Origin of the sequence: Acidithiobacillus ferrooxidans ATCC 23270, from assembly GCF_000021485.1 — a bacterium.
Taxonomy (GTDB): domain Bacteria; phylum Pseudomonadota; class Gammaproteobacteria; order Acidithiobacillales; family Acidithiobacillaceae; genus Acidithiobacillus; species Acidithiobacillus ferrooxidans.
In genome coordinates, this window is sequence record NC_011761.1 from 277,354 (window position 1) to 332,126 (window position 54,773).

The window sequence follows — 54,773 nt, forward strand, 5'->3', positions numbered from 1 at the left end:
TCCGCTGAGTGATGCGGAGACCAACGCCATCATGGACCGCATCAAGGAAGGCGTTGAGAAGCCGCGTCCGAAATTCAGTTTTGACGCGGGTGAGCAGGTGCGTGTCGTAGATGGCCCGTTCAAGGATTTCAACGGCGTCGTCGAGGAAGTCAATTTCGAAAAGAGCAAGTTACGGGTTTCGGTGACCATCTTTGGTCGCTCCACGCCCGTAGAATTGGATTTTGGCCAGGTCGAGAAGGCCTGATCGTTTTCAACAGAGGGAGCCTGATGGCGTTCGCACCTCGCAGGAGTTAAATTATGGCAAAGAAAATAACGGGATATATCAAGCTGCAGGTAAAGGCTGCGCAAGCCAATCCAAGCCCGCCTATCGGCCCGGCTTTGGGTCAGCGTGGACTGAACATCATGGAATTCTGCAAGGCGTTCAATGCCCAGACCCAGGGTGTCGAACCGGGTTTGCCGTTACCCGTGGTTATTACTGTTTTTGCAGATAAAAGCTTCACTTTCGAGGTGAAGACGCCACCAGCAGCGGTGCTGCTGATGAAGGCTGCGGGCCTGCCAAAGGGCAGCGGGCGTCCCAATACGGTAAAGGTTGGTAAGGTTTCGGAAGCGCAGATCGAAGATATCGCCAAAACGAAAATGCCGGATCTCAATACGCAGGATATCGAGTCGGCAAAGCGCAGCGTGCGTGGTACTGCCCGCAGTATGGGCCTGACGGTGGAGGGCTGAAATATGGCGACGAAATCCAAACGCACACTTGCCATCAGGGCGATGGTGGATCGGAATAACCGTTATGCGATCGAGGAAGCCCTCGAACTCGTCAAGAAGATGGCCACGACCAAGTTCGACGAGTCGGTGGATGTGGCGGTGGGTCTGGGTATTGATCCGCGCAAATCGGACCAGGTGGTGCGTGGTGCGGTAGTGCTGCCCCATGGCACCGGTAAGCAAATGCGGGTGGCCGTTTTCGCCACCGCCGATAAAGCGACCGAAGCGCGTGAAGCCGGTGCCGATATTGTCGGTATGGAGGATCTTGCGGAGTTGGTGAAGGCTGGGCAGATGGACTTTGACGTGGTCATTGCTACGCCGGATGCCATGCGTGTGGTGGGCACCCTGGGTCCCGTGCTGGGTCCCCGTGGTTTGATGCCGAATCCCAAAGTCGGGACGGTGACTGCAGATGTTCGTACTGCCGTAATCAATGCCAAGGGTGGACAGGTGCGTTACCGCGCCGACAAAGGCGGCATCGTGCACAGTACCATCGGCAAGTCTTCCTTTGAGGTGAAGGCGTTGCAGGAAAACCTGCTGGTGCTGATCGACAGCTTGCGTAAAGCCAAACCGGCCACCAGTAAAGGTATATATATCCGTAAGGTGAACCTCTCTCCGACCATGGGTCCTGGCGTTGCCGTGGATCTGAGTGGTCTCGGCTAAAGATTTCCGTTTCCGGGCGGGAAGGTCGGCGTAAGCCGGCGTACAAAGACCGCAGGGGGCGTAAGCCTTAATGATTTTCCCTGCGTAGGCGACGGCGCGCCAGATCTTCTGGCCGCCTCGGTTAGATAGGAGGTGATATTCACGTGAGTCTCAAACTCGCAGAAAAGGAACAGGTCGTTGCCACCTTGCAGACCAGACTCACTAGGGCGCAAGCCACAGTGGTAGCGGAGTATCGCGGTTTGACGGTGGCGCAGATGACTGTTTTCCGGGCAGAAGCACAAAAGCAGTCGGTGCATGTGCAGGTTGTGAAGAACACGCTGTTGAAGCGCGCCCTCGCGGGAACGCCATTCGCAGTGATGGACCACTTGCTGAAAGGTCCTCTGGTATTCGCGGCAGCAGAAGACCCTGTTGCCCTGGCGAAGCTCTTCACTGACCATGCAAAGCGTTTGGAAAAACTGGTCATTATCGGTGGTGTGCTCAGTGGTAAGCAGATCGATGCGGCGGCAATCGCACAATTGAGCAAAATGCCCTCACGCGAAGAATTGCTGGCCAAATTGCTCGGTACCATGCAGGCCCCGGTTGCCGGCTTTGTTCGCACCCTTAACGAGGTCCCGAGCCGTTTCGTCAGGACCTTGGCGGCAGTTCGCGATCAGCGTGCTGCTTAAAATCAACTTGAACTGAAGGAGTTAGTAACATGGCATTGTCCAAAGCGGAAATTTTAGACGCTATTGCGGGTATGACGGTCCTCGAGCTGTCTGAACTCATCAAAGAAATGGAAGAGAAGTTCGGCGTATCTGCAGCGGCTGTCGCGGTCGCTGCACCTGCCGGTGGCGCGGCGGCTGGCGAAGGTGCGGCCGCTGTGGAAGAACAGACCGAATTTGACGTTATCCTCACCGCCGCCGGTGCCAACAAGGTTAATACCATCAAGGTGGTTCGAGCCATCACTGGTCTTGGTCTGAAGGAAGCGAAGGATCTGGTTGACGGCGCGCCGAAGCCCGTGAAGGAAGGCGTAGCCAAGGCCGAAGCCGAAAGTGTCAAGGCGCAGCTCGTCGAGGCCGGTGCCGAGGCGGAGATCAAGTAATCTATAGTTGATGTAGTAACCCTTATCGGCTGGCCGCGTAAAGCGCTGCCAGCCCCTCATTGTTTGCGGAAAGCAGCTTTAACCGCTGATCCCTGAACCATGCAGTCGTCGCGCGGAGCATCCATGGCCTACTCTTTTACTGAAAAGAAACGGATTCGTAAAGACTTTGGCAAAAGCCAGAGCATTCTTGCTGTGCCATATCTGCTGGCTACGCAGATGGATTCCTACCGGGAGTTTCTCCAGGAGTCGGTACCCCCGGCGGCGCGAAAGGAAACGGGTTTAGAAGCTGTTTTCCGTTCGGTTTTTCCGATGGAAAGTTATTCCGGCAATGCAATGCTGGATTATGTCTCCTACCGCCTGGAAAAACCGGTGTTTGATGTGGTGGAGTGCCGCCAGCGCGGGCTGACCTACTGTGCCGGTTTGCGGGTACGTTTGCGTCTGGCGGTTATGGAAAAAGACGACACCACTGGCGCCAAAAGAGTCAAAGACGTGAAGGAGCAGGACGTCTATATGGGCGAACTGCCTCTGATGACGGAGCACGGTTCCTTCGTGATTAACGGCACGGAGCGCGTCATCGTCTCGCAGTTGCATCGTTCGCCGGGCGTTTTCTTCGATCATGATCGCGGCAAGACCCATTCTTCGGGAAAGCTCCTCTTTAATGCGCGCATCATTCCTTACCGGGGTTCTTGGCTGGATTTCGAGTTTGACCCCAAGGATCACGTTTATGCGCGCATCGATCGCCGTCGTAAGTTGCCGGCGACGACGTTGCTGCGTGCGCTGGGCTACAGCACCCAGGACATTCTTGAGATGTTTTTTGATATGGAGACCTTTCGCCTGATCGACGGCGATCTGCGCTATGTACTGATCCCGCAGCGTCTACAGGGCGAAGTGGCGGCGTTTGATATCGTCAGTCCGGAAACTGGCGACGTGCTGGTACAGGCCGGTAAGCGAATTACGGTGCGCCAAACCAAGGCGCTCTCCGAGGTTCAGGGTCTGCATGAGATTCCTGTGCCGGATAGCTTCCTTCTGGGCAAGGTCGTCGCCCGGGATATCGTTCATCCCGAAACCGGCGAAGTGGTGGTACAGGCCAATGAGCCCGTCAGCGGTGAGCTTCTGGACGCTCTGCGAAAAATGCCGTCACTCACACTGCATACGCTCTATCTCAACGAACTGGATCGTGGGCCTTATATTTCAGAAACGTTGCGTATCGACACGTCACGTGATGCTCACGACGCCCAGATGGAAATCTATCGGCTGATGCGTCCGGGTGAACCGCCGACGAAGGATGCGGCGCAAAACCTGTTCCAGGGACTGTTCTTCAGTCCCGATCGCTACGACCTGTCGGCCGTAGGCCGCATGAAGTTCAATCGTCGGGTGGGGCGCGATGAGATCACCGGTCCTGGCGTGCTGAATGATGCGGATATCATCGCGGTGCTCAAGGTACTGGTCGCCCTGCGTAACGGTGTGGGGGAGATCGACGATATCGATCATCTCGGTAATCGGCGCGTGCGCTCGGTTGGTGAGTTGATGGAAAACCAATTTCGGCTCGGTCTGGTGCGTGTGGAAAGGGCCGTCAAGGACCGTCTTGCCCTCGCCGAGAGCGAGGGCCTCACGCCCCAGGATCTGATCAATGCAAAACCCATTGCGGCAGTGGTCAATGAGTTCTTTGGCTCCAGCCAGCTTTCCCAGTTCATGGATCAGACCAACCCGCTTTCCGAGGTCACCCACAAGCGGCGTGTCTCGGCTTTGGGGCCGGGCGGCCTGACCCGGGAGCGTGCGGGTTTCGAGGTGCGTGACGTACATCCGACGCACTACGGCCGGATCTGCCCCATTGAAACGCCGGAAGGCCCGAATATCGGACTGATCAACAGCTTGTCGTGCTACGCGCGGACGAATTCCTACGGGTTTCTCGAAACGCCGTATCGACGCGTTGTCGATCGCCGCACCACCGATGAGGTGGAATACCTGTCGGCTATTGAAGAAGGCAATTATATGATTGCCCAGGCGAACTCGACGGTGGACGAGCACGGCGTGCTCACCGACGAACTGGTGTCCTGCCGTTTCAAGAACGAGTTCACTCTGGCAAACCCGGATCAGGTTCAGTTCATGGATATCTCGCCGCGGCAGATCGTCTCGGTGGCGGCGAGTATGATCCCGTTCCTGGAGCATGATGACGCCAACCGCGCCCTCATGGGTTCCAACATGCAACGCCAGGCGGTGCCGACGGTGCGTTCCGATGCACCGATGGTGGGTACGGGCATGGAACGGGTGGTCGCCATCGATTCTGGTGCGGCCGTCGTCGCCCGGCGTGGTGGCGTGGTGGATATCGTTGATGGTGCCCGTATCGTCATTCGTGTCAGTGATGAGGAAACCCTGCCGGAAGAGCCCGGCGTGGATATCTACAACCTCGTCAAGTACGCGCGTTCCAACCAGAACACCACCCTGAATCAGCGCCCCGTGGTCAAGGTCGGCGATGTGGTGAGTCGTGGTGACGTACTGGCCGACGGGCCGAGCACGGAGATGGGTGAACTGGCGCTCGGCCAGAACATTCTGGTCGCCTTTATGCCCTGGAATGGCTATAACTTCGAGGATTCCATCCTGATCTCGGAACGGGTCGTGGCGGAAGACCGCTATACCACTATTCATATCGAGGAGTTTTCGGTTTTCGCCCGCGACACCAAACTGGGGCCGGAAGAAATCACCCGGGATATCCCCAACGTCGCCGAAGGTGCCTTACGTCATCTGGATGAGTCGGGTATTGTCGTAATCGGTGCGGAACTGGCGCCGGGTGACATTCTTGTCGGCAAGGTCACGCCCAAGGGCGAGACGCAGTTGACGCCGGAAGAGAAGCTTCTGCGGGCAATCTTCGGTGAAAAGGCCTCCGACGTGAAAGATAACTCCATGCGAATGCCTGCCGGTATGTATGGCACGGTGATCGATGTGCAGGTCTTTACCCGCGATGGTATCGAGAAGGATGCCCGTGCCAAGTCCATTGAAGAACATGAACTCGCACGGATCCGTAAGGATCTTAATGATCAGTATCGCATCGTCGAGGAAGACAGCTATCAGCGGATTGAGCGTCAGCTGATCGGCAAGGTTGCCGAGGGCGGTCCCAACGGCCTGGCGGCCGGAAACAAGGTGACAAAGGCTTATCTGAAAGACTTACCGCGTGCTAAATGGTTTGAGATCCGTTTGCGTACGGAAGAGAGTAACGAGTCCCTGGAACAGATCCGTGCTCAGCTCGAGGAACAACGCCAGCGTCTCGATGCGGTACTCGAAGAAAAGCGGCGCAAGCTGACCCAGGGGGATGATCTGAGTCCGGGCGTTCTGAAGATGGTTAAAGTGCATGTGGCCATAAAAAGGCACTTGCAGCCCGGTGATAAAATGGCAGGCCGCCATGGGAATAAGGGCGTGGTCTCCAAGATCGTGCCAGTGGAAGACATGCCCTATCTTGCCGATGGTACGGCGGTGGATATCGTGCTCAATCCTCTGGGTGTGCCTTCCCGTATGAACGTGGGACAGATCCTCGAAACCCATCTGGGGTGGGCTGCCAAGGGGCTGGGCAAGAAGATCGGCGCGATGCTGGACAGTGAGGTGGCAATGGCAGAAATGCGCGCTTTCCTGGCGGAAATCTACAACCGGTCTGGCAAGAAAGAGGATCTCGACAGCCTGACAGACCAGGAAATTCGCGAGCTTTCCGCGAATCTTCGTGGTGGTGTGCCCATGGCGACCCCGGTCTTTGATGGCGCCTCCGAAGAAGAGATCGGCGACATGCTGGAGCTGGCTGGTTTGCCGCGCAGCGGCCAGGTCACGCTGTATGACGGACGGAGCGGTGATGCTTTTGACCGCCCGGTGACGGTGGGTTATCTCTACATGCTCAAGCTCCATCACCTGGTGGATGACAAGATGCATGCCCGTTCCACAGGTCCGTACAGTCTGGTTACCCAACAGCCTTTAGGTGGTAAGGCGCAGTTTGGCGGCCAGCGCTTCGGTGAAATGGAGGTGTGGGCGTTGGAAGCCTATGGCGCGGCATACACCCTGCAGGAAATGCTCACCGTGAAGTCGGATGACGTAAGCGGGCGCAGCAAGATGTATGAGTCCATCGTCAAGGGTGATTTCCGCATGGATGCCGGAATGCCGGAGTCTTTCAACGTGTTGTTGAAAGAACTGCGTTCTTTGGGTATCGATATTGAACTGGAACAGTCCAAGTAAAATTTCCGCCCGTGGCGGGCAAGGATGGATGCGTTGAAAGACTTACTGAAGCTCTTCAAACAAAACGATCAGCAGGAAGAATTCGATGCGATTCGGATCGGTATCGCGTCTCCGGATAAGGTGCGGTCATGGTCTTTCGGTGAGGTAAAAAAGCCCGAGACGATTAATTACCGGACCTTCAAACCGGAACGCGAAGGTTTGTTCTGTGCCAAGATCTTTGGACCGATCAAAGACTACGAGTGCCTCTGCGGCAAGTACAAGCGCCTGAAACACCGCGGTGTGGTCTGCGAAAAATGCGGTGTTGAGGTAACCCAGGCGAGGGTCCGCCGCGAGCGGATGGGACACATTGAACTCGCCAGTCCTGTCGCCCACATCTGGTTCCTCAAATCTCTGCCGAGTCGTATGGGCATGATTCTCGATATGCCCCTGCGTGATATCGAGCGGGTCCTCTATTTCGAAGCGTATGTGGTCGTTGATCCGGGGGTGACCGCGCTGGAACGCGGGAACATCCTTACCGAAGACCAGTACCTGGACGCCCTGGAAGAGCATGGGGATGAGTTTGCAGCAAAAATGGGCGCAGAGGGTATTCGTGACCTGCTGCGTGGCATACCCCTGACTCAGGAAATTGAGCAGATCCGTAATGAACTGCGGGAGAGCAATTCCGACACGAAGACCAAGAAGCTCAGCAAGCGGTTGAAGATCCTGGAGGCCTTTGAACAGTCGGGCAATCGTCCTGAATGGATGATCATGGAAGTTCTTCCGGTGCTGCCCCCGGACCTGCGCCCCCTGGTGCCACTGGATGGCGGCCGTTTTGCAACCTCTGATCTCAACGATCTCTACCGGCGGGTCATCAATCGCAACAACCGGCTCAAGCGCCTGCTGGAACTAAAGGCGCCGGACATCATCGTGCGCAACGAAAAACGCATGTTGCAGGAAGCCGTGGACGCGCTGCTCGATAACGGTCGGCGCGGACGTGCCATATCGGGACCCAACAAACGCCCACTCAAGTCACTTGCGGATATGATCAAGGGCAAGCAGGGCCGCTTCCGTCAGAATCTGCTGGGTAAGCGGGTGGACTACTCCGGCCGCTCGGTGATCGTCGTCGGACCTGAGCTGCGCCTGCACCAGTGCGGTTTGCCGAAGAAGATGGCCCTGGAGTTGTTCAAGCCATTCATTTTCAACAAGTTGGAAGAGCGTGGGCTGGCGACCACCATCAAGGCCGCCAAGCGTTTGGTCGAGCAGGAAAAACCGGAAGTCTGGGATATCCTTGAAGAGGTGATTCGCGAACATCCGGTCATGCTGAACCGCGCGCCAACCTTGCATCGTCTGGGTATCCAGGCCTTTGAACCGGTCCTGATCGAAGGCAAGGCCATCCAACTGCATCCACTGGTATGTGCTGCATACAATGCGGATTTTGATGGCGATCAGATGGCTGTGCACGTCCCGCTGTCGCTGGAGGCGCAGTTGGAAGCCCGGACCCTGATGATGTCCACCAACAATATTCTCAGCCCGGCCAATGGTGAGCCCGTTATCGTCCCGTCCCAGGACATCGTCCTCGGACTCTACTACGTCAGCCAGGAGCGGGCCGACGCCAAGGGCACCGGCGGAGTCTTCGCGGATGCGGCAGAGGTGCGGCGCGCTTATGAAACGGGCAACCTGGGTCTTCACGCCCGTATCACCGTGCGCTTTCGCGGTGAGCGTATCGATACCACGGCAGGACGCGCCCTGCTCGGGGATATTCTCCCTGAGGGCCTTCCGTTCAGTGTCATCAACCGGGTGCTGAAGAAAAAGGTGATCGGCGAACTCATCAATACCTGTTACCGGCGTTTGGGTATCAAGGATACGGTTATCTTTGCGGATCAGTTGATGTATACCGGCTTCCGTATGGCGACACGCGCAGGCATTTCCTTCGGTGCTGGGGATATGGTCACGCCGCTGGAAAAAGAGGGCATTCTGGCTCGGTCCGAAGATGAGGTCAAAGCCATTCAGGCCCAATACACCTCGGGTCTGGTGACTGAGGGTGAACGCTATAACAAGGTCGTCGACATCTGGTCGCGGGCTACCGATGAAGTTGCCAAAGCCATGATGGATCGGGTCAGTAAGGATACCGTGTACCTCCCGGACGGCAGCTCGGTGCAGCAGGATTCGTTCAACTCGATCTTTATGATGGCGGATTCCGGCGCCCGAGGTTCGGCGGCGCAGATTCGCCAGCTTGCAGGTATGCGCGGCCTGATGGCGAAGCCCGACGGTTCTATTATCGAGACTCCCATCACCGCAAATTTCCGCGAGGGACTCAACGTCCTGCAATACTTCATTTCCACTCACGGTGCCCGCAAGGGGCTTGCAGATACCGCGCTGAAAACCGCCAACTCCGGCTATTTGACCCGGCGTCTGGTAGACGTTACCCAGGATCTGGTGGTGGTCGAGACCGATTGCGGATCGGAGGAAGGCCTTCCCATGACCTCCCTCGTCGAGGGCGGTGAGATCATCGAACCTCTGCGCGACCGCGTGCTGGGTCGTGTAGTTGCGGAGGATGTGGTCCACCCCAACACCGGTGAGATTGTCATCCCCCGCAATACCCTGCTGACAGAGCGGCATCTCAGTCAGTTGGACGAGCTGGGTGTGGATGCACTGAAGGTACGTTCGCCCCTGACCTGCCGGTCACGCCATGGGGTCTGTGCACTGTGTTATGGGCGTGACCTGGCACGTGGGCATCTAGTCAATGCGGGTGAGGCAGTCGGCGTTATCGCTGCGCAATCCATTGGTGAACCGGGCACCCAGCTCACCATGCGTACTTTCCACATCGGTGGTGCGGCCAGTCGTTCTGCTGCGCAAAGCAGTATCGATATCAAGCAGGGCGGGGTTTTTCGTTATCAGCCCAACCTTCGCCTGGTCACGCACTCCAGCGGACGCCACGTAGTGGTGGGCCGGAATGGGGAAGTTACCGTCACTGACGAACAAGGCCGGGAAAAAGAGCGTTACAAGGTGCCCTATGGTGCCACCATTCTGGTGGATGACAACGCCGCGGTCACAGCGGGTCGTCGGGTCGCGGAATGGGATCCGCATACGCGGCCCATTGTCAGTGAGGTCGGTGGCAAAATTTCTCTGAAAGATGCGGTGGAAGGCGCGAGCGTAGCCATCCAGACCGACGAGATCACCGGGCTGTCGACACTTGTCGTCATCGACGCGAAGCAACGGCCACCCCAGGGGCGCGATTTGCGGCCGGTGATCAGTCTGCTGGACGAGCATGGCCAGGACCTGAAGCTGCCCGGTACTGACCTGCCCGCACGTTATTTCCTGCCGGCAAAGGCGATTATCGCGGTGCACGAAGGTATGGAGATTCATCCCGGAGACATTCTGGCACGTCTGCCGGTGGGTACCACAAAGACGCGCGACATTACCGGTGGTCTGCCCCGTGTGGCGGAACTGTTCGAGGCCCGGCGTCCCAAGGACTTCGCTGTTATCGCGGAGCATGAGGGCATCATCGGCTTCGGGAAAGACACCAAGGGCAAGCAGCGACTGATCATCACCGACGAGAGCGGGGAACAGCATGAATATCTGATTCCCAAGGGTCGCCATGTGACCGTGTACGAAGGGGAGCGGGTCAGCCCGGGTGAGCAGCTTGTCGAGGGCCAGCCGGTTCCGCACGATATCCTGCGTGTGTTGGGTGTGCAGGCTCTCGCCAACTACATTGTCGATGAGGTGCAGGACGTATACCGTCTGCAGGGCGTGCGTATCAATGATAAGCACATCGAAGTCATTCTGCGCCAGATGCTGCGTAGGGTCGAAGTGACGTCCAGTGGGGACAGTACCTTCATTCCCGGAGACCAGGTGGATCGGGCACGGGTGGAAGATGAAAACATCGCGCTGGAAGCTGCCGGCAAAGAACTGCCGCGTTTCACGCCGATGTTGCTGGGCATCACCAAGGCAAGCCTGTCTACCGAATCTTTCATCTCGGCCGCAAGTTTCCAGGAAACCACCCGCGTACTCACTGAGGCTGCGGTATCCGGCAAGGTAGACGACTTGCGCGGCCTCAAGGAAAACGTCATCGTCGGACGTTTGATTCCGGCGGGAACGGGCCTGGCCTACCATGAGCATCGCCGACGGCTGAACCGGGGTGAACCTGTCCTTTCCTTGGAGACTGCGGTGCCGCGGGATATGCCGGTATCGGTAAGCGATACGCCGTAATTTGTTGTATGACTGGGGCTTGCCTTGACAGCCAGGGCAAGCCTAACTAGAATGCGCCCTCTCATCGGTGAGAGGGCTGGGTGCCACCACCGTACTCTGGAGATTGTAAATGCCCACATTAAATCAGCTCGTGCGCAAACCACGCAAGCGGCCTGTAGCCAAAAGCAAGGTTCCGGCGTTGGACGCCAACCCGCAGAAGCGCGGCGTGTGTACCCGTGTTTACACGACGACGCCTAAAAAGCCCAACTCGGCATTGCGTAAGGTCGCCCGTGTGCGTCTCACCAATGGTTTTGAGGTCAGTAGTTATATTCCCGGCGAAGGGCATAACCTGCAGGAGCACTCAGTGGTGCTGATTCGCGGCGGTCGTGTCAAGGATCTTCCCGGTGTGCGCTATCACATCGTGCGTGGCACCCTGGACACTGCCGGTGTCAAAAACCGTAAACAGTCGCGTTCCAAGTATGGCGCCAAGCGTCCAAAGTAAATATTTATTGAAGGAGTTGTTGCGCCATGCCAAGACGTCGTGAAGTTCCCAAGCGGGTTGTTCTGCCGGATCCCAAGTACAAGGAAGAAGTCATTGCCAAGTTTGCCAACGTGATGATGCGTGATGGCAAAAAAAGCACTGCCGAAAAAATCGTTTACGGTGCATTGGAAATGGTTGCGGAGCGGAGCAAAAGCGACGCCCTCGAAATTTTTCGTAAGGCTATCGACAACGTGCGCCCGGTCGTGGAAGTGAAAAGCCGTCGCGTCGGGGGTGCCACCTACCAAGTTCCCGTCGAGATCCGTTCGGACCGACGCATGGCGTTGGCTATGCGTTGGCTGCGTGACTCAGCGCGTAAACGCAACGAAAAGTCCATGGGCAACCGCCTGGCGGCGGAAATTCTCGAAGCGGCGGAAAATCGCGGTAACGCGGTTCGTAAGCGTGAGGAAACCCATCGTATGGCAGAAGCGAATAAGGCCTTTGCCCATTTCCGCTGGTAATTGACTGCAACTCTCCGCACAAGGACTGACACGTGGCACGCACAACCCCTATCGAACGCTATCGCAATATCGGCATCATGGCGCACATCGATGCCGGCAAAACGACTACCACTGAGCGCATTCTGTTCTACACTGGCGTCTCTCATAAGATTGGCGAAGTGCATGAAGGTACTGCGGTCATGGACTGGATGGCGCAGGAGCAAGAGCGCGGTATCACCATTACCTCAGCGGCAACCACCTGCTTCTGGAAAGGTATGGATGGGCAGCGTGCCGAGCACCGGATCAACATCATCGACACCCCCGGACACGTCGACTTCACCATCGAGGTGGAGCGGTCCCTGCGGGTGTTGGATGGCGCCATGGCGGTATTTTGTGCGGTGGGTGGTGTGCAGCCGCAATCCGAGACCGTATGGCGGCAGGCAAACAAGTACAAGGTGCCCCGTATTGCGTTCGTCAACAAAATGGATCGTCAGGGTGCCAACTTCAAGCGCGTTGTCGATCAGATCGCGACCAAGCTACGCGGTAACCCCGTGCCGGTTCAGTTGCCCATCGGCGAGGAAGATCACTTTAGCGGTGTCATCGACCTGATGAAGATGAAGTCCATCAACTGGGATGATGCACTGCAGGGCACGCGATTTACCGAAGAAGATATTCCCCCTGCCTTGCAGGCGGACGCAGAAGCTGCGCGGCACTTCATGGTCGAAGCGATCGCGGACGCCGATGAAGACGTGATGATGAAATACCTCGAAGGTGAGGAAATCAGCATTGCAGAGTTGCAGGCGGCCTTGCGCAAGGCGACGATTTCCGGCGCCGTGGTTCCGGTGTTGTGTGGAAGTGCATTCAAGAACAAAGGGGTACAGGCTGCATTGGACGCAGTATTGGACTACCTGCCTTCGCCTGTCGATATCAAGCCGGTGGAAGGCACGAATCCAGACAATGGCGAAGAAATCGTCCGTTTCGCCGATGACAGCGAACCTTTCTCCGCGCTCGCGTTTAAAATCGCGACGGATCCGTTTGTCGGACAGCTCACTTTTTTTCGGGTGTACTCCGGGGTGCTCACCGCGGGCTCTACGGTCCTCAACCCGGGGCGTAACCAGAAGGAGCGTATCGGGCGCGTGTTGCAGATGCACGCCAATGAACGGCATGAAATCAAAGAGGTGCTTGCTGGCGATATCGCCGCCGCCGTCGGACTCAAAACAGCTTATACGGGAGATACGCTCTGTGACTTGAATAAGCCTATTGCTCTGGAGCAGATGGAGTTTCCCGAGCCGGTGATTCATGTCGCGGTCGAACCAAAGACCAAGGCGGACCAGGAAAAGATGGGCATTGCTCTGGGGAAGCTTGCGCAGGAGGATCCGTCGTTTCGGGTCCGTACCGATCAGGAATCCGGGCAGACCATCATCTCCGGTATGGGCGAGTTGCATCTGGAAATCATTGTCGACCGCATGAAGCGTGAGTTCGGCGTCGAAGCTACTGTGGGTGCGCCGCAGGTGGCGTATCGCGAAACGATCCGCAAGACTGTCGAGTCGGAAGGCAAGTTTGTTCGCCAGTCAGGCGGTCGTGGCCAATATGGACACGTCTGGTTGCGCCTTGAACCCCTCGAGCCGGGAAGCGGTTTTGTTTTCGAGAACGGGGTGGTCGGCGGTACGGTACCCAAGGAGTTTATCAACCCTACTGAAAAGGGTGTTGAAGAAGCGCTGGAAAATGGTATCATTGCCGGCTTCCCAGTGGTGGACGTCAAGGTCACCATTTTTGACGGTTCATATCATGATGTCGACTCCTCGGAGGCGGCATTCAAGATCGCGGGGTCGATGGGTTTCAAGGCGGGTGCGGCCAAGGCGAACCCTGTACTGCTGGAACCCATCTTTGCCGTAGAGGTAGTAACTCCGGAAGAATATATGGGTGACATCATCGGCGACATCAACAGCCGTCGCGGCATGATGCAGGGTATGGAAGACGAAGCGGGCGCCAAGCTGATCCGCTGCGAAGTACCCCTGGCGGAGATGTTCGGATATGCGACGACGGTACGTTCGCTTTCCCAGGGTCGGGCCACCTATACCATGCAGTTCGAGAAGTATATGGAAGTCCCCGGCCATGTGGCCGAGGCCATTGTCAAGAAAAGTCAGCGCTAGTCGTAACGGGAGAGTTCAAGATGTCCAAAGGGAAATTTGAGCGGACGAAGCCGCATGTCAACGTGGGAACGATTGGTCACGTGGACCATGGCAAGACCACATTAACGGCGGCGCTGACGAAGGTGTTGTCGGCGAAGTTTGGCGGTGAGATTCGCGCCTATGATCAGATTGACAATGCGCCGGAAGAGCGGGCGCGAGGGATCACGATAGCGACCTCGCACGTAGAATACGAGACCGCGAATCGTCACTATGCCCATGTAGACTGTCCGGGGCATGCCGACTATGTGAAGAACATGATTACCGGAGCGGCGCAGATGGACGGCGCCATACTGGTGTGTTCGGCAGCGGACGGTCCGATGCCGCAGACCCGCGAACATATTTTGCTTGCCCGTCAGGTGGGCGTTCCCTATATCGTCGTGTTTTTGAACAAGGCGGACATGGTGGATGACGCCGAGCTGCTGGAGTTGGTGGAAATGGAAGTGCGCGAACTTCTGTCCAAGTACGAGTTTCCCGGTGATGACATTCCGGTGATTATCGGTTCGGCGCTGAAGGCCCTGGAAGGGGATCAGAGCGACATAGGGGAGCCTGCGATTTTCCGTTTGGCGGATGCGATGGACAGCTACATCCCGATGCCCGAGCGTCCCGTGGACAAGCCCTTCCTGATGCCGATAGAAGACGTATTTTCGATTTCGGGTCGTGGCACGGTGGTGACCGGACGTATTGAGCGTGGCATTGTGAAGATTGGCGATGAGATCGAGATCATCGGCATTCACAACACCGCCAAGAGCATTGTCACTGGTGTGGAGATGTTCCGCAAGATTCTGGATCAGGGGCAGGCCGGAGACAACGTCGGGGTACTGCTGCGCGGCACGAAGAAAGATGATGTGGAGCGTGGTCAGGTACTGGCCAAGCCGGGCAGCATCAAGCCGCATACGCGTTTTGAAGCGGAAGTATATGTGTTGTCGAAAGAGGAAGGGGGTCGACACACGCCGTTTTTCAATGGTTACCGCCCGCAGTTTTACTTTCGTACCACTGACGTGACGGGTGCGGTGGAGTTGCCGGAAGGTGTGGAGATGGTGATGCCGGGCGACAATATATTGTTCAAGGTCGCGTTGATTGCGCCGATTGCGATGGAGGAAGGTCTGCGTTTCGCGGTGCGCGAAGGCGGCCGTACCGTTGGCGCCGGCGTCGTCTCCAAGGTGGTCGAATAATGGACAGTTCCAAGATTCGCATCCGTCTTAAATCATATGATTATCGCATGCTCGATATTTCCGCTGCGGAAATCGTAGAAACCGCACGCCGGACCGGTGCGCGTGTTTGTGGCCCGATTCCCCTTCCCACAAAAATCGAACGTTTTACGGTTTTGCGCTCGCCGCATGTGGATAAAAATGCGCGTGATCAGTTTGAACAGCGTACGCACAAGCGCTTACTGGATATTCTCGATCCCAACGACAAGACGGTGGATGCCCTGATCAAACTGGATCTGGCGGCTGGCGTCGATGTCGAGATCAAGCTGTAATTATAAAGGACGATACAATGGTAATGGGCCTGATCGGACGGAAAGTAGGTATGACGCGCATCGTTGCAGGCGATGGGCGTGTGCTGCCGGTAACCGTCATTCATGTGGCGCCGAATACGGTGGCACAGGTTAAAGATATCGCCACGGACGGTTACTGTGCAGTGCAGGTGGCAACCGGTACGCGCCGTCCACAGCGGGTAACTTCTGCTTTGGCAGGACACTTTCGTAAAAATGGCATTGCTCCCGGGCGGCTATTACGGGAATTCCGCGTGGCAGATACCGCCAATTATGCGTGCGGTATGGACATTGATCTGGACATCTTCGCTGAAGGGCAGCGCGTGGATGTGTCGGGCGTGAGCAAGGGAAAAGGCTTCGCCGGCGCTATCAAGCGCCATAATTTCCGGAGTAACCGCGCGAGTCATGGTAACTCCCTGTCCCACCGTGCACCGGGATCCATCGGTTGTCGCCAGACGCCGGGCCGCGTGTTCAAGGGCAAGAAAATGGCCGGACACCTGGGCGCAGAACAGGTCACAACACTCAATCTCGAGTTGGTACGCATCGATGCCAATCGTCGCCTGCTCATGATCAAGGGTGCCGTCCCTGGTGCGCGAGACGGTGACGTGATGATTCGTCCCGCCGTGCGTGGTTAGGAGAAAAACAATGCAAGTGCAAAGCTTGGAAGTGACCACCGGGAAAAGCAGCGAAATCGAGATCGCCGATGGTGTTTTTGGTGTGCCTTATAACGAGGCGTTGCTGCATCAGGTGGTGGTGGCCCAAATGGCCGGTATGCGTTCGGCCAACGCCGTACAGAAGAATCGTGCGGCAGTGCGCGGTGGCGGACGTAAACCCTGGAAACAGAAAGGCACGGGCCGGGCGCGCGCGGGCAGCATTCGTAGCCCGATCTGGCGCGGTGGTGGGCGAGCCTTTCCCGGCGGAAATGAAAACTACACGCAGAAGGTCAACAAGAAAATGTGGGCCGGGGCAATGCGGACCGTACTGGCAGAATTGCTACGCCAGGGTCGTTTGCAAATCATTCAGCAGGAAGATTTCGGAGAACCACGAAGCCGCCTGGGCAGGGATTGGTTGAGTCGCGCGGGAGGAGATAACGTTCTGCTCGTCATGGGGGAAGTACCGTTGAATCTTTTTCTGGGCTTGCGGAATTTTCCGAGAGTGGGTATCGCTGGATGGCAGGACGTCGGTCCTGCCGATCTGCTCCAATATGGCCGAGTATTACTGGATGTTGAAGCCGCAGCCAGGTTAGGTGAGGTGTATGGATGAACGCTGAGCGTAAGTATCTGGTCTTGCTGGCGCCTGTGATCAGTGAAAAAAGCACGATGGTGCAGCAGCAGGCGAATCAGTTCGTATTTAAGGTTGCCCGTGATGCCACGAAGCGCGAGATCAGGTCAGCAGTGGAAAAACTTTTTGAGGTTCAGGTTCTTTCTGTTCAGACCTGTAACTATCTGGGAAAGGAAAAGCGTGTAGGTCGCCATGTCGGGCGTCGCTCGTCCTGGAAAAAAGCCTATGTACGGCTGGCCGAGGGCAGCAGCATAGATTATGGCGTTGCCTGAGAAAAAGGGATAACACATGGCACTGATTAAAACCAAACCGACCTCTGCAGGGCGGCGTTTCGTGGTAAAAACCATCGATACACGTCTGCATAAAGGGAACCCGCATTCCGCCCTGGTGGAGGTGCAATCTCACAGTGGCGGTCGCAACAATCTTGGTCGGGTTACTCGGCGGCACCAGGGAGGCGGACACAAGTCCCATTATCGGCTGGTGGATTTTAAGCGTAATAAGCTAGACATACCTGGCAAGGTAGAACGCTTGGAATACGATCCCAATCGCTCCGCCCATATTGCGTTGATTTGTTATGTCGACGGTGAGCGTCGCTATATCCTCGCGGCAAAAGGCATGTCTGTCGGTGATCCGGTGCTTTCTGCTGAGCAGACGCCCATAAAGCCCGGTAATTGTATGCCACTTCGCGGTATCCCGGTGGGTTCAGTGGTTCATAATGTTGAGATGCGCCCGGGCAAGGGCGGACAGATTGCCAGATCCGCTGGCGCATCGGTTCAGCTCATGGCCCGTGAGGGCGATTACGCCCAACTGCGCTTGCGCTCTGGTGAAGTCCGCAGAATTCATGTATCCTGCCGCGCTACTATAGGTGAGGTAGGCAATGAAGAACACGGATCTCGTCAGTTGGGAAAGGCGGGAGCAACGCGCTGGCGGGGTGTGCGGCCAACAGTTCGTGGTGTGGCGATGAACCCGGTTGACCACCCACATGGTGGTGGCGAAGGCCGTACTTCCGGTGGTCGCCACCCGGTATCGCCGTGGGGCCAACCGACCAAGGGTTACCGTACTCGTAGAAACAAGCGTACGAGCAATATGATTGTGCGTCGTCGTTCGCGTTAGTGGTTAAGGGGATTTCACGTGCCACGTTCGATTAAAAAAGGTCCGTTCATTGATGAACATCTGGACCGCAAAGTGCAGAGTGCTCAGGCGAGTAACAGCCGTCGGCCGATCAAAACATGGTCGCGCCGTTCGACGATTACACCTGATTTCATTGGATTGACCATTAGTGTTCATAACGGCCGTCAGCATATTCCGGTAGTTGTTAACGAGAATATGGTGGGTCATAAGCTCGGTGAATTCGCTTTGACGCGGACCTTCAAGGGCCACGTCGCGGACAAGAAAGCCAAGCGCTAAAGGGGGGAATGATGAAATCATCAGCCGTGCTCAAAGGATTACAGATGTCACCCCAGAAGGCGCGTCTTGTCGCAGATCTGGTGCGCGGACAGCCGGTGGGGAAAGCGTTGGAGATTCTACGCTTCACTACTAAAAAGGCCGCCTTGCCCATTCGTAAGTGTTTGGAATCGGCGATCGCGAACGCTGAAAATAACGAAGGCGCCGATGTCGATGCCCTGGTGGTCGAGCAGATCATGATTGATGGTGGTGCCGTACTGAAGCGGTTCGCGGCCAGAGCGAAAGGTCGCGGCTCGCGGATTCTGAAGCGCACCAGCCATATCACCGTTGTAGTTGCAGAGGTTTACTGAGGAACCTATGGGACAAAAAACCAATCCAATCGGACTGCGTCTGGGAATCATTAAGAATTGGAATTCCCGGTGGTATGGCAAAAGCGACTTCCAGGAGAAGCTGCTTGAAGATATCAAGGTCCGGCAGTTTATTCGGGAGCGGCTTGCAGGTGGGGCGGTTTCTGACATTATCATTGAGCGCCCAGCGCGTAGTGCGCGCATTACCGTACATACCGCCCGACCGGGTATTGTGATCGGTAAAAAGGGCGAAGATATTGAAAAGCTTCGGCATGACGTACAAAAGCGCATGGGGGTTCCCGTGCATATCAATGTGGAGGAAATCCGCAAGCCTGAGCTGGACGCGCAGTTGGTGGCAGAAAGCGTAGCGCAGCAACTCGTCCGTCGTATCATGTTCCGGCGGGCCATGAAGCGCGCTGTTACCAATGCCATGCGTTTCGGTGCCTTAGGCATGCGCATTAACTGTGCCGGTCGTTTGGGTGGGGCCGAAATTGCCCGCACTGAATGGTATCGAGAGGGTCGCGTTCCGCTGCACACGTTGCGCGCTGATATTGACTACGGTTTCGCTGAGGCCAACACCACCTACGGAATAATTGGGGTGAAGGTATGGATTTTCAAAGGTGAAATTCTGGAGTGGAGCACGGCACAAACGGCCGCTGCCCGCCAGAAGTGACGGGAGTTTCCGATGCTGCAGCCAAAACGTACAAAATTTCGTAAACAACACAAAGGGCGTAACCGAGGTGTCGCTACGCGCGGAAGCAAAGTGAGCTTTGGCGAGTTCGGTCTCAAGGCCGTTGGCCGTGGCCGTATTACTGCGCGTCAGCTTGAAGCCGCACGGCGCGCCATCAGTCGTCATGTGAAACGGGGCGGACGCATCTGGATACGTATTTTTCCGGACAAACCGATCAGTAAAAAGCCTGCCGAGGTGCGTATGGGCAAGGGTAAAGGCAACCCGGAATATTGGGTGGCACTGATTCAGCCCGGCAAGGTGCTTTATGAAATGGAAGGTGTTACGGAAGAGGTTGCGCGTGAAGCATTCGCGCTGGGTGCTGCCAAGCTTCCGGTACAGACGGCATTTGTAAGTAGACGGGTGATGGGATGAAAGCTCAGGCGGTTCAGAAACTTGATTTAGCGGGTTGTCAGGCTCAATTGCTGGTCCTTTTGGAGGAGCAATTCAGATTGCGGATGCAACATGCAACCGGGCAATTGGCCAAGACCTCCCGTTTACGCACTGTGCGTCGTGATATTGCGCGCGTACGGACAGCTATTACCGTGAAGAAGGAAGCGCACTCATGACCGAGGCGAAAAATCCGCGTAGTCTGGTTGGTACGGTAGTCAGCAACCTGATGGATAAAAGTATAGTGGTGAATGTTGAGCGTCGTATTCAGCATCCACTTTATAAAAAATATATTCGACGGTCCAAGAAATTTCACGCCCATGACGCGGAAAATATCTGCCATATCGGGGATATTGTAAAAATCGAGGAGTGTCGCCCGTTATCGAAAACCAAAAGTTGGCGTTTGGTAAGTGTGCTCGCCGAAGGCGTCATAGAGGGAGATAACGCATGATACAGACACAGACAAGGCTCAACGTTGCCGATAACAGCGGAGCGCGAGAAGTGATGTGTATTAAAGTGCTTGGCGGTTCACATCGGCGTTATGCGGATATCGGTGACGTTATCAAGGTCAGCATAAAGGATGCGGTCCCGCGCGGCAAAGTAAAAAAAGGCGACGTATATAACGCGCTCGTGGTGCGCACACGCAAGGGCGTGCGCCGGGAAGACGGATCCCTGATTCGCTTTGACAGCAACGCTGCGGTGCTTCTGAATAATCAGTTGCAACCTATTGGGACACGTATTTTTGGCCCGGTTACGCGTGAACTGCGCGGGGCTAATTTTATGAAGATCATTTCTTTGGCACCGGAAGTGTTGTAGGGGATGACCATGTTGAAGGTACGTAAGGATGATGAGGTTGTGGTTCTCGCCGGCAAAGACAAGGGTAAGCGCGGCAAGGTGCTCAAGGTGCTGCGCGAGGACTCGCGAGTGCTGGTTGAAAAGGTGAATATGATCAAACGCCACGTTCGTCCGGATCGCATGGGTAAAGCGGGCGGTATCGTGGAGAAAGAGGCGCCTATTCACGTATCAAACGTGGCAATTTTCAATGCCGCAACCGGCGGCGGGGATCGCATCGGCTATAAAGTGCTCGAGGATGGGCAGAAAGTGCGTGTTTTTAAGAGCAACGGCGAAGTTATCGGCCGCCGTTAAGCAAGGGAAATAATATGGAAGCACGTTTACATGCGTTGTATAAAACCTCCATTGCGCCCAAACTGATGCAGGAGTTTGGCTTCAGTAGTGTCATGGAAGTGCCAAAATTGCTTAAGATCACTCTGAACATGGGGGTCGGCGAGGCGGTTGGTGATAAAAAGGTGCTGGAAGCCGCGGTGGGGGACATGACCAGGATTGCAGGGCAGAAGCCGGTAGTCACGCGTGCGCGAAAGTCTGTGGCGGCATTTAAAATTCGCGATGGCTATCCGATTGGATGTATGGTGACGTTGCGGGGGATCGTGATGTACGAATTTTTGGATCGCCTCGTCAGTGTCGCTATCCCCCGAATCCGGGACTTTCGCGGGCTTTCGCCGAAGTCTTTTGATGGGCGTGGAAATTATACGATGGGCGTGAAAGAGCAGATCATATTCCCGGAAATTGAATATGACAAAATCGATCGTTTGCGCGGGTTGGACGTGGTGTTTACCACCACCGCCAAGAATGATGAAGAGGGCCTTGGGCTGTTGAAAGCCTTCAAGATGCCCTTCCGGCCTTGAAGGAGTTTGACGCGTGGCAAAGAAATCGTTAATCGCAAAGTCCGAAAGGACTCCAAAATTTAAAGTGCGTGCGTATCACCGGTGCAAATTGTGCGGGCGTTCACGCGGTTACTATCGGAAGTTCGGCTTGTGCCGTCTATGCTTTCGCAAGCATGCGTCGGCTGGGTCAATTCCCGGTATCGTCAAAGCGAGCTGGTGAGGAAACACGATGAGCGTGACGGATCCTATTGCTGATATGCTGACGCGCATTCGTAATGCGCAACAGGTAAATAAGGCGAAAGTGCGGATGCCCGCTTCCAAGCTGAAACGTGCGATCGCACGAGTTCTGGTGGAAGAAGGCTATATTCAGGAAGTAAAAGAGGACGTCGCGAACGGTCACCCCGTTCTCGATCTGACTTTGAAGTATTATGCTGGTGCGGGTGTGATCGCGGAAATTCGGCGAGTCAGCCGGCCTGGTGTTCGCGTTTACCGTGGTGCGGAAGATTTGCCGCGCGTGCGTGACGGCTTCGGTATTGCCATTATCTCAACGTCTCAGGGAATTATGACCGATCGCGCGGCCCGTAGTGCCGGGATTGGTGGTGAAGTTCTCTGCGTCGTGTCCTGAGGGGGGAACGAAAATGTCTCGTGTAGCGAAACAACCAGTGCCGCTGCCTAAGGGGGTTGAGGTCCACGTTGCCGATCAACGCCTGGTGGTAAAAGGCCCTAAGGGCGAAATGTCGGTTCCTTTTCATCCTGCGGTGGAATTGCGGATAGACGACGGCGGCGCGTCACTGACATGGTCAGATAACCAGAATGCCCAAGCGGGGACCATGCGCGCCATATTGAATAATATGGTACAGGGTGTCTCCCAGGGCTATGAGCAAAAGCTGGAAATTATCGGCGTGGGTTACCGTGCCCAGGCGAAGGGCAAGACCCTCAGTTTAAGCCTCGGCTTTTCTCATCCCGTGGACTATTCGGTGCCAGACGACATCACCATCGAAACACCGACTCAGACAGAGATTGTCATTCGGGGGATCGATAAACAAAAGATCGGACAGATCGCTGCAGATATCCGTGCCTATCGTCCTCCGGAGCCCTACAAGGGTAAGGGCGTGCGTTATGCGGGAGAAAATGTCAGACGTAAAGAAGCGAAGAAGAAATGATGGTTGAGGCTTACTACTATGAATAAAAATTTGGCAAGGCTTCGTCGGGCGCGTAAAACGCGAGCACGTATTGCATCACAGGCCAAACCGCGACTCTGTGTTTTTCGCTCGGGCAGGCATATTTACGCTCAGGTGATCGATGACTCGCAGGGTAAGGTTCTGGCGCAGGCCTCCACGGTCGAGGGTGAGTTGCGTGCGTCAATGGGGCGGGGCGCAGATGTTGCGGCAGCCGCAACAATCGGACAACGGGTTGCAGCGAAGGCATTGGCTGTGGGTGTTAAGGAAGTGGCATTCGACCGGAGCGGATATCGTTATCACGGTCGGGTGAGAGCTTTGGCCGACGCTGCCCGTGAAGGCGGGTTGTCGTTCTGATGGAGAGCTAAGATGGCACGGGAAAATCGCGATACGCAGCCCAATGACGGAATGCAGGAAAAATTAATTCATATCAACCGCGTTTCCAAGGTGGTCAAAGGTGGGCGGCAGTTTGGTTTCGCGGCGCTCATGGTCGTGGGGGACGGTGATGGAAAGGTCGGCTTTGGCCGCGGAAAGGCCAAAGAAGTCCCCGCAGGCATTCAAAAAGCTACCGACCAGGCCCGCCGGTGGATGACGAGCATACCACTGATGCGGGGTGGCACGATTCCCTACCCGGTAGAGGGTCGTCACGGCGCAGCGCGGGTGATGTTGCGGCCAGCGCCCGAAGGTAGCGGTGTAATTGCGGGTGGCGCGATGCGTGCGGTTTGCGAGGCGGTAGGTTTGCGTAATGTGGTCGCCAAGTCGCTGGGCTCCAACAACCCCATCAATGTGGTTCGGGCGACCTTTGATGCCTTCGACAAACTGATCAGCCCCCAGGCGATCGCGATGAAACGTGGTAAAAGCCTTAAGGAGATTCGCGGGCAAGGAGGACACGATGAGTAAACATCTGCGTATCACGCTGGTAAAAAGTTTGATAGGCGTTGCTGAGAAACATCGTCGGGTCGTCGCCGGCCTGGGCTTGCGCCATACCCATCACTCGGTGGAACGTTTGGATACTCCGGAGATTCGAGGGATGGTAAACAAGGTTCCTTATCTGCTTCGCTGGGAAGAGCTGTCATGAAATTAAACACCATCGCGCCCGCAGAGGGCTCAAAGAAGGACCGCCGGCGTGTTGGGCGGGGAATCGGCAGCGGTTTCGGCAAGACGGCCGGGCGTGGTCATAAGGGCCAGCATGCACGGTCCGGAGGTTACCATAAGGTAGGTTTTGAAGGCGGGCAGATGCCTTTGCAACGACGTATTCCTAAGCGTGGCTTTCGTAACACGTTGGGCGTTCGCGTCGTGGAGGTGGCGTTATCGCAGTTGGAGTCTGCAGCCATTGACGGCGTGGTGGATTTGGAAGGCCTGCTACTGCGACGCATCGTTCGCGGTTCGCCCGATGCGGTCAAGGTTATATTGACCGGAGAAATCACTCAGGGGTTGACGGTGCGTGGTCTGCGAGTCAGCGCTGGTGCCAGGGCGGCTATCGAAAAGGCCGGCGGAAAGGTGGAAGATTGATGGCTGGGTTACGTAGCATTGGAGGTGCCGCACAGGGTGCCGGTAAGATCAATGAGTTACGTAACCGTATCCTGTTTTTGCTTGGCGCGCTTCTGGTTTTTCGGGTGGGGGCGCATATCCCCGTTCCCGGTATCGACCCTGCGGCTATGGCGACGTTTTTTAATCAGCAACGGGGAACCATTCTTGGCATGTTCAACATGTTCTCCGGCGGGGCACTTTCCCGGCTGACGGTTTTTGCGTTAGGGATCATGCCGTATATCAGCGCATCCATTATTTTTCAGTTGGCCGGGTCAGTTTTTCCGAAACTTGAGGAACTAAAAAAGGAAGGCGAGGCCGGGCGTCGGAAAATAACAGAGTATACGCGTTATGCGACGGTCATATTGGCGTTGATGCAAGGTCTGGGAATCGCCATCGCGATTGAGAAGATGCATGCCGGCACTGTTCCGGTTGTTATTAGCCCAGGCCCGTTATTCTTGTTTACCACAACCATTTCTTTGGCTTGTGGTACGGTTTTTTTGATGTGGATCGGGGAGCAGATCACCGAGCGTGGGATCGGCAACGGCATTTCCATGATTATCTTCGCCGGAATTGTTGCCGGACTGCCAGACGCAATAGGGACGACCTTTGAACTGATGAAAACGGGTCAGTTTCAGCCACTATTTGTTGTGGCGCTCTTTGTGCTGGCGCTTGCGGTGACGGGATTCGTGGTGTTTATGGAAAGTGCGCAGAGACGTATTCCCATTCAGTATGCCAAACGGCAGGTCGGTCGCAAAGTATACGGCGGGCAGAGCACCCACATGCCGCTCAAGGTGAATATGTCCGGGGTGATTCCACCGATATTCGCATCCAGCATAATATTATTGCCCGCGACCCTGTCAGGTTGGTTTGCGAATGTGCCAGGTATGGAGTGGTTGGCGCGCTTCGGTCAGGCGTTGAGTCCGGGCTCTGCCCTTTACGTTGTGGTGTTTACAACGGCGATCGTATTTTTTGCATTTTTTTACACGGCCATGGTCTTTAATCCTCGGGAAACGGCGGATAACCTGAAAAAGTCCGGAGCTTTCGTACCAGGTATCCGACCAGGTGAGCATACGGCTAAGTACATGGATCGTATCCTCACCCGGCTTACGCTCTGGGGCGCCATATACCTGACCCTGGTTTGTTTGCTGCCAGAATTTCTCATTGTGCAGTACAATGTCCCATTCTATTTCGGCGGTACGAGTCTGCTGATCGTGGTCGTCGTGATGATGGACCTGATGGGCCAGATTCAGAGCCATTTGCTGACGCACCAGTATGAAGGGTTGATTCGCAAGAACCCTCTTGGCGGGCGGTGAGGGTGGCAAAGCATTTTATTTTTCTCGGTGCGCCGGGCGTTGGCAAGGGGACACAGGCGCAGCGCCTGGCCCAGTTAATAGGCTTGCCTCATGTCTCTACCGGTGATATGCTCCGCGCCTCGGTTCAGTCCGGTAGCGCGATTGGTGTTCGCGCTGCGGCGGTTATGGAGTCCGGTGCGCTCGTTGGCGACGAAATTATCATTGGTATCGTTGCGGAGCGGCTGCTTCTTCCGGATGCCGCGACAGGGGTTGTTTTCGATGGATTTCCCCGGACTATTCATCAGGCGAACGCGCTGGACGATTTGCTTGCCGGACGTGGTGATCAGATTGCGGCGGTGCTTCATATTGAGTTGGCTGATGAAGAAATCGTGGAGCGTCTTTCCGGACGGCGAGTGTGTGCGACGTGCGGGGCGATTTACCATATACGCTATCACCCGCCCGCAGTCGAAGGGATCTGTGATGTCTGCGGGGGGGTGTTGTTGCAACGTGAGGATGATCAGCCTGCGGTGATTCGTAAGCGCTTGGCTGTTTATCAGACGGAAACTGCGCCGTTGATTGCGTATTATCACGATCGGTCTGCTTACCACTTGGTGAGCGGAGAGGGTGAGGCGGATGAGGTATTCTCTAGAATCGTGAAAGCGGTAGAGGTAGCACGTTAAATGTCGAAAGAAGATACCCTGGAAATGCAGGGTGAGGTAGTAGAGAATTTGCCAAGCGCGACCTTTAAGGTTCGCTTAGAAAATGGTTATGTCGTCAATGCACATATCTCCGGAAAGATGCGGATGCATTATATTCGTATTTTGCCTGGAGATAAGGTTACTGTAGAGATGACGCCCTACGATTTAACGAAGGGTCGCATCATTTATCGTGCCAAATAGGGGGTGTCATGAAGGTTCGCGCATCTGTTAAAAAGCTTTGTCGTAACTGCAAAATTGTTCGTCGTAACGGTGTGGTTCGGGTGATTTGTGTCGAGCCGCGCCATAAACAGCGCCAGGGTTAAGGTGCGGGCGAAACTGTTTAGTCTTGTGGGGTCACCCCACTCAGTCTCTTGGAGGAATTGCGGATGGCCCGCATCGCTGGTGTAAATATTCCGAACAATAAACAAATAGAAATTGCCTTGACGTATATTTATGGTATCGGCAGAACGCGTGCCCGGACCGTTCTGAGCGCAGCCGACATTGCATGTGATATGCGGGTCAAGGATATCAGCGAGCCTGAGCTGGAACGTATACGTTCGGAGGTTGCAAAGTTTCTTGTGGAGGGCGACCTGCGCCGCGAAGTGACCATGAACATAAAACGCCTGATGGACCTGGGGTGTTATCGCGGTATACGGCATCGGCGCGGCCTCCCTGTTCACGGCCAGCGGACCAAGACCAATGCGCGTACGCGTAAGGGTCCCGCCAAATCTATTACACGATAGGCAGGAAGATTCCAGAAATGGCAAAAACTCAAACGAATACTCGTGCGCGAAAGAAGGTCAAGAAAAATGTCCTGGATGGCGTCGCCCACATTTACGCATCCTTCAACAACACGATTATCACCATCAGTGATCGTCAGGGTAATGTGCTGACTTGGGCCAGCTCCGGTGGATCGGGGTTTCGGGGCTCGCGCAAAAGTACACCTTTTGCGGCTCAGGTGGCCGCTGAAAACGCGGGTAAAAAAGCTCAGGAGTTCGGTGTAAAGAACCTGGATGTCGAAGTTCGGGGACCGGGGCCGGGACGCGAGAGCACTGTGCGTGCGCTTCATTCCATTGGTTTCCGTATCGCGAGTATCCGCGATGTAACGCCGATTCCTCATAACGGATGCCGTCCGCCTAAAAAGCGGCGTGTTTAAATTTTAGGTGGAGGTTGTCTGTGGCTAAATATACGGGTCCGAGTTGTCGTTTGTGTCGGCGCGAAGGCGGAAAGTTGTTTCTCAAGGGTGAGAAGTGCTTTTCTGATAAATGTCCAGTGAGTATTCGGGCCTACGCCCCTGGGCAGCATGGCCAGCGGCGGGGACGTGTCAGCGAGTATGGCGGGCAATTGCGTGAGAAGCAGAAAATCCGGCGCATTTACGGCGTGTTGGAGGGGCAGTTTCGGCGATATTTCCAGCGGGCGAGTCAGGCACGCGGTGTCACCGGCGAGTTGCTGCTTCGGTTCCTCGAACTGCGTCTCGACAACGTTGCCTATCGCTTGGGTTTCGGCGCATCTCGTGCGGAGGCGCGCCAGGTCGTTCGTCATGGCCATATTCTGGTTAATGGACGACGTGTGGATATTCCGTCTTACCAGGTACGTGCCGGGGATGTTGTGAGCGTTGCTGAGGCTGCCCGGACGCATATCCGTATTGCTGCATCGGTTGAAGCCACAGCAGGTCGTGGTTTCCCGGAATGGGTGAGCATGGACACTACCGAACTTAAGGCGACCATCAAAGCCGTGCCGGTGCGAGAAGATATGGCCCCGGATTTGAACGAACAGGTCGTCGTGGAGTTGTACTCTAAGTAAGACCGGGGGTTGAGGAACGCTTATGACTGAGGTTGGAGAGCTGTTGCGCCCGCAGGGCGTTGACGTGGAAGTGATTTCAGCACGCCGTGCGCGTCTGGCCCTTGGGCCCTTGGAGCGTGGTTTTGGCCACACTCTGGGTAGTGGGTTGCGCCGGGTGTTGTTGTCGTCTCTCAAAGGTGCGGCGGTTACCGAGGTGGAGATTGAAGGGGTGTTGCACGAGTACTCCAGCATCGAGGGCGTGCAGGAAGACGTGGTGGATATCCTGCTCAACTTGAAGATGCTGGCGGTACGGGCGCACGGACGCGGAGATGCGGTGGTGACACTGCGCAAGCGTGGCCCCGGCCAAATGACCGGCGCCGATATCGTATCGGAACATGGTATCGAAGTGGCGAATCCGGAGCAGGTAATCGCCACGCTGACCCGCGATGTGGAACTGGTACTCCGTTTGCGTATTGACGAAGGACGCGGCTACGACGCGGCGGCTACGCGACGCCAGTCCCATGAAAAGCGTATCGGTGTGATGGCTCTGGATGCGAGTTTTAGTCCGGTGCTGCGGGTGAGCTATCTGGTGGAAAACGCCCGGGTAGAGCAACGTACCGACCTGGATCGTCTAATACTGGATGTCGAAACCAATGGTGTGGTGGATCCGGTCTGGGCGGTGCAGGAGGCAGCCCGCATTTTTCGCAGCCAGCTCGGCGTGCTGGCAGGTGCGGAAACCCGGGAAATACCCGAGGCGTCGCAGGTGCAGGTCAGTCAGAGCCTTACGCCCCTGTTGATTCGTCCGGTCGATGATCTGGAACTCACGGTGCGGTCGGCGAACTGCTTGAAGGCCGAAGACATTTTTTATATCGGCGATCTGGTGCAGAAATCGGAGCAGGAACTTTTAAAGGCGCCTAATCTGGGACGCAAGTCGCTCAATGAGATAAAGGAAGTTTTGGTGGCGCATGGCCTGACGTTGGGGATGCGACTCGACAGCTGGCCGCCGGAAAACCTGCCGCCGGTGCCCGGGCGGGCGGCCGATACGGACTCGATCATCGGCTAACGTTAGAAATTATGTAGAGGGAATGGTGTCATGCGTCATCGTAAAAGTGGTAAACAGTTAAATCGTAATAGCAGTCATCGACAGGCCATGTTTGCTAACATGATGGTGTCGTTGTTTCATCACGAGCGGATCGTTACGACCTTGCCGAAAGCCAAGGAGTTACGGCGCTTTGCCGAACCCATGATCACGCTTGCGAAGGAGGCGACCGTCGCAAAACGGCGTCTGGCATTTTCTCGTCTGCGCGATCGCCAGGCAGTGGTTAAATTGTTTGATGACCTTGGTCCGCACTACCTCGCGCGTCCAGGTGGCTATTTGCGTATCGTCAAATACGGTTTTCGGGCTGGTGATAATGCACCGTTGGCTATTGTTGAGCTGGTAGACCGGCAAACGGCAGCCGCCGAATAATGCTGTATATCGTGATCAGAAAACCGGCCCATCGTTGGTGGCCGGTTTTTTTTGCTCAGGTGGCCATGCCCCTATACGTTCGCTAACCTGTTCAGCCCCCGCCCGAGGCTTCGCTGGTACCTGCACCCGTAGGGCCATGGCAGGGGGGGAGCGTACCTGCCTGTTATTGTCGTCCGGTGCTGCCAAATCCGCAGGCACCCCGTGCGCTGGCTGCAAAATGGTCCACCACCGTAATGGCGGGACGGATAACCGGCACCAGCACCAGTTGCGCGACACGCTCACCCGGTTGGATGAGTATCTCTGCGCTGCCGCGATTCCACAGGGACATCTTCAGCGGCCCTTGGTAATCCGCATCGATGAGGCCCACCAAGTTGCCCAGTACCAACCCGCGGTGCCCCAAACCGGAGCGTGGCAGCAACAGCGCTGTCACCTGAGGGTCGCCGATATGCATGGCAAATCCGGCGGAGACGAGTTCGGCCTGCCCCGGAGCCAGCCGCAGCGGGCTGTCCAGACAGGCACGTAGGTCCATGCCTGCCGAGTCGGCGCTGGCGTAATGAGGAAGAGGCCAATCCTGGCCGATACGCGGATCAAGGATGCGAATTTGCAGGTTATTCATGAAGGTCTTCAATCTCCGTTCCAGGCAATGAGATAAAACTGCTGAGGTGACGCACCAGGTGGCGCGCCAGATCGATTTTGCTGCAGCGCGGGATGTGCAGCACCCGTTCACCCTGCAGGATGCTGCAGGCATTTTCGGCGGCCCCCATCCCCAGCTCGGCAGAGTTGATATCATTGACCACTATGACGTCCGCGCCCTTGCGCTGCGCCTTGGTACCCGCGGTGGCAAGGTGATCATGGGTCTCGGCTGCGAAGGCGACGATATAGCGTGGTCGCCGGGAATCCCGATGTACGGCACTGACGATATCCGGATTGATGCTGAGGGGAAGGGGATTGGCAATGGCGGTTTTGCTGAGCTTTTGGGCGCTGAAGTGACTCGGTCTGTGGTCGGCCACGGCGGCGTTGGCGATAAATATATCCGTCGGTCGGTCCAGAGCCTGCAGGCAGGCCGTGAGCATATCCCTTGCGGAGAGGACATCCAGACGGCTTACTCCCGGCGGGGTTTGTTCATGGGTGGGTCCGGTAATCAATAGCACCTCCGCTCCCGCTTCTGCGCAGGCCTGAGAGAGGGCGAAGCCCTGGCGGCCACTAGCCCGGTTGCTGAGGCCTCTTGCCGGATCGATGGCCTCCCAAGTCGGACCGGCGGTAATGAGGACGCGTTGGCCGCGCAGGGTTTTCTCGGCCAGCGCTAGACGTAGTTCGCCCACCAGTCGGTCGGGCGCCAACAATCGTCCAGCGCCGTCCTCGCCGCACGCGAGACTGCCGCTGTCGGGGCCCAGCAAGTGGGCGCCATCCGCCTGGATCTGCGCAAGGTTACGTTGCGTCGCGGGGTGCATCCACATGGTACTGTTCATCGCGGGTGCGAGAAAAAGCGGCACACGACTGGCGAGAACAATGGTGCCGAGGAGGTCGTCCGCCAGACCTTGAGCGAGACGGGCGATTCCATTGGCGGAGATGGGCGCGATCAGGAGGGCGTCCGCCCAGCGGGCCAGACGGATATGGTCCATGGCCGCCTCTTCGGTGGCGGCAAAGAGATCTCCACGCACGGGCTCGCCGCTCAGGGCCTGCAAGGTCAGCGGGGTCACAAACTGTGCTGCGCTGCGTGTCATGACTACACGCAACTCTACACCGGCCTGGCGCAGGGCGCGCACGATTTCCGGGCTTTTGTAGGCGGCAATACTGCCGCCCACGCCCAGAAGAATCCGTTTGCCAGCGAGGGGCTCCGTCGTGTTGAATACGTTATCAGTCATCACATTCCCAGTGTAAGGGAAGGAGGGAGCGTATGGCCATCACTGATTGGCCGGTGGACGAGCGTCCGCGGGAAAGATTATTGCAAAAAGGGGCCGCGACGCTGTCGGATGCGGAATTGCTGGCGATTTTTCTGCGGGTTGGGGTGGTGGGTAAAAGCGCGGTGGATCTGGCCAGGGAGATGCTGCTGAATTTTGGCAGTTTGCGGGCGTTGCTCACTGCCTCCCATCATGATTTTTGTGTACATAAAGGACTTGGGGATGCGAAATATGCCCTTCTGCAGGCGGTGCTGGAAATGGGCAGGCGTCATCTTGCCGAGGAATGGCAACGTGGGGACGGCCTTGATTCGCCGCTGCGGGTACGACAGTATCTGTCTGCTACCTTGCGTGACCGCTGCCGGGAGGTTTTTGCGGTGATCTTTCTGGATAATCGGCACCGGGTGCTGCGTTTTGAGGAGATGTTCCTCGGCACTATCGACGGCGCTACGGTGCACATTCGCGAAGTGCTGAAGCGCGCCCTCGAGCTGAATGCGGCGGCGCTCATCGTTGCGCACAATCATCCCTCCGGTGTGGCGGAACCCAGCGCGGCGGACCTTTCCCTGACGCGGCGTCTGGATCAAGCCATGCAGCTACTGGACCTGCGCTTGCTGGACCACTTCATTGTCGGTGATGGTGAGCCCTTGTCCTTGCGCGAACAGGGGGGTTGGTGAAAAAAAACAGCGCCTTATGGCGGCGCGCCCTTTTTGCGGGGCGTGGGTTGTGGATCGCCGCCCGCGAGGAAGCCAGCTTCCGGACCGAGTTGCTGGCGGTGGTGGGGGGCGTGATCCTTCTGTACTGGACAGGGGCGTCCCTTCTTTGGTGGGGGGTCGGCATTTTGCTCATGGGCGCGGTGCTTGCGGCAGAATTGCTCAACAGCGCCGTAGAATCGCTCGCTGATCTCGTAAGCCCGGAATATCACCCCCTGGTAGCGCGCGCGAAGGATTGCGGCGCGGCGGCGGTGCTGGTGCTGAGCTTCACCGCAGTACTGATCGCCGCGCTGCTGTTATGGCGGTACCTGCACTTGGGGGAGTGACCGTTGCGCGGACCACAACGCTGGGAATTGCTGGCTTTATTGCTACTCGCTGTGGGGGTGGCGGCATTACTCTGGCTTTACGCGGGAGATTTTCTGGCGGGTCTGCTCCTGCATCGGGTAGCACTGCTGGACGCCCGTTGGGAGACAGTAATTCTGCAATCCAGGGCTCCTGGTTGGCAGCCATTCTGGGCCAGGGTGACGCAGCTCGGCGGGCCGGATGTTCTGCCCTGGCTGCTGGCGCTGATGGCCGCTGCCTGTTTCGCAACCTGGCGTTTCTTTGATGGTTTCCTGCTGGTATCCGGCACGGCGATATTGGCCGTACTCGTTCAACTGATAAAAGTGACGACTGCCCGTGCTCGTCCCCCGGCCGCGGCGGAAATGTTATCACCCGCGTTTCCCAGTGGGCATGTGAGCCTCAGCGTCGTGGTCTATGGCCTGCTGGCCCTCTACCTCCTTGCCACGCTGCGGCATCGAGGCCTGCGTCTGGCGCTGGTGACGGTGCTTGCAGTATTGGTGGCGGCTATCTCCTGGAGTCGCCTGATCCTCGGGGTGCACTGGCCCAGTGATGTACTCGGCGCATGGTTGCTGTCCGGACTATGGCTGGTGCTGCTCTGGTGGGTTTGGCGAACGTATCATTCCCGGCATCCATACTACGGGTTGACCGGTGCGCGGCAGACCTGGAGCAGGGTGGCTCTCGGGCTGCTGGGTGTCGTCGGACTGGCCGTGATGGGATATGTATTGTCCTTCTGAGGAAGCCTGCGCGCGTCACGTTGGCGCCCGCGATTTTACCCCGCCCGCAGATGCGGCTTATAATGAAAAGGGACGGCGCGATAGGCACGGGGTTGTGGCGGATTGTTGCCCTTCGCCGCATTTAATTAGGATTAGCTTTCGGTGCCCGGAAGCTTGGGGGGAGGGGAGGATGACCGTCAGTGCGGGGGTAACCATCATTGCCATTGTCATGATCATTATTCTGTTGGTCATCACGGTGACGGCGGTCGTGCTGATACGGACCCAGTTGCGTCTGGAAAGGCTGCTGGCCAGGGTCGAACAGGACATTGGACCGCTGATATTCGATGCCAAGGTGGCACTCGCGGATATCAAACATATTACCCGGACCGGGCGAGTACAGATGGATCGGGTGGACTCGACACTCAGGTATCTGAGTGTGGAGATCATGGATACCGCGGATACCCTGGTTCGTCCGGTTCGGGAACTGGGGTTGTGGTATCATGCGCTACGCACAGGGTGGCGTTATTTTTCCCGGAAACATTAGCTGGAAACAGTGAGGAGACCACAATGAAGAACGCGGAAGGCTTTGTTATCGGAGTGCTGGTTGGCGCCGTTGGTGCCCTGCTGCTGGCCCCGGCCAGCGGCGCAGAGACGCGCCAGGAATTGCGGCGCGCGGTCGACAAAGGCCGCGATCGTCTACGCAATATGGAGTCTGTGGCGGAAGAACGCATCGGCGTACTCATTGACGAAATCCAGGAAAAAACTGCACATCTGATGGATGTGGGCGGTGACTTGGTCGAGTCCAAACGCCAGGACCTGCTGGAGGCCATTCAGGTGGCCAAGCGCGCACTGGCTGAGGAGCGGGATATCCTGACCCGGGCCAGCCGGGCGCGCCGTGTCGAGATGCAGGACATCGACCACTAAGGACTCCTGTGGGGGCCTTACGACTTTTTATGGTGTAATCAATCATTTCATGGCGCGGTGCTGGATCGGGACGGCTATGATGGGCGGGCCGAATTTCACAAGGAGATATACATGGCTGACAAGTTGCTGATGGTTATGGTGAACACCGATCCTTCCAACCCCCAGGAGTTGGGTGCGCCCTTTTTTCAGGCGACGGTGGCTGCCGCGATGGATTTTGAGGTCGAAGTTGTACTGACCGCCCGCGCCGGCGAGCTGGCCAAGAAGGGTGTAGCAGAGAAAATGTTTGTTATGCCGGGCAGCCCCAAGAGTGTCTACGACTTTATCAAGGACGCCCATGAGGCAGGCGTGAAGTTCTTTGTCTGCACCCCGACCCTTGAGTTGTGGGAATGCACCAAGGAAGACCTGATTCCCGAAATCCAGGATATCGTCGGTGGCGCTTATGTCATCGAGCAGGCAATGGATGACGACGTGGTCACCTTTACCTACTAGTGCCATTATGACACCTACCCATTTAGGGCCCGCTGAGCATCTGTTCAGCGCGGAAGAGGTGGAGACGGCCATCCAGCGGATGGCCGTTGCCATTAATGAAGAGATGGAACATCTGACGCCGCATCGTCCGGTGGTATTGCTTTGCGTGCTGACGGGTGCCGTCGTGGTGGTCGGCCAGTTGATGCCGCACCTGCGTTTTCCCCTGGTGCTTGATTGTGTACAAGTCGGTCGCTATGGTGCCGAAACCAATGGTGGTGTCTTGCAGTGGCGCATGCGCCCCAAGGAATCACTGGCAGGTGCGGTGGTTTTGCTGGTGGACGACATCCTTGACGAGGGCGTGACCCTGCAAGCTTTGCAGGAATATTGCGTGGTGGAGGGCGCTGCCGCCGTTCATACGGCGGTGATGGTGCGAAAAACCCGTTCCCGCGCGATCGAGGTACGAGTGGACTATGTGGGGTTGGAAGTGCCGGATCGTTTTGTGTTTGGGTACGGGCTGGATGCCCGCGGCCTGGGGCGGAATGCACCGGGTATTTTTGTTTTGCCGGAGGACGGCTGATGGGTGTGGCGGGCATTATCGGTGGCAGTGGCCTGACCGGGCTCAAAAATTTGCAAATTCGTCACCGCCGGGTAATCCGTACGCCCTTTGGGGAGACATCTGGCCCCTTGACCTTTGGTCAACTGGGTGGGCAGGAAGTCGTTTTCATCGCGCGCCACGGCTATGGCCATACCATTCCCCCGCACCGGGTCAATTATCGCGCCAACGTCTGGGCGCTTCATCATGTCGGGGTGACGCATGTCGTGGCGGTGGCGGCGGTGGGCGGAATCACGGCAGCCATGCGGCCAGGCGTTCTCTGTCTGCCTGATCAACTGATCGATTATACCAGCGGGCGTCCCAGCACCTTCTTTGAAGGCGGCGAGAGCATGGTGGTACATATCGACTTTTCCGAGCCCTATTGTCAACCGCTACGTGAGCGCCTGCTGCAGGCGGCAGGATCTGCGGACATCGTCGTTATCGACGGTGGCACTTATGCGGCCACCCAGGGGCCACGCCTGGAAACCATTGCTGAAATCCGCCGTATCGAAAGGGATGGTGGCGATGTGGTGGGGATGACCGGGGCTCCAGAAGCGGTATTGGCGCGGGAAATCGGCCTGTGCTACGCGCCCCTGTCGCTGGTGGTAAATCCGGCGGCGGGCAAGTCGGCGGAGCCCATTACCATGGAGGCCATCGACATGGTAATGCATGAGGGGATGGAAAAGGTGCGAAAAGTGCTGGGGAATGTCGTACCGCTGCTTGCGGATTGCCCGCAGTGCGGTTGTGGCACAGCGGTGGGACCGGAAGCTCTCCGGCAGTTGCATAGCAAGAAGTAAGCTGCGGCTTTGCTCCGGCCCTTCAGCGCATGGTGACGAATTCCTCGGCGCTGGTGGGGTGGATGGCAATGGTGTCGTCAAGGTCCTGTTTCGTCGCCCCCATGCGCAGCGCTACCGCAAAGCCTTGGAGCATTTCATCCACACCGTCGCCGATGGCGTGCAGACCGACGACCTTTTCCTCCCGGCCCACCGTGACCAGCTTCATCGCCGTTTTTTCCGGTTCTGCCGCAAAAGCGCGGAACATCGGGGTGAAGGTCGTCTGGTAGACCTTGACCGCCTCTTCTCCATATTGCTCCTTGGCGACTGCCTCACTGAGGCCGACCGTCGCGATGGGGGGATGACTGAAGATCACCGTGGGTACCACGAGGGTGTCGAGATGCCGCTCCGTCTGGTTGCCGAAGATGCGGTCGGCGAGACGGCGCCCGGCGGCGATGGCTACCGGGGTGAGGGCTGGGCCCGCAGTGACATCGCCGACCGCGTAGACACCCGGTGCATCGGTGTTCTGAAACGCATCCACGGGGATGAAACCCTGCGGGTCGGCAGTAATGTTTGCGAACTCCAGACCAAGGTCGGCGCTGTTGGGACGACGGCCGATAGCCCAGATGACGGCATCCAGCCCTCCGAGGCAGTCGCCATCGTGAAAATGCAGGCATAAGCCATCGGCGCGTTTTTCCAGTTCCCGGACCTCGCGCTGGGCGAGGAGGCTGATGCCTTGGCGGAGCATGGCGTCCATCAGGCTCTCGCGCAGCATCGGATCGAAATCATTGAGGAAATGCCTGCGGCGCATGACCAGGGAAACGTCACTGCCGAGAGCGTGGAGTACCCCGGCGAGCTCCACGGCGATATAACCGGCGCCCACCACGGCAACACAGCGGGGCCTCGATTCCAGCGCGAAGAATCCGTCCGAGGTGATGCCCAGTTCTGCACCAGGAATGTCGGGCCAGACCGGATGCCCCCCGGTGGCGATCAGGATGTGTGCGGCTTCCAGGGTGCTGTCGCCGACATGGATTCGATGCGCGCCGGAAAAACGGGCATGTCCGCGGATCAGGGAGACGCCGTTACCATCCAGGCCTTGGGCATAGCGGTCATTGAGTCGCCCGATGTAGGTGTCACGCTGCTGCTTCAGGTGTTCCCAGTGGAAGCGCGGTTCTATGGTATCGAAGCCATATTCTCCTGCCATCTTCATTTGCCCGGCAAGGTGGGCGGCATTCCAGTAGATTTTTTTGGGGACGCAGCCTGCATTCACACAGGTGCCGCCCAATGGACCGGCGGCGACCAGCGCGGTGACTGCCCCGTAACGGGCGGCGCGGTTGGCCATGGCAATGCCGCCGCTGCCTCCACCAATGACGATGAGATCGTAGGATTGTGTCATGATAGCTCCCTTTTTTCGGGGTTGAACGAGGCAAGAAGGACGTCATCCCCGGCATACTGCTGGAGATGACCATCCGAAGGGATGTGCCCTTATTTCCCGTGGAAATATTTCTCCAGGTCGTCTGCGCCGCCGATGTGTCTGCCGCCGATAAAGATCTGCGGCACGGTCGAACGTCCGCTCACCGCGCGAATTGTCCGTGAACTGACGCCGGTACCCATACCTGTCTTGATCTCTTCAAAGGCTATGCCGTGCTCCTTCAACATTGCTTTGGCGCGGGCACAATGTGGGCAGCCTTCGCGGGTAAAGATGGTGACGAATTCGGGATCGCGTGCCTCCGGGTTGATATAGTGGAGCATGGTATCGGCGTCAGAGACCTCGAAGGGATCGCCGGGTTTGTCGGGTTCGATGAACATTTTCTCGATGATGCCGTTCTTCACCAGCATGGAGTAACGCCAGGAACGCTTGCCGAACCCAAGTTCGCTCTTGTCCACCAGCATGCCCATGCCTTCCGTGAATTCGCCATTGCCATCGGGAATCAGGTGGATGTTTTCGACAGCCAGTTCCTTGGCCCAGGCGTCCATGACAAAGGCGTCATTCACGGACATGCAAAGGATGTCATCTACGCCATTTTCGCGAAAGGTCGGCGCAAGTTCATTGTAGCGCGGCAGATGGCTGGAGGAACAAGTGGGGGTATAGGCGCCGGGCAGGGAGAACACGATCACGGTCTTGCCCTGGAAAAGTTCGTCGGTGCTGACGTCACGCCACTGATTATCATCGCGGGTGCGGAACACGGCCTGGGGAACACCTTGGCCTTCTATGCTGGTCAGTTTCATCTCAGTCTCCTGTTTATGCTGCAGTTGCGGCACCATTGCCGATGTGCACCAGATTGTTCTGTGCTGCACATGGGCTGATAATAGAATAAGTCTAAAATAATATCAAGTATTAAAATGTTGGTCGAGGTGCGCGGTTCAGGCGGTGCTCCAGCCGAGATAGGCGGCGGCGGTATCGAGACCGCCGTAGCGAATCTGAAAATCCGCCTGGGCGCGGACGACCGCTTTGGCGTGGTAGGCAATGCCTATGCCGGCTTTGCGGATCATGGGCAGATCGTTGGCACCGTCGCCGATGGCGATGCAATGACCGGCGTCGGTGCCCAGGCCGATGGCCAGCAGGTCGAGGATGTCGGCTTTGGCGGTCGCATCGACGATATCTCCGAGAACCTGGCCGGTGATTTGCCCATGGATGATTTCCAGGGTGTTGGCGAAGGCGTAGTCGAGGTCCAGTGCTTCCTGCAGGTGGCGGGTAAACTGGGTGAAGCCTCCGGATACGACACCGACCTCGACGCCCTGGGACTTGGCCGCGGCTACCAGTTCCCGGGCGCCGGGACTGAGCTGCAGTCGTTCGCGGATGATGGTGTCGATACTGCTTGCCGGAGTGCCGGCCAGCAGGCGCACCCGTTCGCGCAGGGAGGTCTGGAAATCCAGCTCGCCCGCCATGGAGCGTTCGGTGATGGCGGCGACCTGCCGTCTGAGACCGAGGTGTTCGGCCAATTCATCAATGCACTCGATGCTGATCAGCGTAGAATCCATATCGGTCAGCAGCAGGCGGAAATGCCCCTTGTCCCACAGTGGGGAAACAGCAACATCCAGCGTGATCCCCTCCAGGGCTTCGATGAGGCGGTGATTCACGGCGCTCAGAGGGCCGCGGGAACCGTGTAGGATCAGGGCCAGATCGTCGCCCTGGCAGTGGAGTACGCGGCCCGGCATAAGATTTTGCAGGTGAAGGGTGGTCAGTGCGCGGCGCAGCGCCTCGGGCCGCGCCGCTCCATGCAGCACCAGACGTACAGCGCTCTCGGCGCTGCTCATGGGAGCCCAGATCACCTCCCGCTCCTGGTGCAGGGCCTGGCGCGAGAGTTCGTCGAGGAAAGGGGCGATTTCACCGACGGTGACGGGCATATCCCAGCTTTGCAGCCAGCAACCCCATACCTCCTGGTGACTTTCCACTTCCGCCACCAGTTGGCCCATACTGGCCGGCAGACTCATGGGCCCGCGGGCGGCGGGGCTGAGAATGGCAAGGCGGGTACTGCTCATGGTTGAATCCTCAGTTGGTCGATGAGTTGCAGCAATTCCTGACAGCGCGCTTCGCCGTCGGGCAGGTCGCGGCGGATGCGCAGGCGGTGCTCGCCATCCAGTTGGTAGATGCTGTGAGGTTGCTGGATGAGCCGGATGATTTTGTCGGGGGCCACCTGGTTTTCGGCGGCGAATTGCAGGCGGGCACCGGCGGGGCCGGCATCGATCTGTTCAATGCCGGTCTGGATAGCGACAAGACGCAACCGGGTCTGACAGAGCAGGGTGCGGGCCGGCGCCGGAATGGGTCCGAAGCGGTCGATCATCTCCACCATGATCTCACCGATGGCGGTGTCACTGCGCACATCGCTGAGGCGCTTGTATAGTTGCAGGCGCAAATGCACGTCGGGCAGGTAGTCGTCGGGGATGAGCGCCGGTGTGTTGAGATGGATCTCGGGACCGCTCGTGCGTTGTTCTTCCAGACTGCGGGGATCCCGCCCGGCACGGATGGCTTCCACGGCATCGTCCAGCCATTCCATGAAGAGGGTGAACCCCACCTCATCCATGTGCCCGCTCTGCTCTTCGCCGAGCAACTCGCCAGCACCGCGGATTTCCAGATCGTGGCTGGCCAGGGCAAAGCCGACGCCCAGATCTTCCAGGGACTGGATGGCGTCGAGGCGGCGCCGGGCATCGTCGCTCATGGCCCGAAGGTCCGGGGTGAACAGGTAGGCGTAGGCGCGTTGATGGGAACGACCAACCCGGCCGCGCAACTGATGGAGCTGGGCCAGACCAAATTTATCGGCGCGGTTGATGAGGATGGTGTTGGCATGGGGGTTGTCGATCCCCGACTCGATGATGGTGGTGCAGAGGAGGATGTCGAAGCGCTGATGGTAAAAATCCAGCATCACCGCTTCCAGTTCGCCCTCGGGCATCTGGCCATGGGCCACGCGCAGGCGCGCTTCCGGCAGCAGGCGGCGCAGTGTGGCCGCCATGCGCTCGATGTCGCGTACCTCATTATGCAGAAAATATACCTGACCGCCGCGATGCAGCTCGCGCTGGCAGGCTTCGATCACCGTCGCATCATCCCAGATTTGCACAAAGGTGCGTACCGGCTGGCGGCGCTGGGGTGGCGTGGCGATGATGGATAAGTCACGCAGGCCGGCCAGCGAGAGATTGAGAGTGCGGGGGATCGGCGTTGCGGTCAGGGTGAGGATATCCACCTCGGCGCGCAGGGCCTTGATCCGCTCCTTCTGGCGTACCCCGAAGCGATGCTCCTCATCCAGAATCAGCAGCCCCAGGTCGTGGAAGGCGACATCCTTTTGCAGCAGGCGGTGGGTGCCGATCAGGATATCCACCTCCCCTACGGACACTGCCGTGAGCACTTGCTTGTGCGTTTTGGCATTCTGGAAACGGGAGAGCACTTCCACCCGCAGGGGCAGCCCGGCGCAGCGGTTCCGGAAATTCTCGTAATGCTGCTGGGCGAGCAGGGTGGTGGGGACCAGTACGGCCACCTGCGCACCACTGTGCGCCGCCAGAAAAGCCGCACGGAGCGCCACCTCGGTTTTGCCGAAGCCGACATCGCCGCAGACCAGGCGGTCCATGGGGTGGGGGCTGGTCATATCGGCAATGACGGCGTCAATGGCCTGCTGCTGATCCGGGGTTTCCTCAAAGGGAAAGCGGGACACGAATTCCCAATAGGCGTCATCCGGTTCGGGGAAAGCCCGACCGGTGCGCGCCGCGCGACGAGCATAGATGTCCAGCAGTTCGCTGGCGGCATCGACGGCCTTTTGCCGCGCCTTGGCCTTGACTTTTTCCCAGTGATTGCTGCCGAGGCGGGAGAGCACCGGTTCCGTCGCACCATTACCCACGTAGCGGGCGATACGATCCAGATGATCCGCCGGGACGTAGACGAGATCGCCGTTGGCGTACTCCAGGACCACATATTCATTGATGTCTCCCTGGGAGGCAAAGGGCGTAGCCATGCCCTGAAAACGGCCGATGCCGTATTCCTCATGGGTAACGGCATCACCCGGCTGTAACTCGCCGAGATCGCGGACCAAGCCTTCAATGCTGCGCTGTCGGGCGTTGGCACTACGCCGCTGGGCAAAGACGCGATCACCAAAAATCTGCGCCTCGGAGACCAGCGCCAGTCTGACCAGGCCATTTTCCTTGATGAGCAGGCCGCGTTCCAGGGGTGCTACGGTGATGGCGATCCGTTCCGTACCGGCCAGGAACTCCGGCCAGTCATGCACCCGGCTGGGGAGCAGTCCGCTCTTGCCAAGCCGTTCCGACAGGGCTTCCTGACGGCCGGGTGATTCAGCGGCGAGGATGACCCGGCCCGTGGTCGGCAGATGGCGAAGAAAAGTATCCAGTGAGGCTAGTGGCGCTTCCGGGCTGCCATGAAGATCGGGGAGGGGAGCGGTCGGCAGACGCTCCGCATCGCCCTCCTGTTGCCCATATACCCGCGCCCGACCGCGCAGGACATCTTCCCATTCACTGGGGGGGAGGAGCAGTTCATCAGGCGGCAGTATGGGATGCACCGTGTCGTGGCTCCGTTCCTCATAGCGCTCCTGCCAGTCCTGACGAATGTGCCGGGCGGATGCTTCCAGACCGGGCGGGAGAAAGACGACGCCGTCTACGGGAAAGTGCATCAGCAGGTGGCTGCACTCCGGAAAGAAGAGCGGAAGATAATGCTCGGCGCCTTGGGGCGCCTGTCCCCGGCTGGCCGCCCGGTATATCTCGGCGCGTTGCGGGTCACCGCTGAACCGGGCGCGGAAGCGGCTGCGAAATTCCTGTAGCGCGGCGGTGTCCACCGGCACTTCCCGCGCCGGGAGCAGAGAGACCCCCTCGACCTTTTGCAGGGTACGCTGGGTTTCCGGATCAAAGGCACGGATGCTTTCCACGACCCTATCGAAGAGCTCGATGCGATAGGGCAGGGGGCTACCGCTGGGAAAGAGATCGATGATTCCACCACGCCAGGCCAATTCGCCGGCCTCAGAGACTTCACTGACGTTGCGGTAGCCGGCGTCGATCAGGCGCTGGCGAAAACCTTCCGGACTCAGGTGGTCGCCCACGGCTAGGACAAAAGCGTGCTGGTCGAGGAAACTGCGCGGTGGCAGGCGTTGCAGGACGGCGGACAGGGGGGCGAGACAAACGCCACGCCATTCCGGCAAGGTGGCAAGGGTAGCCAGTCGGGTGGCCGTGGCATCTGCCGGCGGCGCCAAGCGGTCATAGGGAAGGATTTCGCGGTCCGGGAAAACCAGCGGCGCGGGCAAGTCCGGTGCGAAAAAACGCCACTCGCGCTGCCATTCCTCCACGTCGCGGGCGTTCGGCAGCAGAATCAGTAGCGGGCGCTGCCACTGCCGCGTCATCTGCGCTGCCAGCCAGCTATCCGCAGCACCGTAAATTTGACTAAATGCGCGTGCCGCCCCGGCGCGCGGCGGGGTGCCGAGAGAAAGACTTCGATCCAAGAATATCTGATCTTATGTGAGGGCCCTGAAGGCCCCTAGTGTAAAGGGGCGCCATGGAAACTGCAAAACGGGACGCGGCTTTCTTGCGTCCTCCCTCAAGACTGCGGATACTTCGCGCTGGTGGCTTGGGTCCAGAAGATTGGGGGTGCATATGGAGCGCGTCTGGGTGGTGATCCCGGCGGGAGGGCGGGGACAGCGCTTTGGCGCGGCGCAGGCCAAGCAGTACGTTCTGCTGCGCGACCGTCCCGTCATTGCCCACACCCTGGCGGCCTTCCTTGGGGAACCGCGAATTGCCGGCATTCAGCTGGTTCTGCCGGGCGAGGATATTGCCACCGGCGCCTGGCGGGAATTGCTGGGACCCATGCCGGCGCCGCTCCTGCCCCCGGTGGTCGGGGGCGGCCTGCGTGCCGATTCGGTGCGCCTTGGTCTGGAGGCGCTGCTGCGACAGGGCGCGGTGCCGTCCGATTGGGTGCTGGTGCATGACGCCGCCCGGCCCTGTCTGCGTCGCGAAGATCTCCTGAGGCTACTGGAAAGTCTTGCGAACGCACCCCAGGGCGCGCTGCTTGCCGTGCCCGTTGCCGACACCCTCAAGCGGGGTGAGGATGGATGCTCTTCAGGTACCGTGGATCGGGAAGGATTGTGGCGCGCCCTGACTCCGCAGGCGTTCCCTCTCGGGGCGCTGCTGGCGGCCTTGGAAGCCGCGCGTGCGGGGAACCGGCAAATCACCGATGAGGCGTCGGCGATGGAGGCGCAAGGCTGGCGTCCCCGCCTGATCCCGGGACACGGCGATAACATCAAGGTAACCCTCAGTGATGATCTCATGCTCGCCGCCGCGATTCTCGCGGCGCGTAGTGAAGAAGGATAATCTCATGCAAATGCGTATTGGTCACGGCTTTGACGTACATGCGTTGGTGCCGGGAAGGGCTCTGATCCTCGGTGGCGTGTCGGTACCCTATGAACGCGGTCTTGCCGGCCACTCCGATGCTGACGTGCTCCTTCACTCCATCTGTGATGCCCTGCTGGGGGCGGCTGCCCTGGGCGACATCGGACGTCATTTCCCCGATACCGACGCCCGTTTCGAAGGTGCGGATTCGCGGCTCCTGCTCCGACATTGTCGTCAGTTGGTCCAGGGGAAAGGTTTTTCGGTAGGCAACGTGGATGCGACCATCGTCTGTCAGCGTCCTAAATTGGCAGATCATATTCCGCAGATGCGCGCCCATATTGCTGCTGACCTCGCTGTGGAGCTCGATGCGGTCAACATCAAAGCGACCACCACGGAGCAATTGGGCTATACCGGTCGGGGTGAAGGCATTGCCGCCCACGCCGTCGTGCTGATTCAGCATGTCTGAAAGTCTGCCGCGCATCTATCCCGCAGAGAGCGGTCTGCTTGGCGCCGAAATGAGGCAGTCTCCAGAAGACTTTCAGGTCACGGAACTGCTGCCTTTTGCCCCATCCGGTTTGGGCGCCCATCACTGGCTGGTAGTGGAGAAGCGCGGCCTCAATACTCAGGATGTGGCCAATCGTCTGGCGCGTTGTGCCGGGGTGGCGGTCCGGGATGTGGGTTTTGCCGGTCTCAAGGATCGTCAAGCCGTTACCCGGCAGAGTTTTACGGTGCCGGCCACGGCGGGTAGCAACCCGGATTGGGGCAGTCTGGAAGACGACAGTCTGCACCTTCTACAGGTCGGCCGCCATGACCGTAAATTGCGTCGGGGCGTGTTACGTGGCAACCACTTTCAACTCACCTTGCGCGCCACCACGGGAGCACACAGTCTCTGGGACGCCCGCCTGCAAATTCTCCGGAAACGAGGATTCCCCAACTATTTCGGTGCCCAGCGCTTCGGGCACCGAAATTTGCAAGAGGCCGCGCGACTGTTATCCGGACAGCCGATGCGAGTAGACCGCCATCGGCGCGGCCTGCTCTGGTCCGCGGCCCGCTCCGCCCTGTTCAATCTGGTCCTCGCCGAGCGGGTGCGGCAAGCCAACTGGACGGAGATTCTGCCGGGTGAAGTCGTGCAACTGGCGGGCTCGCACAGCATTTTTCTGGCGGAGGACGATGATCTCGCGGATTTGCAGGCGCGCGCCACCGACTGGGACCTGCACCCCACCGGCCCTTTGCCGGGTCGTGGCGGGTTGGCGCCGACCCTGGTTGCCGCCGCGCTGGAGACCTCGGCCCTGGGCGCGGGGCCCGTCATCGCCGGTACGACAGACGATGGCCTCCATTGGGCACGTCGTCTTGCAGAACAAGGGCTGGATGCCGCGCGGCGCCCCTTGCGCGCGCGTCCGGAAAACCTCAGCGGTCGCTGGGAGGATGCACAGACTCTGATTCTGAGTTTTTTCCTCCCTGCGGGCGTATTCGCGACGAGTTGTGTGGAAGGCCTTTTGGGGAGGGAAATGGCGGAAGCGCAAAGCCTTGACCTTTGTGTTGACTAGAGGCCTTGCAACGGACACCATAGTTCGGGACGGTATGCACTCTTCCAATGGCACCATATAACGAGGAGGATGATTATGGAAGCTCCGGTAACCATCGGCCGTTTGGCGCGTGAAGCAGGGCTTGCCGCAGAGACCTTGCGTTACTATGAGCGGATCGGGCTCATTCGGCCTGTGCAGCGGACCCCGTCCAACTATCGGCTCTATGACGGTGAAGCCGAAGCGCGGCTGCGTTTTATCCGGCGTGCCCAGAATCTTGGCTTTTCCCTGGCAGAAGTGAAAGAACTGCTGGATATCAGCGGCAGTGCGGAGAACGACATGGGCGAGATCAAAGCGCTCACCGTGCAGAAACTTGCCGAGATCGATCGCAAGATCGCCGATTTGCAAAGAATGCGCACGGTCCTTGCGCAACAGGTCGACTGCTGCCCCGGCCATGGCCGGGTGGCTGATTGCCCGATTCTCGCGTCTCTGGCCGATGCAGAAAACGCCTTGCCTGTCGGGGAGCGTTGGGGGCGGCGGGATACCCGGATACCCTGCAACGCGGCGCTGGGCTGAGGGCGGGGTACCGAAACTGTTCAATGTTGCGGCCCCGGTTAAAGGCCCGATCTATGGTCGGGCTTGCCTATTCGCGACGGGGCCAGCCCAGTAGAACGCGCAATGCGCCGCCGCCGCCCTCTTCTGGGCGCGCCTGAGCAAATGCCAGCACTTCCTGATGACGCATCAACCAGCCACCCACCAGCCTTTTCAGGACAGGAATGCGGCCGGGGGATCCCAGACCTTTCCCGTGGATGATGCAAACGCAGGTCCAGCGCCGCTGTCGCGCTTCCCGCAAAAATGCTGAAAGTTCAGCTCGGCCTTCCTCCACGGTGCAGCCGTGCAGGTCGAGCCGCTCCTGAATCCGGAACCGACCCCGGCGCAAGTCCCGCAGCAGCGCCGGAGACAGCCCGGGCCGTAAATAAAGCCACCCGTCTCCGGATTCCAGAATTTCGTCGCTGTGCAGACCACCGTCCAGCGCTTCAAGAACCGCCAACTCGTCCTGATGCCGCTGTATCGGCAAGGGCGGTGGCGGCGCTGGACGTGGGGGAGGGGGTGGGGCTGGCAGAGGTCGGACATCCGCTACCGCTTGCAGAAAGCAAGCGGTGTCGTCCACCCCGGTCACTCGCTTTTGTTCCTCCGGCTGATCCGGCCGCCGCCGCCCCATGGTTCAGCCCTCTTGTTGCTGCTCCAGCCAACGCTCCGCGTCCAGCGCCGCCATACAGCCGGTTCCTGCGCTGGTTACCGCCTGACGATATACATAATCCTGAACATCTCCGGCAGCAAACACCCCCTCGATACTGGTCGCCGTGGCCATGCCATCACGGCCACCCCGGGTAACCAGATAACCCCCCTCGTCCATCTTCAGTTGTCCCTTAAAGATTCCGGTGTTGGGTTGATGGCCGATGGCAATGAATACACCCATCAGCGCGAGATCCTGGGTGCTGCCGTTTTCTACATGCTGAATGCGCAGGCCGGTAACTCCGGAAGCATCGCCCAGCACTTCCGCCACGGAATGATCCCAGATAACGGTGACATTTTCCTTGGCCATGAGCTTGTCTTGCAGGATTTTCTCCGCCCGGAACCTGTTGCGACGATGGATCACGGTGACATGCTTGGCAATGTTGCTGAGATATAATGCTTCCTCTACCGCCGTATTGCCGCCACCGACCACGGCGACCGCCTGCCCGCGATAGAAAAATCCGTCGCAGGTCGCACAGGCGGAAACACCCTTGCCGCGAAACTTGTCTTCGCTGGGCAAACCCAGGTATTTGGCAGATGCGCCGGTGGCGAGAATCAGCGCATCGCAGGTATAGCAATGCTGATCCCCACTGAGGCGAAAAGGGCGCTGACGGAGATCGGCGGTATGAATATGGTCGAACAGAATCTCGGTATCGAAACGGCGCGCCTGCTTTTCCAGTCCCTGCATGAGTTCCGGGCCCATGATGCCGTCTGCGGCACCCGGCCAGTTATCCACCTCCGTGGTCGTCATCAGTTGGCCGCCGGGTTCCATGCCCTGCACCAGTATCGGACTCAGGTTGGCGCGGGCAGCATAGATTGCCGCCGTATAACCACCGGGACCGGAGCCCAGGATAAGCAAGCGGCAATGTTTTTCATCGATGACACTTTTCGGATCGCTCATGGGCACCTCGTTGCCTGTAAAGAAACGGTACCGCGCCGGCCCGCTGCATGGCGGAACCGGCGCGGGCCAGCGGAGAACTTCTGGAGAAAGTCTAGCATCATTCCCGCACCCCTGTCCCTCCCGGGCAGCGATCGGATATGGAGCCGCGCGCAGTGAAGTGGCCTGATCCGATCCATTGGAAACGCCTAACAACTGCGTTGATTTGCCTTTTCTTTCCCGCATCTCCTTGACACCCGCGCAGGGGTCGTTTAGCGTGCCGACATGAGCTCTGCTGCCCGTAATGCGTCCCGAGGCTCCCGGCCTGCCCCCGCAAAGCCGGGCCAGCCGTCGCGCGCCAAACCATGGCGCCGCGAGGCGCTACTGCTGATGCTGATCGGCGTCACGGCGTTCGTGGCGATATCCTTGATCAGCTTTCACCCCGCCGACCCGAGCTGGTTCAACAGCGGAAAGGGTGGCCCCGCCCATAACTGGGGCGGCCAAACCGGTGCCTATATCGCTGATTTTCTGGTGCAGGTCTTTGGTGTGGTCGCATGGCTCCTGCCCGTGGCGTTGGGCGCATGGGTCTGGCAGCTATGGCGATACTGGTTTCATCAGCATCCGGGGCGCCGGGCGGCGCCCTTGGGCGCTGTCGCCATGATGCTGGGTCTGAGCAGTTTCCTGGCGCTGACCTGGCCGACGGGCTGGTGGCCCATTGCCGGTGCGGGAGCGGGTGGTATCCTGGGACAGGAAGCCGGCGCCCTTGCCCGGCCGTTCATCGGTGTGGGTGGTAGTGCCTTGCTGTTTCTTGGGCTGTTTGGTCTCGGCGTGTTTTTGCTCACCGGTATGGCCGGCGCAATGGTGCGCGGGCCCATACCCTGTATGCGGCCTTGCCCAGATCCCACCTGCGCTGGCCGCTGCGACGTCAGATTCCGGCCCGGGCGGCCCCTGCGTCCATCACCACGCTGGCGCCCGCTGCGCCAAAGGTATCCCCGCCCGCGGCACCCAGCTTCTTTTCTACCAAAAAGCGCGGGCCAGGTTCGGTGCATGCCGCCGTTAAAAGCAGTCGGCAGTTGCCGTTGCTGGCTCCGGTTGGGCCGCCGCGTGCCGATGGCCTCCCCGATCTGGGCCTGCTCGATCCACCCGATGCGGCAGATCCTGGTTCTCAACTGCAGCCCGAAGCGTTGCAGCAGCAGTCGCGTATGTTGGAAGAAAAGCTCGCCGACTTCGGGGTACAGGCGACCGTGGTGGCGGCCCATCCTGGACCGGTGATTACCCGTTTTGAAATAGAACCGGCGCCGGGAGTCAAGGTCAGCCAGATTGCGGGCCTCAGCAAAGATCTTTCGCGCGTGCTGGCGGCACGGGTGCGTGTGGTGGAAGCCATTCCCGGTAAGGCCACCATGGGCATCGAGGTGCCAAACCCCCACCGGCGCACGGTGCGCCTCTCCGAGGTGCTTTCCAGTCACGGCTTCACCCAGAGCAAAAGTCTGCTGACGCTGGCATTGGGTCAGGATATCGGGGGGCAGCCGGTGTCCGCCGATCTGGCCAGAATGCCCCACCTGCTGGTAGCCGGGACCACCGGCGCCGGCAAGTCTGTGGGTGTCAATGCCATGATTCTCAGCATACTGTTCAAAGCGACTGCCGAGGATGTACGCCTGATCATGGTGGATCCCAAGATGCTGGAGCTATCCATCTATGAGGGCATCCCTCACCTGCTCGCGCCGGTGGTGACGGACATGAAAGAGGCCGCCAATGCCCTGCGCTGGTGCGTGGCGGAGATGGAACGGCGCTATAAGCTCATGGCTTTTGCCGGAGTGCGCAATCTGGCCGGATATAATCAGAAGGTCCGGGAAGCGGCGGCTTCGGGACATCCCCTGCCGGGCCCGGATAAGGATATGGACGGCGAACCCGTGGCCTTGAGCGTGCTGCCCGCTATCGTGGTGATCATCGACGAGTTCGCGGATCTGATGATGGTGGTCGGCAAACAGGTGGAAACCCTGATCACCCGCCTGGCCCAGAAAGCGCGTGCGGCTGGTCTGCACCTGATCATGGCGACCCAGCGTCCTTCGGTGGATGTGATCACTGGCCTGATCAAGGCCAACGTCCCCACCCGCATTGCCTTTCAGGTTTCGTCGCGTATCGACTCGCGCACCATTCTTGACCAGATGGGCGCGGAAACCTTGCTCGGCCAGGGCGACATGCTCTACCTGCCTCCCGGCTCCGGTTATCCGTTGCGGGTGCATGGGGCCTTTGTCAGCGACGACGAAGTCCATCGTGTGGTAGAGTCCCTGCGCCAACTGGGCGCGCCCCAATACGACGAGCGTATTTTACAGGGTAGTGAAGGTGGCGATGGGGAAAGCATGGACGGGGAGGGTAGTGAAGATGCCGATCCGCTCTATGATCAGGCGGTGGCCATTGTCACCAGCAGTCGCAAGGCGAGTATCTCTTACGTGCAGCGGCAACTCAAGGTGGGCTATAATCGGGCCGCCCGCATGATCGAAGAGATGGAGCGGGCTGGTGTGGTCGGTCCCTTGCAAAGTAACGGGAGCAGAGAAATCTATGCAGCAGCACCCCCTGGTCGTGACTGACCGTTTGCGCCTCAGGCGCGACCCATCACGGGCTTCGGGCCTGGCTCGCTGGTTTCTGGTGCCGCTGCTGATTTTGGGCGGTATCCAGCTCGCGGCTGCCGCCACGGGTCTGGCGATGTTGCAGGATTTTTTCCAGAAAACCCACACCATCACGGCCCAGTTCCGTCAGGAAGTAGCCAACCATGACGGCCGGATCGTCAAGCGTACCAGTGGCAAGCTGTGGATTTCCCGCCCCGGCAAATTCCGCTGGGACTACGACGGCCGTAACGGGCAAACCATCGTGTCCAACGGTGAGAAGGTCTGGCTTTATGAACCGGCTCTGGAACAGGCCACGGTGCAGCCCCTCGGCAAAGCTATCGGGTCCACCCCTGCGGCGCTGATCGCGGGTAACGATGACCTTGGCCGGCGCTTCAGGATTACAGACCTGGGCGAAAAAGACGGACTCCGCTGGCTGCTGTTGCATCCCAAAACGGGGCAGGATCAGGGCTTCACCGCGTTGCGCCTGGGCTTTGATGCACAGGGCGCGCTGCGCGAGATGCGCATGGAAGACGCTTTCCAGCAACAGACCGTCCTCCGCTTTGAGCATATCAGGATCAATCACCCCATTTCGGCGCAGGAGTTTCAGTTCACCCCGCCTGCCGGCGTAGATGTTCTCTCTCAATAATATTTCCTGGAGTACTGCATGTTGGCTTTGAAGACCCGCCTCGTCCTCGTTACCCTCGGTCTGTTAGTGGCTGCGCAGTCCCATGCCGCGGGTTTTGCCGCGCCGACCTCCGTGGTGGGGCTTTCGGAAGCCGGCGCCACGGTGGCCGACGGCGGACCCGTCAGCAGTTTTGCCGACAATCCCGCAGATATGGTCTTCTTTCCGGGTACCCGGGTGGGTCTGGATATTCTCGCAACGCGCCCAGCTTACAAGGTGGATAACGGCAGTAGCAGCATCGATGCGAGCAGCAATCTGCAGATTCTGCCCGATCTCTTTGTGACCCATCGTTTCAATGATCTGCCACTGGCGGTGGGTCTCGGCATCACTTCACCCTACAGCATCAACGCCACTTGGCCCGCCGGGACCTTTCCCGGACAATCTTCGCTAAAAAATGACCTGCGGATCATTGATGTGAATCCGGGGGTTGCCTATCTGCTGCTCCCCAACCTGAGCGTTGGAGTGGGTCTGGATTATTACCAGGCGCTGAGTGCAACCTTTGGCCCGAATTCGGGCACCGGCGGAGGCGTCGGCGGTAACGTCGGGCTTTTCTACACCACCGAGCGCTTCAATGCGGGACTCAGTTATCGCTCCGCGGCCAGCGTTTCGTCGGGCGGCGGCAGCATTGACCTCCCCAGTCGCGTACAGGCCGGTGTCCGCTACCGATTTACCCCACGCTTTGCGAGCGAACTGGATGTGGACTGGAATGACTGGAGCAATGCCCGGTTACCTGGCTATGGCAGCCTCGGCTGGAAGTCTGCCTTGGCCTATCGCCTCGGGCTCAGCTATCATCTGAATCAGAATCTGGAGCTCCGCGGTGGCCTCGCCCATGAGGGCAGCCCCGGCAACAGCTCGAGTTTTGATGCGGCGGTGCCGGGAACCAGCAGCAATCTGGCCTCCTTCGGGCTGGGTATCGGTCTGGGCGCATGGCATTACGACATAGGTGCCTCCTATGCCCTCTCCGGCAACACGACGTCTTATTACCCCGGCTTTGCAGGCACGTATAAAGCCAGTATCTTCAACTTCGGTGCCGCAATTTCCCGGGATTTTTGACGGACAACCTGTCTCCGGAAGATTCTTATGGCAGCATCGTCCACCGACCCTCGTCCCTTGGCGGCGCGGATGCGCCCGCAGACGCTGGACGCTTACGCCGGGCAGCGCCATCTGCTCGGCAAGGAAGGCCCGCTGCAGGCCATGGTGCAGGCCGGGCATCTGCACTCCATGATCCTCTGGGGCCCGCCAGGCAGTGGCAAAACCACCCTGGCGCAACTCCTGGCCCACACCGCCGGCCGCCACTTTCAGATTTTGTCTGCCGTCAACAGCGGAGTGCGCGAGATCCGCGCCGCCGTCAGTAGCGCCGAGGCCGCCCAGTCCCTGGGGCAGGGCACGGTCCTCTTCATCGATGAAATCCATCGCTTCAACAAAAGCCAGCAGGATGCCTTGCTACCCTATGTGGAAGAAGGCGTCGTGACTCTCATCGGCGCAACGACGGAAAACCCCAGTTTCGCCTTGGTCAATGCCCTGCTGTCCCGGGCGCGGGTTTACGTCCTCAAGGCCCTGACCGAAGAAGAACTCGGCGCCGTCCTCGATCATACCCTTGCCGACAGGGTGCTCGGTCTGGGGGCACTGGCGATAGAGATGTCCCCGGAAGTACGCAAGGGCTTGTTGACCGCCGCCGACGGCGACGCGCGCCGTCTCCTCAACCTGCTCGACCTCGCGGTACAACTGGCACCGGCACGGGAGGGTAAAACACAGATCACCGCCGGGATCGTCGCCGCAGCCAGCGGTCACTCCTGGCGACGCTTCGACCAAGGGGGGGAAGCCTTTTACGACGAAATTTCCGCTTTTCACAAGTCCCTGCGCGGTTCCGACCCCGACGCGGCCCTCTACTGGCTGGCGCGGATGCTCGACGGCGGCGCCGACCCCCTTTACCTTGCCCGTCGTCTGGTACGCATGGCTTCCGAAGATGTTGGCCTTGCCGACCCACGGGCTTTAGAAATGGCCCTCGCCGCCAAGGACGCCTACGCCTTTCTTGGTTCGCCCGAGGGGGAGCTGGCTCTGGCGCAGGCTACGGTCTATCTCGCCAGTTGTCCCAAAAGTAACCGCGTATACGACGCATGGAATGCCGTGCGTGCCGTCGTCAAAGGCGGCGGGAGTGCAGAAGTGCCTCTCCACCTGCGCAACGCGCCCACCGCGCTGCTCAAAACACTGGATTACGGCCGGGAATATCAATACGATCACGACTATCCTGATGCCATTGCTCCGGAACAGTCTTATCTGCCCCCCGGTCTGCCCCAGGCCCATTTTTATGACCCCAGCGACCGCGGTCTGGAAACCCGCATTCAGGAGCGTTTGCGCTGGATAAACGCTCATCGTCAACCTGACCGGGAGAAAAAACCCCATGCTTGATCCCAGCTTGCTGCGCAGCTCCCCGGAAACCGTAGCTGCCGGCCTCGCTCGCCGCCACTTCACCCTCGATGTGGCTGCCCTGAATGCCCTCGATCAGCAGCGCAAAGCCCTGCAAATTCAGCTGGAACAGCTTCGCAACGCCCGCAATGAAGCTTCCAGACAGATCGGTCAGGCGCGCCGTCAGGGGCTCGATACCGGTGCGATGCAGGCCGCGGCAGCATCGAACGGCGAGGAGATCAAGACCCTGGAGCAATCACTGGAACGTACCCTTGCCGAATGGGATACGCTGACCATCGGTCTGCCCAACATCCCGCAGGATTCGGTGCCCGACGGCCGCGATGAAGCGGATAACGTAGTCCTGCGTCACTGGGGCTCGCCCAGCACCTTTGCTTTTCCGCCCCGCGACCACGTCGAACTGGGCGAGGCCCTGGGTATCATCGATTTTGCGGCGGGCGCACGCCTTGCCGGCACCCGTTTTGTGGTATTGCGTGGCGCCGGTGCCCGTCTCGAGCGCGCCCTGACGCAATTCATGCTGGATTTGCATACGACGGAACACGGTTACACGGAAATCGCACCGCCTTTTCTCGCCAACGCCGATTCCTTGTATGGTACCGGGCAACTCCCCAAATTCGAAGAAGACCTCTTCGCCTTACGAGACGACCCCTATTACCTGATCCCCACCGCCGAAGTGCCGCTCACCAACCTGTTGCGTGGCGAGATCGTTGCCAGCCTGCCGCAGCGTTTCTGCGCCTACACCCCCTGTTTTCGCCGTGAAGCGGGGGCCTATGGGCGCGATACCCGCGGCATGATCCGCCAGCATCAGTTCGACAAGGTGGAACTGGTGCAGATCGTCCGCCCTGAAGATTCCGCTCAGGCCCACGAAACGCTCACCGCCCATGCCGAAAAGGTCTTGCAACTGCTGGAGCTGCCCTATCGCGTGACGGCTCTCTGCGCCGGCGATCTGGGCTTCAGTGCTGCCAAAACCTATGATCTCGAAGTCTGGCTGCCGGGCCAGAATCAGTACCGAGAAATCAGCTCTTGCAGCAATTTCGAAAGCTTTCAGGCGCGTCGCCTGCAATTGCGCTATCGTGCCGAAGACGGCAAGCCGCAACTCGTCCATACCCTCAATGGCTCCGGACTCGCCGTCGGCCGCACCCTGGTTGCGCTTCTGGAAAACCATCAACAGGCCGATGGCCGTATTCGTATTCCCGCCGCCCTGCGTCCCTACCTCGGCGGGATGACCGTCATTCAGGCGTGACTCGTGCATTCGGCCTACAAACCCATCAGTTGCGAATTGCACAGCGCTTTGGAGCTCGCCGCGATGCGGCGTCGTCCAGCGCGTCTACACATGACGGATGGTTCATGGCAGGACGGCATTATTCTCGACGTCTGGACCGAGCAGGGCAGGGAGTGGTTGTGTCTGCGCCGGCTCGACGGTGACGTCGAAATTGACCTTACTCACATTCAACAAGTCCAGGAAAATACTGCATCATGAAATCTCTTCTTATCCCAAGTCTCCTTGCCGGTTGTGCGATCCTGTTTTCCAGCACTGCCCTTGCCGCAGAGTTTTCCCTGCCCGCACCCGGCAGCAACATGGTCGGCCAGCTTCAGGTGGTCATCGCCAGGCATCAGGATACCCTGCTCGATATCGCCCGCCACTATGATGTCGGCTATAACGAAATCCGTGCGGCCAATCCCGGTGTGGATCCCTGGCTTCCCGGGGCGGGAACCCGGGTGCTGGTGCCCACCCAGTATATTCTTCCCCCCAAGCCCTGGACGGGGATCATCATCAATGTCCCGGAGCGACGCCTGTTTTATTTCC

The 54,773-nt window shown here is 58.6% G+C and carries 68 protein-coding genes and 1 pseudogene (2 of these 69 only partly in view); 61 read left to right on the top strand and 8 right to left on the bottom strand.

The window, feature by feature from the left end; genetic code table 11:
* The 41 genes from nusG to rplQ all read left to right on the top strand — a co-directional run.
* Positions 1-244, top strand: the 3' portion of a protein-coding gene (nusG, locus tag AFE_RS01485) for a transcription termination/antitermination protein NusG (protein ID WP_012536079.1). 290 nt of this gene lie to the left of the window's left edge; 244 of the gene's 534 nt are visible here — the last part of the coding sequence; the start codon falls outside the window, past its left edge; the stop codon is at positions 242-244.
* 53 nt (positions 245-297) lie between these two features.
* Positions 298-726, top strand: a complete 429-nt coding sequence (rplK, locus tag AFE_RS01490; protein WP_012536080.1) for a 50S ribosomal protein L11 — start codon at positions 298-300, stop codon at positions 724-726.
* A gap of 3 nt (positions 727-729) precedes the next feature.
* Positions 730-1,422 (top strand): 50S ribosomal protein L1, encoded by a 693-nt coding sequence (gene rplA, locus AFE_RS01495; protein ID WP_012536081.1) that lies wholly within the window; start codon positions 730-732, stop codon positions 1,420-1,422.
* A 143-nt stretch (positions 1,423-1,565) separates the two neighbouring features.
* On the top strand, positions 1,566-2,087 hold the full coding sequence (rplJ, locus tag AFE_RS01500) for a 50S ribosomal protein L10 (protein ID WP_009568780.1): 522 nt from the start codon (positions 1,566-1,568) through the stop codon (positions 2,085-2,087).
* A 29-nt stretch (positions 2,088-2,116) separates the two neighbouring features.
* A complete protein-coding gene (rplL, locus tag AFE_RS01505) occupies positions 2,117-2,503 on the top strand; it encodes a 50S ribosomal protein L7/L12 (protein WP_009568779.1) in 387 nt (128 codons plus the stop codon).
* 123 nt (positions 2,504-2,626) lie between these two features.
* Positions 2,627-6,715: a DNA-directed RNA polymerase subunit beta gene (rpoB, locus tag AFE_RS01510; protein ID WP_012536082.1), complete on the top strand. Its 4,089-nt coding sequence runs from the start codon at positions 2,627-2,629 to the stop codon at positions 6,713-6,715.
* A gap of 24 nt (positions 6,716-6,739) precedes the next feature.
* Entirely contained in the window at positions 6,740-10,903 is a 4,164-nt protein-coding gene (gene rpoC / locus AFE_RS01515; RefSeq protein ID WP_012536083.1) for a DNA-directed RNA polymerase subunit beta', read from the top strand.
* Positions 10,904-11,012: 109 nt separating this feature from the next.
* The gene (gene rpsL / locus AFE_RS01520; RefSeq protein WP_010641426.1) at positions 11,013-11,384 is read left to right on the top strand and encodes a 30S ribosomal protein S12; all 372 of its coding nucleotides are present in this window, start codon (positions 11,013-11,015) and stop codon (positions 11,382-11,384) included.
* 26 nt (positions 11,385-11,410) lie between these two features.
* Positions 11,411-11,881, top strand: coding sequence for a 30S ribosomal protein S7 (rpsG, locus tag AFE_RS01525; protein ID WP_012536084.1), 471 nt, complete (start codon positions 11,411-11,413; stop codon positions 11,879-11,881).
* A gap of 32 nt (positions 11,882-11,913) precedes the next feature.
* Positions 11,914-14,013 (top strand): elongation factor G, encoded by a 2,100-nt coding sequence (fusA, locus tag AFE_RS01530; RefSeq protein ID WP_012536085.1) that lies wholly within the window; start codon positions 11,914-11,916, stop codon positions 14,011-14,013.
* A 20-nt stretch (positions 14,014-14,033) separates the two neighbouring features.
* Positions 14,034-15,224, top strand: a complete 1,191-nt coding sequence (gene tuf, locus AFE_RS01535; protein ID WP_009566505.1) for an elongation factor Tu — start codon at positions 14,034-14,036, stop codon at positions 15,222-15,224.
* On the top strand, positions 15,224-15,532 hold the full coding sequence (gene rpsJ, locus AFE_RS01540; protein WP_012536086.1) for a 30S ribosomal protein S10: 309 nt from the start codon (positions 15,224-15,226) through the stop codon (positions 15,530-15,532). The genes tuf and rpsJ overlap by 1 nt, the downstream gene beginning before the upstream one ends.
* Before the next feature lie 17 nt (positions 15,533-15,549).
* Positions 15,550-16,182: a 50S ribosomal protein L3 gene (gene rplC / locus AFE_RS01545; RefSeq protein ID WP_009565431.1), complete on the top strand. Its 633-nt coding sequence runs from the start codon at positions 15,550-15,552 to the stop codon at positions 16,180-16,182.
* A gap of 10 nt (positions 16,183-16,192) precedes the next feature.
* The gene (rplD, locus tag AFE_RS01550) at positions 16,193-16,810 is read left to right on the top strand and encodes a 50S ribosomal protein L4 (RefSeq protein ID WP_009565432.1); all 618 of its coding nucleotides are present in this window, start codon (positions 16,193-16,195) and stop codon (positions 16,808-16,810) included.
* On the top strand, positions 16,807-17,100 hold the full coding sequence (gene rplW, locus AFE_RS01555) for a 50S ribosomal protein L23 (protein WP_012536087.1): 294 nt from the start codon (positions 16,807-16,809) through the stop codon (positions 17,098-17,100). Before rplD ends, rplW begins: the two co-directional genes overlap by 4 nt.
* A 16-nt stretch (positions 17,101-17,116) precedes the next feature.
* Positions 17,117-17,941 (top strand): 50S ribosomal protein L2, encoded by an 825-nt coding sequence (rplB, locus tag AFE_RS01560; RefSeq protein ID WP_009565434.1) that lies wholly within the window; start codon positions 17,117-17,119, stop codon positions 17,939-17,941.
* A gap of 18 nt (positions 17,942-17,959) precedes the next feature.
* Positions 17,960-18,235 (top strand): 30S ribosomal protein S19, encoded by a 276-nt coding sequence (rpsS, locus tag AFE_RS01565; RefSeq protein WP_009565435.1) that lies wholly within the window; start codon positions 17,960-17,962, stop codon positions 18,233-18,235.
* A gap of 11 nt (positions 18,236-18,246) precedes the next feature.
* A complete protein-coding gene (gene rplV / locus AFE_RS01570; RefSeq protein ID WP_009565436.1) occupies positions 18,247-18,582 on the top strand; it encodes a 50S ribosomal protein L22 in 336 nt (111 codons plus the stop codon).
* A 7-nt stretch (positions 18,583-18,589) separates the two neighbouring features.
* Positions 18,590-19,252, top strand: a complete 663-nt coding sequence (rpsC, locus tag AFE_RS01575; protein WP_009565437.1) for a 30S ribosomal protein S3 — start codon at positions 18,590-18,592, stop codon at positions 19,250-19,252.
* Positions 19,253-19,264: 12 nt separating this feature from the next.
* A complete protein-coding gene (gene rplP, locus AFE_RS01580; RefSeq protein ID WP_012536088.1) occupies positions 19,265-19,681 on the top strand; it encodes a 50S ribosomal protein L16 in 417 nt (138 codons plus the stop codon).
* A complete protein-coding gene (gene rpmC, locus AFE_RS01585) occupies positions 19,678-19,875 on the top strand; it encodes a 50S ribosomal protein L29 (protein ID WP_009569559.1) in 198 nt (65 codons plus the stop codon). The genes rplP and rpmC overlap by 4 nt, the downstream gene beginning before the upstream one ends.
* Entirely contained in the window at positions 19,872-20,147 is a 276-nt protein-coding gene (gene rpsQ / locus AFE_RS01590) for a 30S ribosomal protein S17 (protein ID WP_009569558.1), read from the top strand. Before rpmC ends, rpsQ begins: the two co-directional genes overlap by 4 nt.
* Positions 20,144-20,512 carry a 50S ribosomal protein L14 gene (gene rplN / locus AFE_RS01595; protein ID WP_012536089.1) on the top strand — a complete coding sequence of 123 codons (369 nt, stop codon included), beginning with the start codon at positions 20,144-20,146 and terminating at the stop codon, positions 20,510-20,512. The genes rpsQ and rplN overlap by 4 nt, the downstream gene beginning before the upstream one ends.
* 9 nt (positions 20,513-20,521) lie before the next feature.
* Positions 20,522-20,842, top strand: a complete 321-nt coding sequence (gene rplX / locus AFE_RS01600) for a 50S ribosomal protein L24 (RefSeq protein WP_009569556.1) — start codon at positions 20,522-20,524, stop codon at positions 20,840-20,842.
* A gap of 14 nt (positions 20,843-20,856) precedes the next feature.
* On the top strand, positions 20,857-21,399 hold the full coding sequence (rplE, locus tag AFE_RS01605; protein WP_012536090.1) for a 50S ribosomal protein L5: 543 nt from the start codon (positions 20,857-20,859) through the stop codon (positions 21,397-21,399).
* 13 nt (positions 21,400-21,412) lie between these two features.
* Entirely contained in the window at positions 21,413-21,598 is a 186-nt protein-coding gene (locus AFE_RS15430) for a type Z 30S ribosomal protein S14 (protein ID WP_012536091.1), read from the top strand.
* A gap of 9 nt (positions 21,599-21,607) precedes the next feature.
* The gene (rpsH, locus tag AFE_RS01610) at positions 21,608-22,003 is read left to right on the top strand and encodes a 30S ribosomal protein S8 (RefSeq protein ID WP_009568793.1); all 396 of its coding nucleotides are present in this window, start codon (positions 21,608-21,610) and stop codon (positions 22,001-22,003) included.
* 13 nt (positions 22,004-22,016) lie between these two features.
* Positions 22,017-22,541 (top strand): 50S ribosomal protein L6, encoded by a 525-nt coding sequence (gene rplF / locus AFE_RS01615; protein WP_012536092.1) that lies wholly within the window; start codon positions 22,017-22,019, stop codon positions 22,539-22,541.
* Between the two features lie 18 nt (positions 22,542-22,559).
* Positions 22,560-22,913, top strand: coding sequence for a 50S ribosomal protein L18 (gene rplR, locus AFE_RS01620; protein WP_009569276.1), 354 nt, complete (start codon positions 22,560-22,562; stop codon positions 22,911-22,913).
* A 12-nt stretch (positions 22,914-22,925) separates the two neighbouring features.
* Positions 22,926-23,456 carry a 30S ribosomal protein S5 gene (gene rpsE, locus AFE_RS01625; protein WP_012536093.1) on the top strand — a complete coding sequence of 177 codons (531 nt, stop codon included), beginning with the start codon at positions 22,926-22,928 and terminating at the stop codon, positions 23,454-23,456.
* Positions 23,449-23,634: a 50S ribosomal protein L30 gene (gene rpmD, locus AFE_RS01630; protein WP_012536094.1), complete on the top strand. Its 186-nt coding sequence runs from the start codon at positions 23,449-23,451 to the stop codon at positions 23,632-23,634. The genes rpsE and rpmD overlap by 8 nt, the downstream gene beginning before the upstream one ends.
* Entirely contained in the window at positions 23,631-24,068 is a 438-nt protein-coding gene (gene rplO, locus AFE_RS01635) for a 50S ribosomal protein L15 (RefSeq protein ID WP_012536095.1), read from the top strand. Before rpmD ends, rplO begins: the two co-directional genes overlap by 4 nt.
* Positions 24,068-25,399, top strand: a complete 1,332-nt coding sequence (gene secY / locus AFE_RS01640; protein WP_012536096.1) for a preprotein translocase subunit SecY — start codon at positions 24,068-24,070, stop codon at positions 25,397-25,399. The genes rplO and secY overlap by 1 nt, the downstream gene beginning before the upstream one ends.
* A 2-nt stretch (positions 25,400-25,401) precedes the next feature.
* Positions 25,402-26,058 (top strand): adenylate kinase, encoded by a 657-nt coding sequence (locus AFE_RS01645; protein WP_012606542.1) that lies wholly within the window; start codon positions 25,402-25,404, stop codon positions 26,056-26,058.
* The gene (gene infA / locus AFE_RS01650) at positions 26,059-26,277 is read left to right on the top strand and encodes a translation initiation factor IF-1 (RefSeq protein WP_009568282.1); all 219 of its coding nucleotides are present in this window, start codon (positions 26,059-26,061) and stop codon (positions 26,275-26,277) included.
* Positions 26,278-26,285: 8 nt separating this feature from the next.
* Positions 26,286-26,399, top strand: coding sequence for a 50S ribosomal protein L36 (gene rpmJ, locus AFE_RS15435; RefSeq protein WP_009568281.1), 114 nt, complete (start codon positions 26,286-26,288; stop codon positions 26,397-26,399).
* 63 nt (positions 26,400-26,462) lie between these two features.
* A complete protein-coding gene (gene rpsM / locus AFE_RS01655) occupies positions 26,463-26,819 on the top strand; it encodes a 30S ribosomal protein S13 (protein ID WP_009568280.1) in 357 nt (118 codons plus the stop codon).
* Between the two features lie 17 nt (positions 26,820-26,836).
* Entirely contained in the window at positions 26,837-27,232 is a 396-nt protein-coding gene (rpsK, locus tag AFE_RS01660) for a 30S ribosomal protein S11 (RefSeq protein ID WP_009568279.1), read from the top strand.
* A gap of 20 nt (positions 27,233-27,252) precedes the next feature.
* Positions 27,253-27,879, top strand: coding sequence for a 30S ribosomal protein S4 (gene rpsD, locus AFE_RS01665; protein WP_012536098.1), 627 nt, complete (start codon positions 27,253-27,255; stop codon positions 27,877-27,879).
* A 22-nt stretch (positions 27,880-27,901) separates the two neighbouring features.
* Positions 27,902-28,921, top strand: a complete 1,020-nt coding sequence (locus AFE_RS01670) for a DNA-directed RNA polymerase subunit alpha (protein WP_012536099.1) — start codon at positions 27,902-27,904, stop codon at positions 28,919-28,921.
* 30 nt (positions 28,922-28,951) lie between these two features.
* A complete protein-coding gene (gene rplQ / locus AFE_RS01675) occupies positions 28,952-29,326 on the top strand; it encodes a 50S ribosomal protein L17 (RefSeq protein ID WP_012536100.1) in 375 nt (124 codons plus the stop codon).
* 163 nt (positions 29,327-29,489) lie between these two features.
* On the opposite strand, the gene dut is transcribed toward rplQ, so the two are convergent.
* Together dut and coaBC are read right to left on the bottom strand one after the other, a co-directional pair.
* Positions 29,490-29,942 carry a dUTP diphosphatase gene (gene dut, locus AFE_RS01680; protein ID WP_012536101.1) on the bottom strand — a complete coding sequence of 151 codons (453 nt, stop codon included), beginning with the start codon at positions 29,940-29,942 and terminating at the stop codon, positions 29,490-29,492.
* Positions 29,935-31,191 carry a bifunctional phosphopantothenoylcysteine decarboxylase/phosphopantothenate--cysteine ligase CoaBC gene (gene coaBC, locus AFE_RS01685; protein ID WP_012536102.1) on the bottom strand — a complete coding sequence of 419 codons (1,257 nt, stop codon included), beginning with the start codon at positions 31,189-31,191 and terminating at the stop codon, positions 29,935-29,937. Before coaBC ends, dut begins: the two co-directional genes overlap by 8 nt.
* Before the next feature lie 32 nt (positions 31,192-31,223).
* Here coaBC and radC point away from each other — a divergent pair, with 32 nt between their 5' ends.
* The 8 genes from radC (at position 31,224) to AFE_RS01725 (ending at position 35,770) form a co-directional block, all read left to right on the top strand.
* The gene (gene radC, locus AFE_RS01690) at positions 31,224-31,898 is read left to right on the top strand and encodes a RadC family protein (protein ID WP_012536103.1); all 675 of its coding nucleotides are present in this window, start codon (positions 31,224-31,226) and stop codon (positions 31,896-31,898) included.
* The gene (locus AFE_RS01695) at positions 31,895-32,260 is read left to right on the top strand and encodes a diacylglycerol kinase (RefSeq protein WP_012536104.1); all 366 of its coding nucleotides are present in this window, start codon (positions 31,895-31,897) and stop codon (positions 32,258-32,260) included. The genes radC and AFE_RS01695 overlap by 4 nt, the downstream gene beginning before the upstream one ends.
* 3 nt (positions 32,261-32,263) lie before the next feature.
* Positions 32,264-33,010, top strand: a complete 747-nt coding sequence (locus tag AFE_RS01700) for a phosphatase PAP2 family protein (protein WP_009560716.1) — start codon at positions 32,264-32,266, stop codon at positions 33,008-33,010.
* Between the two features lie 169 nt (positions 33,011-33,179).
* Positions 33,180-33,533, top strand: a complete 354-nt coding sequence (locus AFE_RS01705) for a hypothetical protein (RefSeq protein ID WP_012536105.1) — start codon at positions 33,180-33,182, stop codon at positions 33,531-33,533.
* A gap of 23 nt (positions 33,534-33,556) precedes the next feature.
* Entirely contained in the window at positions 33,557-33,913 is a 357-nt protein-coding gene (locus AFE_RS01710) for a YtxH domain-containing protein (RefSeq protein ID WP_012536106.1), read from the top strand.
* A 111-nt stretch (positions 33,914-34,024) separates the two neighbouring features.
* On the top strand, positions 34,025-34,402 hold the full coding sequence (locus AFE_RS01715; RefSeq protein WP_012536107.1) for a DsrE/DsrF/DrsH-like family protein: 378 nt from the start codon (positions 34,025-34,027) through the stop codon (positions 34,400-34,402).
* A gap of 7 nt (positions 34,403-34,409) precedes the next feature.
* Positions 34,410-34,958, top strand: coding sequence for a hypoxanthine-guanine phosphoribosyltransferase (locus AFE_RS01720; RefSeq protein ID WP_180830472.1), 549 nt, complete (start codon positions 34,410-34,412; stop codon positions 34,956-34,958).
* Entirely contained in the window at positions 34,958-35,770 is an 813-nt protein-coding gene (locus AFE_RS01725; protein WP_012536109.1) for an S-methyl-5'-thioinosine phosphorylase, read from the top strand. The genes AFE_RS01720 and AFE_RS01725 overlap by 1 nt, the downstream gene beginning before the upstream one ends.
* Before the next feature lie 22 nt (positions 35,771-35,792).
* Here AFE_RS01725 and gorA read toward each other — a convergent pair whose 3' ends face one another.
* The 4 genes from gorA to mfd all read right to left on the bottom strand — a co-directional run bounded on the left by gorA (position 35,793) and on the right by mfd (position 42,675).
* Positions 35,793-37,142, bottom strand: coding sequence for a glutathione-disulfide reductase (gene gorA / locus AFE_RS01730; RefSeq protein ID WP_012536110.1), 1,350 nt, complete (start codon positions 37,140-37,142; stop codon positions 35,793-35,795).
* Between the two features lie 89 nt (positions 37,143-37,231).
* Complete coding sequence (locus tag AFE_RS16980) at positions 37,232-37,975, bottom strand: glutathione peroxidase (RefSeq protein WP_009566864.1); 744 nt, start codon at positions 37,973-37,975, stop codon at positions 37,232-37,234.
* Positions 37,976-38,110: 135 nt separating this feature from the next.
* A complete protein-coding gene (gene serB / locus AFE_RS01740) occupies positions 38,111-39,229 on the bottom strand; it encodes a phosphoserine phosphatase SerB (protein WP_012536111.1) in 1,119 nt (372 codons plus the stop codon).
* Positions 39,226-42,675, bottom strand: a complete 3,450-nt coding sequence (gene mfd / locus AFE_RS01745) for a transcription-repair coupling factor (RefSeq protein ID WP_012606545.1) — start codon at positions 42,673-42,675, stop codon at positions 39,226-39,228. The genes serB and mfd overlap by 4 nt, the downstream gene beginning before the upstream one ends.
* 151 nt (positions 42,676-42,826) lie before the next feature.
* On the opposite strand from mfd, the gene ispD reads away from it, so the two are divergent.
* From ispD to AFE_RS01765, 4 genes are all read left to right on the top strand, one after another.
* Positions 42,827-43,540, top strand: coding sequence for a 2-C-methyl-D-erythritol 4-phosphate cytidylyltransferase (gene ispD, locus AFE_RS01750; RefSeq protein WP_012536113.1), 714 nt, complete (start codon positions 42,827-42,829; stop codon positions 43,538-43,540).
* Between the two features lie 4 nt (positions 43,541-43,544).
* Entirely contained in the window at positions 43,545-44,024 is a 480-nt protein-coding gene (ispF, locus tag AFE_RS01755) for a 2-C-methyl-D-erythritol 2,4-cyclodiphosphate synthase (RefSeq protein ID WP_009569795.1), read from the top strand.
* On the top strand, positions 44,017-45,105 hold the full coding sequence (gene truD, locus AFE_RS01760; protein ID WP_009569794.1) for a tRNA pseudouridine(13) synthase TruD: 1,089 nt from the start codon (positions 44,017-44,019) through the stop codon (positions 45,103-45,105). The genes ispF and truD overlap by 8 nt, the downstream gene beginning before the upstream one ends.
* 75 nt (positions 45,106-45,180) lie before the next feature.
* Entirely contained in the window at positions 45,181-45,657 is a 477-nt protein-coding gene (locus AFE_RS01765; RefSeq protein WP_012536114.1) for a heavy metal-responsive transcriptional regulator, read from the top strand.
* A gap of 67 nt (positions 45,658-45,724) precedes the next feature.
* Here the strand turns inward: AFE_RS01765 and AFE_RS01770 are convergent, their stop codons facing one another.
* Together AFE_RS01770 and trxB are read right to left on the bottom strand one after the other, a co-directional pair.
* A complete protein-coding gene (locus AFE_RS01770) occupies positions 45,725-46,303 on the bottom strand; it encodes a Smr/MutS family protein (protein WP_012536115.1) in 579 nt (192 codons plus the stop codon).
* 3 nt (positions 46,304-46,306) lie between these two features.
* Positions 46,307-47,278 (bottom strand): thioredoxin-disulfide reductase, encoded by a 972-nt coding sequence (trxB, locus tag AFE_RS01775; protein WP_009566072.1) that lies wholly within the window; start codon positions 47,276-47,278, stop codon positions 46,307-46,309.
* 366 nt (positions 47,279-47,644) lie between these two features.
* Between trxB and AFE_RS16985 the strand changes: the two are divergent.
* From AFE_RS16985 to AFE_RS01810, 8 genes and pseudogenes are all read left to right on the top strand, one after another.
* Positions 47,645-48,046, top strand: a pseudogene (locus AFE_RS16985) (DNA translocase FtsK 4TM domain-containing protein); the annotation flags it as partial.
* Positions 48,047-48,144: 98 nt separating this feature from the next.
* Positions 48,145-49,842: a DNA translocase FtsK gene (locus AFE_RS16650; protein WP_278415965.1), complete on the top strand. Its 1,698-nt coding sequence runs from the start codon at positions 48,145-48,147 to the stop codon at positions 49,840-49,842.
* Entirely contained in the window at positions 49,814-50,506 is a 693-nt protein-coding gene (gene lolA / locus AFE_RS01785) for an outer membrane lipoprotein chaperone LolA (protein ID WP_009566070.1), read from the top strand. The genes AFE_RS16650 and lolA overlap by 29 nt, the downstream gene beginning before the upstream one ends.
* Positions 50,507-50,524: 18 nt before the next feature.
* Positions 50,525-51,595: an OmpP1/FadL family transporter gene (locus AFE_RS01790; protein WP_009566069.1), complete on the top strand. Its 1,071-nt coding sequence runs from the start codon at positions 50,525-50,527 to the stop codon at positions 51,593-51,595.
* Between the two features lie 27 nt (positions 51,596-51,622).
* Positions 51,623-52,951, top strand: coding sequence for a replication-associated recombination protein A (locus AFE_RS01795; protein WP_012536116.1), 1,329 nt, complete (start codon positions 51,623-51,625; stop codon positions 52,949-52,951).
* Entirely contained in the window at positions 52,944-54,209 is a 1,266-nt protein-coding gene (gene serS, locus AFE_RS01800) for a serine--tRNA ligase (RefSeq protein ID WP_009566960.1), read from the top strand. The genes AFE_RS01795 and serS overlap by 8 nt, the downstream gene beginning before the upstream one ends.
* Positions 54,210-54,212: 3 nt before the next feature.
* Entirely contained in the window at positions 54,213-54,446 is a 234-nt protein-coding gene (locus AFE_RS01805) for a Rho-binding antiterminator (RefSeq protein ID WP_009566961.1), read from the top strand.
* Positions 54,443-54,773: the start of a L,D-transpeptidase family protein gene (locus AFE_RS01810; protein ID WP_009566962.1), read on the top strand. The gene runs 713 nt beyond the window's last position; 331 of the gene's 1,044 nt are visible here — the first part of the coding sequence; the start codon lies at positions 54,443-54,445; its stop codon lies beyond the right edge, outside the window. Before AFE_RS01805 ends, AFE_RS01810 begins: the two co-directional genes overlap by 4 nt.

Excerpts from the sequence above, each read along its gene's own strand:
- trxB (WP_009566072.1), bottom strand. The coding sequence starts at position 47,278 with ATGAGCGATCCGAAAAGTGTCATCGATGAAAAACATTGCCGCTTGCTT.
- rpsG (WP_012536084.1), top strand. The coding sequence starts at position 11,411 with ATGCCAAGACGTCGTGAAGTTCCCAAGCGGGTTGTTCTGCCGGATCCC.
- rplL (WP_009568779.1), top strand. The coding sequence starts at position 2,117 with ATGGCATTGTCCAAAGCGGAAATTTTAGACGCTATTGCGGGTATGACG.
- AFE_RS01670 (WP_012536099.1), top strand. The coding sequence starts at position 27,902 with ATGACTGAGGTTGGAGAGCTGTTGCGCCCGCAGGGCGTTGACGTGGAA.
- rpmC (WP_009569559.1), top strand. The coding sequence starts at position 19,678 with ATGAAAGCTCAGGCGGTTCAGAAACTTGATTTAGCGGGTTGTCAGGCT.
- secY (WP_012536096.1), top strand. The coding sequence starts at position 24,068 with ATGGCTGGGTTACGTAGCATTGGAGGTGCCGCACAGGGTGCCGGTAAG.
- rplX (WP_009569556.1), top strand. The coding sequence starts at position 20,522 with ATGTTGAAGGTACGTAAGGATGATGAGGTTGTGGTTCTCGCCGGCAAA.
- rpsL (WP_010641426.1), top strand. The coding sequence starts at position 11,013 with ATGCCCACATTAAATCAGCTCGTGCGCAAACCACGCAAGCGGCCTGTA.
- AFE_RS01715 (WP_012536107.1), top strand. The coding sequence starts at position 34,025 with ATGGCTGACAAGTTGCTGATGGTTATGGTGAACACCGATCCTTCCAAC.
- rplP (WP_012536088.1), top strand. The coding sequence starts at position 19,265 with ATGCTGCAGCCAAAACGTACAAAATTTCGTAAACAACACAAAGGGCGT.
- tuf (WP_009566505.1), top strand. The coding sequence starts at position 14,034 with ATGTCCAAAGGGAAATTTGAGCGGACGAAGCCGCATGTCAACGTGGGA.
- rplW (WP_012536087.1), top strand. The coding sequence starts at position 16,807 with ATGAACGCTGAGCGTAAGTATCTGGTCTTGCTGGCGCCTGTGATCAGT.
- rplR (WP_009569276.1), top strand. The coding sequence starts at position 22,560 with ATGAATAAAAATTTGGCAAGGCTTCGTCGGGCGCGTAAAACGCGAGCA.
- ispF (WP_009569795.1), top strand. The coding sequence starts at position 43,545 with ATGCAAATGCGTATTGGTCACGGCTTTGACGTACATGCGTTGGTGCCG.
- AFE_RS01725 (WP_012536109.1), top strand. The coding sequence starts at position 34,958 with ATGGGTGTGGCGGGCATTATCGGTGGCAGTGGCCTGACCGGGCTCAAA.
- rplE (WP_012536090.1), top strand. The coding sequence starts at position 20,857 with ATGGAAGCACGTTTACATGCGTTGTATAAAACCTCCATTGCGCCCAAA.
- rplV (WP_009565436.1), top strand. The coding sequence starts at position 18,247 with ATGAAATCATCAGCCGTGCTCAAAGGATTACAGATGTCACCCCAGAAG.
- rplD (WP_009565432.1), top strand. The coding sequence starts at position 16,193 with ATGCAAGTGCAAAGCTTGGAAGTGACCACCGGGAAAAGCAGCGAAATC.
- rplB (WP_009565434.1), top strand. The coding sequence starts at position 17,117 with ATGGCACTGATTAAAACCAAACCGACCTCTGCAGGGCGGCGTTTCGTG.
- radC (WP_012536103.1), top strand. The coding sequence starts at position 31,224 with ATGGCCATCACTGATTGGCCGGTGGACGAGCGTCCGCGGGAAAGATTA.
- rplN (WP_012536089.1), top strand. The coding sequence starts at position 20,144 with ATGATACAGACACAGACAAGGCTCAACGTTGCCGATAACAGCGGAGCG.
- AFE_RS01710 (WP_012536106.1), top strand. The coding sequence starts at position 33,557 with ATGAAGAACGCGGAAGGCTTTGTTATCGGAGTGCTGGTTGGCGCCGTT.
- rpsE (WP_012536093.1), top strand. The coding sequence starts at position 22,926 with ATGGCACGGGAAAATCGCGATACGCAGCCCAATGACGGAATGCAGGAA.
- dut (WP_012536101.1), bottom strand. The coding sequence starts at position 29,942 with ATGAATAACCTGCAAATTCGCATCCTTGATCCGCGTATCGGCCAGGAT.
- rpsQ (WP_009569558.1), top strand. The coding sequence starts at position 19,872 with ATGACCGAGGCGAAAAATCCGCGTAGTCTGGTTGGTACGGTAGTCAGC.
- rpsC (WP_009565437.1), top strand. The coding sequence starts at position 18,590 with ATGGGACAAAAAACCAATCCAATCGGACTGCGTCTGGGAATCATTAAG.
- AFE_RS01795 (WP_012536116.1), top strand. The coding sequence starts at position 51,623 with ATGGCAGCATCGTCCACCGACCCTCGTCCCTTGGCGGCGCGGATGCGC.
- rpsJ (WP_012536086.1), top strand. The coding sequence starts at position 15,224 with ATGGACAGTTCCAAGATTCGCATCCGTCTTAAATCATATGATTATCGC.
- rpoC (WP_012536083.1), top strand. The coding sequence starts at position 6,740 with ATGGATGCGTTGAAAGACTTACTGAAGCTCTTCAAACAAAACGATCAG.
- rpmD (WP_012536094.1), top strand. The coding sequence starts at position 23,449 with ATGAGTAAACATCTGCGTATCACGCTGGTAAAAAGTTTGATAGGCGTT.
- lolA (WP_009566070.1), top strand. The coding sequence starts at position 49,814 with ATGCAGCAGCACCCCCTGGTCGTGACTGACCGTTTGCGCCTCAGGCGC.
- rpsM (WP_009568280.1), top strand. The coding sequence starts at position 26,463 with ATGGCCCGCATCGCTGGTGTAAATATTCCGAACAATAAACAAATAGAA.
- serB (WP_012536111.1), bottom strand. The coding sequence starts at position 39,229 with ATGAGCAGTACCCGCCTTGCCATTCTCAGCCCCGCCGCCCGCGGGCCC.
- rplQ (WP_012536100.1), top strand. The coding sequence starts at position 28,952 with ATGCGTCATCGTAAAAGTGGTAAACAGTTAAATCGTAATAGCAGTCAT.
- gorA (WP_012536110.1), bottom strand. The coding sequence starts at position 37,142 with ATGACACAATCCTACGATCTCATCGTCATTGGTGGAGGCAGCGGCGGC.
- rplO (WP_012536095.1), top strand. The coding sequence starts at position 23,631 with ATGAAATTAAACACCATCGCGCCCGCAGAGGGCTCAAAGAAGGACCGC.
- rplC (WP_009565431.1), top strand. The coding sequence starts at position 15,550 with ATGGTAATGGGCCTGATCGGACGGAAAGTAGGTATGACGCGCATCGTT.
- rplK (WP_012536080.1), top strand. The coding sequence starts at position 298 with ATGGCAAAGAAAATAACGGGATATATCAAGCTGCAGGTAAAGGCTGCG.
- AFE_RS01790 (WP_009566069.1), top strand. The coding sequence starts at position 50,525 with ATGTTGGCTTTGAAGACCCGCCTCGTCCTCGTTACCCTCGGTCTGTTA.
- serS (WP_009566960.1), top strand. The coding sequence starts at position 52,944 with ATGCTTGATCCCAGCTTGCTGCGCAGCTCCCCGGAAACCGTAGCTGCC.
- rpmJ (WP_009568281.1), top strand. The coding sequence starts at position 26,286 with ATGAAGGTTCGCGCATCTGTTAAAAAGCTTTGTCGTAACTGCAAAATT.
- rpoB (WP_012536082.1), top strand. The coding sequence starts at position 2,627 with ATGGCCTACTCTTTTACTGAAAAGAAACGGATTCGTAAAGACTTTGGC.
- rplA (WP_012536081.1), top strand. The coding sequence starts at position 730 with ATGGCGACGAAATCCAAACGCACACTTGCCATCAGGGCGATGGTGGAT.
- coaBC (WP_012536102.1), bottom strand. The coding sequence starts at position 31,191 with ATGACTGATAACGTATTCAACACGACGGAGCCCCTCGCTGGCAAACGG.
- AFE_RS01705 (WP_012536105.1), top strand. The coding sequence starts at position 33,180 with ATGACCGTCAGTGCGGGGGTAACCATCATTGCCATTGTCATGATCATT.
- AFE_RS01720 (WP_180830472.1), top strand. The coding sequence starts at position 34,410 with ATGACACCTACCCATTTAGGGCCCGCTGAGCATCTGTTCAGCGCGGAA.
- AFE_RS01765 (WP_012536114.1), top strand. The coding sequence starts at position 45,181 with ATGGAAGCTCCGGTAACCATCGGCCGTTTGGCGCGTGAAGCAGGGCTT.
- ispD (WP_012536113.1), top strand. The coding sequence starts at position 42,827 with ATGGAGCGCGTCTGGGTGGTGATCCCGGCGGGAGGGCGGGGACAGCGC.
- AFE_RS16980 (WP_009566864.1), bottom strand. The coding sequence starts at position 37,975 with ATGAAACTGACCAGCATAGAAGGCCAAGGTGTTCCCCAGGCCGTGTTC.
- infA (WP_009568282.1), top strand. The coding sequence starts at position 26,059 with ATGTCGAAAGAAGATACCCTGGAAATGCAGGGTGAGGTAGTAGAGAAT.
- rpsH (WP_009568793.1), top strand. The coding sequence starts at position 21,608 with ATGAGCGTGACGGATCCTATTGCTGATATGCTGACGCGCATTCGTAAT.
- AFE_RS01770 (WP_012536115.1), bottom strand. The coding sequence starts at position 46,303 with ATGGGGCGGCGGCGGCCGGATCAGCCGGAGGAACAAAAGCGAGTGACC.
- rpsK (WP_009568279.1), top strand. The coding sequence starts at position 26,837 with ATGGCAAAAACTCAAACGAATACTCGTGCGCGAAAGAAGGTCAAGAAA.
- rplF (WP_012536092.1), top strand. The coding sequence starts at position 22,017 with ATGTCTCGTGTAGCGAAACAACCAGTGCCGCTGCCTAAGGGGGTTGAG.
- truD (WP_009569794.1), top strand. The coding sequence starts at position 44,017 with ATGTCTGAAAGTCTGCCGCGCATCTATCCCGCAGAGAGCGGTCTGCTT.